Genomic DNA, 57,671 nt, shown 5'->3' on the forward strand with positions numbered 1-57,671 from the left:
TCCTTCAGATTCCACCTCACGATGGACACCCTTGTCTTCAGCTAGTGGTTGGTACTATTAACCCCCACATCAGACTTTCACTGACTAGCAAATATTCATGCCAGGCAAACATAAAAGGGCTCCACTGCTGGAAGCCCTCAAGTTATGAGTATAAAATTTATATCTAATTATTTTTTAGTCTGTCAATTTCTCTTTTCACAATTTCCAACTCACTAGTAAGAGTATTGGCCAGATTTTCTAATCTTGTTATTTCACGCTCCCTGCATTCAGAGCTGTTAAATTCTACTGCTTCATTGTTCTTAGCAGATCTATGATGAGATCTTCCACCGTGAAGTGCAGCACCTCCATAAATTTTCCCACATTTTCTGCCATGACCAGAACCAAACCCTGGATCATTTTTAAATCCTCTTCCTGCTCGATTGGATACAACATCAGCTGTATATCCCGTCTGGCCATTTCCTGTACAACAACCTAATCCTCTTCCTGGCATTGGACCACTAACTTCTGGACCTCTTCTAAATCCTACTGGCATAATCAATCACTCCTTATTTTAATAATATTGAACATATGCTCTTTATCTTGTAATTGCATTATACTCTTGTTTTGGACATATGTCAATAATCAAGAAAAAATTTTTGCTTTAGTACCGGGTACTTGTAAAAAATTGTAATTTAGAATAAAATTTATTTATCAATTTTTTACAAGTACCCGGTACTAAATGTTATTTTTCACTAATGTTCTGGATTCATATTTAATTTGAGTGGCTCAACATTTTCATCAAAACCAGTTTCTCTTTCAGCAAGACGTTTTGCAATTTTGATAAATTCTCTAGAAATTTCAGCTTCTGGTTCATCAAAAACAATTGGTTTTCCAGAATCACTGCGGCGTCGAACTTCCGAAATTAAAGGCAGCTGACCAAGCAATTCTGTTTTCATGAAGTCTGCTAAATCCTGGCCTCCATTTTCCCCAAAAATGTAGTCTTTATGTCCACATTCAGGACACTTATAATAGGCCATATTTTCTACTACTCCAATGATCTTATGCTCCATCTTATCTGCCATGGCTCCAATTCTGCCTGCTACCTTAGTTGCTGTTATCTGTGGAGTAGTGACAACTAAAGTTTCAGCATGAGGGACCTTCTGCATAATATTTAAGGGCATATCTCCTGTTCCTGGAGGTAAATCAATCAGCATGTAATCTAATTCACCCCAGCGTACATCTTTAAAAAACTGTTCTAGTGCTCCGGCAAGCAGTGGTGCACGCCAGATCACTGGTTCATTTTCTCCCACAAAAGATCCCATAGAAATTGCCTTAATTCCATTAACTTCTGGAGGAATGATTTCCTTTTCACTAACTGCTCTGGGTTTATCGGTAACTCCCAGAATGCGAGGAACACTAAAACCTCTTACATCTGCATCTATAATTCCAACTTTATATCCCAATTCTGCCAGGGCAGTTGCAAGATTGACAGTAACAGTAGATTTTCCTACTCCACCCTTGCCACTTGCTACAGCAATAATTCCCTTATTGATTGAGCCGTGTTCTAATTGTGCTTTCTTTTCTTTAACATCATACATTAAATAATCACCTCATTATATATTATGGTCATTTGTTCATTTAACTGTTTTAACTATAACACTTTTTTATTTCCAATTCAAGTAGCAAACTTACGTCTAATTTTTTTTATTATAGATTTTCATTTTACTTCATTTTAGGATAGAATAATATACAAGACAATTTATTTTGTTCAGCTAATGAACTCAATTTAAGCTAACTAATATCTAATCCATTAATAATTTTATCAAAGGGTGTAAATAAATGAGAAAAGAAAGATTAATCACTTACCAGGAAAGTCTAAAATTAAAAAATAGCATCTATATCGACGCCAGAACTAAAACTGAATATCAGGAAGCTACAATCCCGGGTGCAGTTAATATAGAATTACTTAATCACGACGAAAGAAAAATTATTGGTACTATTTATAAACATCAGAGTCCCAAAAAAGCAAAGTTAAAAGGAGTTGAATTAGTTTCTCCAAAAATTCCAGATTTAATTGCAGAAGTTAATCAGCTTGCTCAAAATTATGATAATCTAATTATATTTTGTTCCCGCGGTGGACTTCGCAGTAAAAGTCTGGCTGAGTTTTCTGATCTGGCAGGAATTGAAGTTTACAGATTAGAGGGGGGCTATAAAAATTACCGTCATTATATTATGGATCAACTTGAAAACTATAAATTCAAAGGAAAAATAGTTGTTCTCCACGGTAATACTGGTGTCGGTAAAACCTATATTTTAAAAGAATTAGAAAAACTGGGAGCAAATATTATTGACTTAGAAGGAATTGCCAACCACCGGGGATCAGCTTTCGGCAGTATTGGACTTCAGAAACCATATAATCAAAAATATTTTGAATCTCTACTCTGGAATAAATTAAAGAATAAAGATCAAAAAAATGACTTTATTTTTGTAGAAGCTGAAAGTAGAAGAGTTGGACATTCCGTAATTCCAGAGTTTTTTAACCAGAATATGAAAGCTGGTGATGATTTACTGATTACAGCTTCGATGAAAAAAAGGGTAGAAAATATTTATCTAGAATATATAAAAGACATAGAAAGTAATCAGCAGGAATTTATTGAAAGAGTTTTAGAATCTTTAACAGCAATAAAAAAATATATAATCAAAAAAGCTGGTAAAAATTCTTATTATAAGCTTTTAGAACTGGCTGAAGCAGCTAACTTTAAAGAATTAACTAAATTACTTTTAGAAGAGTATTATGATCCAATGTATGAACATTCTCAAAATAAAGTTAATAATTATAGAGCTGAAATCCAGGCTGAAGATATCAAAAGAGCAGCCCTTAAAATTAAAAATCTCTATCAAATTTAGTAGGTGTTTTATTAAAATACAGGAGCTGATTAAAATGTCTGATGAAATTAAATTCTCTTCTATGGGAGGAATTGAAATCCCTCCTCGAGAAGAATTAAATACTGATTTACAAATTGAAGAATTACCACTGCCAGAGGTTGTTTATTTACCTGTCAAACAGCATATTGGTCGACCTGGTAAAATAATTGTTAACAAAGGTGATTATGTTAAAAGGGGCCAGTGTATTGTAGAAGAACAGGAGGGAGTTTCCGCCAGACTCCACGCCAGTGTTTCAGGAGAAATTCTGGATATTAAAGAAATACCTGATGGCATGGGGGGAAAATCAGAGGCTATCATTATCAAAAGAGACCAAAATTCAGAATTTAAAAGGATAGATTTTTCATTAAAAAACAAAAAAGAAAAAAGTGCTGAAGAAATACGAGAGATTATTAAAAACTCAGGTATTATTGGAATGGGTGGGGCTGGATTTCCTACTCATATCAAATTATCACCACCTGCAGATAAGCCCATTGATACTATAATTATTAATGGTTCCGAATCTGAACCTTATATTGCTGTTGATGATCGGACAATGCAGGAAAAAACAGCTAAAATTTTTAGAGGCCTGGAACTGATTAAAAAAGCAGTTGGAGCAGAAAACGGCTTTATTGTTTGTGAGGAAAATAAAAAAAATGCAATCAAAAAATTAGCTGCTGAATCCCAAAATTGGCCTGAGTTAAATTATCAGATTGTGGATTCACTTTATCCTCATGGGGCAGAAAAAATGCTGATTGAAGCCTGTTTGAATCGAGAAATTCCAGAAGGCGAATTGCCCATGGAAGTTGGAGTCATAGTAAATAATGTTCAGACTGCAGTTGCTGTTGCAGAGGCTGTAGATGAGCAGCAGCCTGTAGTTGATAGAATAGTTTCTGTAAGTGGATATGGTATTAAAAATCCTAAAAACCTGATTGTGCCGCTGGGAACTCCAATTAAAGAATTAATTGATTACTGTGGTGGTTTAGTTTCTAAGAAAAGTATTTTAATAATTGGAGGAACAATGACCGGATTTAGAGCTGAGAGTACAAAAATTCCAGTTTCTAAAACAGGGTTTGGAATAATTGTATTATCAGAGGCTGAATATAAGGAATATGAAAGCAGGGTCTGTATTCGCTGTGCTAAATGTGTTGATGCATGTCCTGTTTATATTACTCCCAATAGAATTACTGATTTTATAAATAATGATTATTTAGAAGAAGCTGAAGCTTTAAGTCTTGCCAGCTGTATAGAATGTGGAAGCTGTGCCTATGTCTGTCCTGCCGGCAGGCCGCTGCTCAGATGGTTAAGAGAAGGTAAAGCGCGAGTAAGAAAAAGAAATAATTAATGGAGGTGGCCTAAATGAATTTAAAACTTTCTGGTCCTCATATTGGAACAGATGATACAATAGAAAAAACAATGTGGAATGTTGTGCTGGCTTTAATACCAGCAGCTGCAGCCGCAGCGGTATTTTTTGGTTATTATGCACTCTTTTTAATTTTTTCAACTGCAGTATTTTCAGCTTTATTAGAATATCCTTTTACTAAAAAATTTCCGGGTGATGGCAGTGCTTTTGTAACCGGAATGCTTTTAGGAATGAGTATTCCTGCTGACTCCCCTTTCTGGCTGCCTTTAGTTGGGGCATTTTTTTCAATAATCGTTGCTAAACAGCTTTTTGGTGGTCTGGGAAATAATATCTTTAATCCAGCTCTGGCCGGTAGAGCAGTTATCAGGATTTCTTTTGCCAGTCATTTTAGCAGCTGGCCTGCACCCTTTGATGCAGTTGCCGGAGCTACACCCCTGGCCCAGCGAGCAGCCGATTCTTCTTATACTTATCTCAGCGAAAATGGTCTCAGTGGACTCTGGAATTTATTTAGCGGAAATATACCTGGGGCTATTGGAGAAACATCTGCTCTGGCATTATTAATTGGTGCAGCCTTTTTATATTATAAAGGTTATATAGACTGGAGAATCCCCGGGGCTTTTATAACAGCAGTAATTATTACCTCAGCCTTACTGGGAGTTAACCCGGCTTTAAGTATTTTTTCTGGTGCTGTTATTTTAGGAGCGTTTTTTATGGCAACAGATATGGTCACATCCCCTGCTGCTAAAGAAGGTAGATTGTTCTTTGGAGCTGGCTGTGGAGCTTTAACTGTCCTGATTCGCTATTTTTCCAGCTACAGCGGTGGAGTTACTTTTGCAATTTTAACAATGAATAGTCTCTCCTATTTATTTGATCATTTATTTGAAGGCTTCCACTATGGTCAGTATCAAATTCGAAAAATAAACTATAAAATCATTGGAGCTGCTGTTATTGCTGCAGTAATAATAGTTTTATTTAGTTATTTTTCTCTATTAATTTCTTAAAAATAAATAAGATAATATAAAAAATAGTTAGAAAGGAGAATGATTAAATGAATAATAATTTGAGCCTGGTAAATAAAATAAGTCTTTTAGGCTTACTTGCTCTACTTACAGGGACAGGAAACGGAGTCTTTTTTGCTCTTATTTTTACTCTAACACTTAGTTTTTCAGCAGCAGTTATTAAAATTATTTATTTACAATTTGAAGATTTTTTTCAGAAAAAAACAGGCGAGATAATTCTCTGGGGTACAGGTCTTGGAATTTCTTATTTCCTTTATGCACTGCTGCCGCAAATTTTTAAAAGTCAGGTAGAATATTTTAACTATTATTTTATTTTAATTGGAGTTACACCTCTGCTTTATGCTGAACTTAAAAATAGAAGTTTAGTTAATTTTATAATTAACCATACTTTATTTTTTGATTTAATGCTTGCAGTTTCACTTTTAAGAGAGCTGCTTGGTCAAGGTAGTATTTTAAACTATCAAATATTTACAGAACCACCTCTCTCACTGGCTGCAAATCCCCCGGGAGCCTTTTTAATACTGGGTCTGGTAGCTTTTATTTATGAAATAATCATCAACAAATTCAAATTAGAAAAAAGAACTGCTAATGATGCTGAATTGGAAAGTGGGGTAAAATATGAGTAAAATAATTTTGCTTTTCTGGGATCAGCTTTTAAATAATAATACAGTTTTGATCTCTTTTACAGCAGTACTGCTGATCATCGTAGAGACACCAAAACTTAGAGCAGCTTTTAAAGATGGGTTGGTTATCACAGGTGCTATGGCCTTTAGTACAGTATCTGCCTGGATTTTTTCTTATTATCTCAGTTCAGCTGCCTTTCTACTGCCGGCTATTTATTTCTTGAACTCGCTGATTGCAGTTAAATTAATAAAAACTGGAAATCTACTGCAGGGAAATTGGATCGCGGGTATAAAAAGAGAATTTATTGCTCTCCCGGCTTTATTATCATTACAGTTTAATATTATAGAAAGAACAAATTATAATTATCAGGATTTAATTATTTTAGCAGCAGCTCTGACAACCATTTATCTTATTTTTATTGTTATTGCTGCTATAAAAGAGCAGCTGGATCTTAAAGAAAGTAAGAAAATTTTTCACAAAGAATACACCCTATTTTTAGTTCTTGCTTTTTTAAGTGCTGTAATGTCCGGTTTTGATTTTTTATAGAATATTTAAGCAGACAGATATTAAATTTTAATCTGTCTGCTTTTTAATGATTATTTAATGATTATTTTAAAATTTTATTAAAGTCGAGCCTTAAAAAACTTTAAGGTTATTTTATATTTTTATATTATCCCATCCTTTATCAGATCATACTCTCCACTTCTAAGCAGAGAACAGAGCTCCCTCATATCTGATGGCAGCCCCGCGGCAGCAATTCCTCCTCTTGCTAAATCTTCCTCCTCATGAAAATCAGATCCAGAAATCATTTTTAATTCATGTTTTTTTGCATAACACAATGCTTTATCATTTTGTGAATCATGGCGCGGATTACCATTATAGACTTCCAGACCATCCAACAGAGCATTAGATACAGGAGCCATTCCCGGTCGAAATGGATGAGCCTGAAAGACTAATACTTCGTCTTTTTGATCTACAGTTAAAGTTCTAAATTCTTCTAAAGAAAGCTGATACAAATTGGGGTGTTTAAACAAAAAATCTTTATTTAATCCATAAATCAGATATTCATTTGGATCATCACCAAATTTAATCTCAAGTCCCAGAAAAACTTTAAAATCCAAATTTTTCGCAGCCTCACAGGCAGTCTGATAACCTTTTAAATAATTTTCCAGTTGATCTTTCCAGCTTAAATAAGATATTTCCTCAAAAAAGCGAGCATAATAATGATCGGTTAAAACTAAGGCACTATAGCCAGCCTCATCATATTTTTTTACCATTTCTTCTGCTCCAATTGACCCACAGCGGCTGGTTTCAGCACTGTGGGCATGAAGTTCGATTTTATATTTTTTCATAAATTTACTCCTCTAGCTTAGCATTCTAAATTATTTACCATTTTTCCTGATGAATAATCTCATCACTTAACCTATCAACTTTTCCTTTTTCTTCAGCGGGATAACCAACTGAAATTAAAGAAAGTGTTTTTACATTCTCAGGTGCTTCTAAATACTCACTTATTGCTTTTTCCCTATCTTCAGCCGGATGACAGCCAATCCAGACTGCGCCAAGATCCAAAGAAACAGCCTCCAGTAAAATATTTTGAGTTGCTGCTGAACAGTCCTGAACCCAGAAACCATCATATTTTTGCTTATTTAGATCTGCACAGACTGCAATTGCCAGTGGTGCCTCTTTTAACATTTTGGCATAAGGATGAATTTCAGCCAGCTGATTAAGACGTTTTTTATCTTTAATCACAATAAAATGCCAGGGCTGTTCATTACCTGCTGAAGGAGCCGCTACAGCTGCTTCTAATAATTTTTTTATTTTCTCTGCTTCTACTTCTTGATTCTTATATTTTCTAATACTTCTGCGTTCAAAAATTTCTTTCATTAGTAATTCCTCCTTCTCATCTTTAAATAAAATTTTAAAAATAAACTTAAGTATACTAAAAGTAAAGATTTCCTAATATCAATTCCATAAATAATTATACAGTATAAAGAAGTAATAGTTCAAAAAAAGACCAACTCCAATATCAAAATATTAAAGTCAGCCTTCTTTTTCTCATTATTAAATTATATACTTAATTTAAGCAATTGATTTTCAAAATTAATTCAAAAGCCTAAACTACTTATACAGTTCTTTCTTTTTTGCCAAGATAAATTGCAACAAGTAGTACTAAAGCTACAGCTAACCAGCCAAATGTAATAACCTCAGCTAAAGGATAACCGCCATAGACAGTAGCAAACTCAGAAATTACATTCTGAATTAAACCAATACCAATTAAAACTGGACTAACAAACTTAACCATAGCCTTCCAGGTTGGTCCAACCTGCAGATCAGAACTTGGGTTCATATTATCTTTAATCTTATCTAAATCAAAAGCATAACTTAAAACAAGCATTTCCACAAAACCAACTGTTAAGAGACCAAAGATATTAACAAAGTGATCAAAAATATCTAAAATTGCCAGACCACCCTGAGTCACCATCGGTAATCCCATTAAAAATCCTACAATTGAAACTATTGTAACAGCCTTTTTACGGCTTAAACTAAAGTTATCAATTAAGGATGAAACCACTGATTCAATTAAAGAAACACTTGAAGAAAGACCAGCAACTGTTAAGGATAAGAAGAATATTAATCCAAATAGCTGTGGCAGAGCTGGTAATAAGTTAATTGCCTGTGGAAAAGCAATAAAAGCTAATCCAATACCAGAGGTAGCAACATCTGCAATACCTACACCCTGTTCTACAGCCATATAACCTAAAACACCAAATACACCGATACCGGTAATAATACTGAAGGCAGCATCTGCAAAAGCAGCAATGATACCATTTTTAATAACATCCGATTTTTTAGGCAGATAACTTGAATAGGCAATCATAATTCCAAAACCAAGACTTAAGGTAAAGAATATTTGACCATAAGCATCAATCCAGATACCTAAATCAAAAATTCTGCTGAAATCTGGTGTTAAAAATGCTCTAATTCCCTCCATGGAACCTGGTAAAGTTATACCTCTAAATACAATAATTAAAAGCATTCCTGCAAGTAAAGGCATAAATATTTTACTTGCTTTTTCTATACCTTTTTGTACTCCTCCAGCAATAATAGTATAATTTATTGCCCAGATTGCAATTAAGGCAAAGAAGATAGGCCATTGAACCCCACCTAAATTAAAGGCACTACCTGAAAACTGAAGAAACTCACCAAAGAAATAAGTTTCAGGATTGGTAGTCCAGCCCAGATTAAATGATTTGAAAACAAATAACAAACTCCAGGCAATAATAACAATGTAATAGACTGTAACTGTAAAGGCAACCAGTACAGACCACCAGCCTATCCATTCAAACTTTTTTCCAACTTTACGAAATGCACTTGGTGCTGAAGTTCTGGTGAAAAATCCAAAACCCATTTCCAGCAGTAACAGAGGTATACCTGCTGTCAGCAGAGCAAAAATGTAGGGAAATAAAAAGGCACCCCCACCATTTTCGTAGGCCATATAGGCAAAACGCCAGATATTACCAAGTCCCACTGCTGAACCAATTGTTGCTAAAACAAAACCAACTCTACTTCCCCATTGATCACGTTGTTCCATTTTACTTTCCTCCCTCTCTCTTCTTTACTACTCAATTTATTTTTTCCTGATATCTCTGGCTCAGCTAATCTTTTTAAAAATTACTTAAAATATCACCTAAATCTCAGCTCAATATAATCTAAATTCTCCTGCTAAACAACTTATTACTTTAATAAAGATTATATACTATTCTCAACTCATCTATTCAGGTTGAATGTATTATAACAAATATATAGAATGATTTCCAGCTTTTATGAGAAAAAACAATTAAATGTATTTAACTTTACTTAATCGTTTTCATATCTCAGAGTTAATTTTATCATTTTACAAATACTACCATTGTTGAATTGGGATGTTAGTGTAAAATAAAAGTGGGATTTAGAAATTGATGCCTGAGCTCTAATATGATAAAATAAACAGGCAAAAGTAAATATTATAAACGAAATAACAAGGGGGGATTTATTTATGGAAAGAGAAAATTGGACTTCCAGATTGGGTTTTATTCTGGCTGCCTCTGGATCTGCTATTGGTCTGGGCAATATCTGGCGTTTCCCATTTATTACTGGAACTAATGGGGGCGCAATTTTTATTTTAATCTATCTAGCTGCAATTTTATTTATTGGTTATCCAATTTTAGTTTCGGAAATGTCACTGGGAAGAATCACTTCTAAAAATCCGATTGGTGCTTTTAAAAAAATGGCACCTAATTCTGCCTGGCCACTGGTCGGAGCACTTGGTGTCTTATCAGGTTTTGTAATTTTGAGTTATTATTCTGTTGTGGCCGGGTGGGGTATGTCCTATATTTTTAAGTCTTTAAGTTTTACTGCTGAAAGTAATTTCCCAGCAATATTTTCTAGTCATATCAGCAGTTTTACTGAACCAATTCTGTGGCACGGAATTTTCATGTTTTTAACAATTGCTGTTATTGGGGCTGGAGTCGTTAATGGAATTCAGAAGCTGGTTAAAGTTTTAATGCCGATTTTATTTGGCATTATCTTTTTATTAATCATTCGTTCTGTAACTCTGGAAGGAGCTGCAGCAGGTTTAAGTTTTTATTTAAAACCTGATTTTTCAGCAATTGACTTTCAGACCTTTGCTGACGCAATCTCACAAGCGTTTTTCACCCTGAGTCTGGGCATGGGAGCTATGATAACTTATGGTAGTTATTTAAGCAAAAAAGAAAGTATTAGTGAAAGTGCAGGCTATGTTTTAATTTTTGATACAGCTGTAGCTTTACTGGCTGGTTTTGCAATTTTCCCTGCAGTTTTTGCTTTTGGTCTTGATCCGGCATCGGGACCTGGCTTAACCTTTATTACTCTGCCGGCAGTTTTTACTCAGATGCCCTTTGGAACATTTTTCTCATTAATTTTCTTTATGCTGCTGACAATTGCAGCCCTAACCTCTTCAATCTCAATGCTTGAAGTGGTAGTTGCTTTTTTAGTTGATGAGTACGAATGGAAAAGAAAAAAAGCTTCCTATTTAATGGGCTTTTTGATCTTTTTAATTGGAATTCCATCACTTTTGGGCTACAGTTCGTTTTCTAATTTCAGCTTTTTAGGAATGGATGTACTTGATACTTATGACTGGTTTTCTAACTCAATTTTTCTGCCAACAGGAGGTATTTTAACTTCTATCTTTGTTGGCCACATCTGGGGCAGCAAAAATGCAGTTAAAGAAGCAAATAAAAACAGCCGCTTTGAAATTGGAAATATCTATACTATACTGTTAAAATATATTGTACCGACAGCTGTTTTATTTATCATGCTCTTTAATATCTATCAGACAATTTAATTATTGCTTTAATAAATTTTAGGAGGTTCAAATTTGGTAAAAAACAAAGATTTATGTGTTCATTATGATCGCTGTGGAGGTTGCTCAATACAGGAAGTTCCCTATTCTGATCAGCTCGAAAATAAAAAAAATACGTTGTTAGACATTTTTAAGGAAAAAGAAATAGAAGTTGATAATTTTGAAGGAATTCTGGCAAGTCCTGAGATATATGAATACCGAAATAATATGGAATTCAGTTTTGGAGATCTAGAAAAAGGTGGTAAGCTGCAGTTGGGAATGCATCCCCGGGGCAGAATGTTTGATGTAATTACAGTTGACCAATGCTTATTAGTTGATCAGGATTTTAGAGATATTTTAAGTACTATTATCGAATACTGTCGGGTAAATGAATTTAAAAAATATCATGTCAAATTAAGAGAGGGTTTTTTGCGCAATTTAGTAATTAGAAAAGGAATTAATACTGGAGAAGTTGTAGCCAACCTGATTACTACCAGTCAGCAGGATCATGATTTTACTTCCCTGACTGAAAAGTTAAAAGCTCTTAATTTAAAAGGTAAACTTGTGGGATTTGTGCAGACTATCAATGATGATTTTTCGGACCAGGTAAGCTGTGATGAAATGAAAATCTATCACGGCCGCAATTACTTTTATGATCAGCTGCTAAATAATAAGTTTAAAATAGATTCTCTTTCTTTTTTTCAGACCAACACAAAAGGAGCTGAACTATTATATTCTGAGGCAGAAAAATACATTGGTAGTGCTAAAGACAAAATAGTATATGACCTTTATTGTGGAGCCGGAACCATTTCGCAGTCTATCGCTGCTGATGCTGAAAAAATATATGGAATAGAAATTGATCCAGATGCTGCAGAAAGAGCAGCTGAAAATGCTGAAATGAATAATGTACAAAATACAGAATATATTGCTGGAGACGTACTGGAGGAAATTAATAATATAGAGCAACAGCCCGATCTATTGATTATTGATCCACCAAGACCGGGTATCAATCCTAAAGCTCTGGCTAAAATTGCTGCAGCAGATTCAGACGAGATTTTATATATCTCCTGTAATCCTAAAAGTCTGGCCAGAGATTTAAAAGAACTGGAAATACATAACTACAAATTGGAAAAGTTCAAAGCTGTAGATATGTTTCCTCATACAAAACATCTAGAAGTAATTACTCTTTTAAAGAAGGTTTAGTTTAAAGAAAGTTTAGATTCATCTCTGAAATTAAATGAGTAAATAACCTGAAACCAAAAATATTAGCAGCAAATATCTAATAATTTAACTAAAAACCATCTACTGCAGCTTAAACTATAATTTAAAAACTGCGGCAGATGGTTTTTTTATACAAATTTATATTTACGCAAAAAAAGTGTTAATCCCAATTAACAATAAAATAAAGCCCCCAACATAGTCTGCATATTTTTCTACTAATGCTATATGTTTAATGTAGACTACTATTCTAAATGCAGCTGCGGTAATTATGGAAGCAATTAAACCAATTACCAGAGAATCCTGAAAAATCAATGCATAGTCAAAATCAAAAAGAAGCGAAAAACCTGCTCCCAGAGCATCAATACTGACACTAACTCCAAGCACAACAACTGTCCAGAAACTGAGCCGTCTGTAGATACACTCTTCTCCGTTTTTATAACCTTCCCTGATCAGAAAAATTCCTAGCAGAAAAATCACCGCACCACTAAAATAATTAGAGATGGTAAAAAAATTACGATCAATATAGTTTCCGGATAATCCTCCCATCAGAGCAAAGAAAAACTGAAAAAATCCAAAAGAAAAAACTACCTTAAGTTTTTCTGCTGCATTTGTCTTTGTTCCACAGCCAATTGCCATTGTAACTCCTGCTGCATCAAGAGCCAGTGCCAGTGCTACTAATAAAATATTAATTTGAGACCCCTCCATATTCATTAAACTTTAATTACATATTTTTAATTATATAAGTTAGTAATTAATATCAATTATATACATTATTATTTATTATAAGTTATCTAACTTAAAGATGCAATTAAGAACACAACTTTTATTATAAAAATAAAACATCAGGCTGAAAATTTGAAACTTTAGAACAAGAATAAAAAATTATTAAATACAATTTTACGTTGAAGTTTCACTTTAATTAAAATCTCTGCTATAATTAAGTTAACACTTACAGAGGAGGAAAAATTATGGAACATAATAGTTTAGAAACTGCAAAAGCAGCTATTAAAATGGCTATTTCTACTAGAAGTGAAGAAAAACAATTAAAAAAAGAGTTTGCAGCTGACGAGATAAATACTGCTGCTGTAGATTTTGGTGGTGAATTTAATAAATCTGTTCCTGAAATCATTGAAAGAGCAGTAATTGCTGCCAAACGTGAAAATATAATAGACGAATCACATGTCGCCCAGGGAGCAGTTGCTGGAGCAGCTCATGATGCAGTTACTCAGATTATGCCCAGAACAATGGGTTTAAATGTCGGAGGTAAAATTGGTGTTGCCCGCAGTGGGGAACATATAGTTGTTGCTGTCTTTTTTGGAGTTGGGATGTTCAATTTAAATGAAGTTACTGTTGGTTTAAGTCACCGTTCATTACTTGATAAAGAGGCTTAATTTGTTAATTAAATCACTGCTTTATATTAGCTCATTAAGTTGACAAAGGTACACATATAATAGTATAATAAAGAAAATCAAATAACTGGTAGCATGGTAATACGGTAGGAGAATTTGTAGGGAAGCTAAAGCTATTTGTTTAGACAAGGGGTATTTTTACCTAATTTTAAGCTAAATAGCTAAGAGCAATTTAACACTCCACCAGGAGTGTTTTTTTATTATCCCCACTACCAGTTAGAAAGGGGAATAAAAAATGAAAAAGACTTTTTCGATTTTAATTGTTTTAACAGTTTTTTTAGTCTTAATCAGCAGCTTTGCAGGTGCCCAGGAGTATAGAATAGGTATTTCGCAATTTGTGGAACATCCTGCTTTAGATGCTGCACGCGAAGGTTTTATTAAGGGACTTGCTGAAGCAGGCTTTAGTGAAGAAAACATCGAATTTATTGAACAAAATGCACAGGCTGATTTTGCCACAGCTCAATCTATTGCTCAGCAGTTTAAGGGGGATAACCTTGACTTGATACTAACAATTGCTACTCCTAATGCTCAGGCTGCAGCAAATGTAATTACAGATACACCAGTATTATTTACTGCTGTAACTGATCCTGAAGAAGCAGGTATAGTTGCAAGCATGGAGCGTCCAGGTGGAAACCTGACTGGAACTACAGATATGAATCCGGTTGCTCAACAGATTGAATTAATTAAAGAATTTATTCCCGAAATAACTGATCTGGGAGTCCTTTATAATCCAGGTGAAGTAAACTCTGTTGTCCAGGTTGATCTGGTAAAAGAAACTACAGCAGAAATGGGAATTAATTTGCATGAAGGTACAGTCAGCAACAGCAGTGAAGTTAGTCTTGCTGCCTCATCCTTAATCGGAGATGTTGATGCAATTTATGTTCCTACAGATAATATTATTGTATCTGCTTTACCTTCTGTTTTAAATATTACCAATCAAAATAATATCCCTGTATTTGCATCAGAAAATGGGCAGGTGAGACAGGGTTCAATTGCTACTTTAGGAATTGACTATAATTTATTAGGAGTTCAAACTGGTAAAATGGCAGCCCGGGTCTTAAATGGTGCTGATCCTGCAGAAATGGCAGTAGAATCTTCAGATCAATTGAAATTATATCTAAATAAAAAAGCTGCTGAAAATTTAAACCTGGAAATTCCAGCTGCTGTCTTAGATAGAGCTGATGTAATTTACGAAGAAATTACACAGGAATAAAATTTAGAATAACTTTAAATAAAATATGTAGTTTAGAAATGGTGTGAGGTGTGTTATGAATCTAAGTTTTGCAATTACGTCTTTAGAACAGGGCCTGGCCTTTGGGATCATGGCCCTGGGTGTATTTATATCTTTTAGAATTCTTGATTTTGCTGATCTTACTGTAGACGGCAGTCTCCCTTTAGGAGCTGCAGTTTCGGCAAGATTATTAACCATGGGAATGAATCCTTTTATTTCTCTGGGAGCAGCTATCATTGCCGGTGGATTTGCTGGAGCAATTACAGGGTTTTTAAATACTAAATTAAAAATTGCTCCTCTCCTATCCGGGATTTTAACTATGACTTCTTTATATTCTATTAATTTAAGGGTCATGGGCAGACCAAATATTCCACTGATAGGTAAAGATACCATCTTTTCTTTTATTAGAGATCTTGGTGTTCCTTATCCCTGGAATAATCTGCTTTTATTAATTTTAATTATTGTCGCTGTTAAATTAGTTCTGGATGCATTTTTAAATACCCAGATTGGTTTTGCTCTCAGAGCTACTGGAGATAATCCACAGATGATTAGAAGTATGGGAATCAGTACCAATTCAATGAAAATGCTGGGATTAATAATTTCCAACGCTCTAGTTGCATTATCTGGTGCACTTGTTGGTCAGTATCAGGGATTTGCAGATGTAAATATGGGAGTTGGTACAATTGTAGCCGGTCTGGCTTCCGTTATTATTGGTGAGGTTGTAATTGGAGAAAAATCAATTATGATTGCAACTATTGGAGTTATCATTGGTTCTATTCTTTATCGTTTTAGTATTTCTATTGCCCTGAATCTGGGACTTGCAGCTTCTGATTTGAAATTATTAACAGCTATACTGGTTATTATTTTTCTATCAACTCCAAGAATAAAAAAAGCATTGAGGTGATAAAAAATGCTGAAAGTCAAAAATTTAGAAAAAATATTTTATAAAGGTACTCCAAATGAGAATGTAGCAATTAATAAAATTGATTTAACTGTCAATGAAGGAGATTTTATTACAATAGTAGGTAGTAACGGAGCAGGTAAATCAACCCTTTTGAATTCTATTGCTGGAGTTTTTCCAGTTGAAAATGGTACTATAATTTTAGATAATGAAGATATCACAAAAAAATCTGAATACAAATGTGCTCAGGAAATTGGGCGAGTCTTTCAGAATCCACTTGCTGGAACTTCTCCTGAGATGACAATCGAAGAAAATCTATCACTGGCTATTTCTAAAAGCAATAATCTTTCTCTTAAATGGGGTTTGAGCAAACATAAGAGAGAAATCATGCGTAAACACCTGGAAAAAATTGATCTAGGGCTAGAAAAAAGGCTAACTACAAAAGTTAAGCTCCTATCTGGTGGACAGAGGCAGGCTTTAACTCTTTTGATGGCGACGGTAGCTAATCCCCGTCTGTTATTATTGGATGAGCATACAGCTGCTTTAGATCCTGCAACAGCAATTAAAATTAAAAATTTAACTGCAGAATTGGTCAATGAAAATAATATTACAACATTAATGATTACTCATAATATGGAAGATGCTATTAAAATGGGCAACCGTTTGATTATGATGGATGGCGGCCAGATTATTTATGATATTAAGGCTGAAGAAAAAGAAGAATTAACAATAGAAAAACTGCTCAAAATGTTTGAAATCAAGCACGGTGGTAAATTTAATAATGATCGGATGTTACTATCAGTTTAACAAAAAATTTCAATATGATTATTCAGGCTCCCTTATAACACAGGGAGCCTTTTATTTTAAAATGTCTATTTTTTGATTATTAATTTAAATTTTTATAATTCAATCTTAACTTCTTCACCAGGTTTAAGCATATATTTTTTTTCAAAAACATTAGATTCAAGTATTTCATTATTTTCAACATTCGCTTTTAATTGAAATATATTTTTATTTAAAATTACTTTAAACTTTTTATTCCTGTAATTTAGATTAAATTCTACTTCTCTCCACTCCTGACAGAGAACAGGTTTAAATGAAAGACCTTCTTTATCAATTTTTAAACCAGCGAAACCATTAACTATTAACTGCCAGATTCCTCCTGCAGCAGCAGTATGAATACCTCCAATAAAAGTACCTCCACTGACAGCTTTATTAGTACTCATTAAATCAATAAATGCTGATTTTTTAAAATAATTATATGTTTCCTCTGCTCTCCCCAGTCTAGCAGCAACAACTGCATACTGAGAAGGACTTAAGGAAGAACCATGTTGAGTTCTTGGCTCATAATAGTCATAATTGGCTGCCAGTACAGTTTCTGAGAAAATATCATGTAAAGTAAATAATTGAATTACATCTGCCTGTTTTATTACCTGAGTAAAAACAGCTACTCCATTGGGCCAGCCCCAGTATTCGTCTTGATTGATTAATCTTTCTTCTAATACTTCTGCTGTTGTATCTTCTAAATCAAAATAACCATCAAACTGTTCAATCAAGTTATCTTGATCTGGACAGGGAAGATAAATTTTTTCAGCTATCTGCTGCCAGGAAGTAATCTCAGATTCAAGTAAATTAATTTTTTCCTTTAACATTTCTAGTTTCTCAGGATATTCATTTTCCATTTTATGATAAAAATAAAGTGCTTTTTTAAGGGCAAACTGGGTCTGATAATTAGTAAAAGCATTATTGTCTACATTCTCATGATATTCATCAGGACCTAAGAGTCTAATTATCTCATAGTGGTCTTGATACTGGTTATAGTGAACTCTGGAATGTAAAAATCTTGCTACTTCAAATAAAATTTCACTTCCATAATTTATAACAAAATCAATATCTTCGGTAGCAAGATAATATTTCCAGATTGCATAACTAATATCAGGAGACACATGGATCTGCCAGTCATTAAAATGATTTCTAATCTTACGGCCGCTGATGACATCTTTAAAGAAAAAAGAAGGACATAATTCTTCCCCAGTTTTTCCCGATATCCAGGCATAAAAAGCACCCGCATAACCAAGTTCTTCTGCTTTTTTTCGAGCCCCTTTTAGTGTATGATATCGATATTTCAAAATGTTTTTTGCAGTTTCAGTTTCAGTAAACAAAAACATCGGCAGATTGAAAATTTCCTGATCCCAAAAAGCTGCTCCCTGATATGCCTGGCAGGATAAACCGCGAGCTCCAATTGGCAGACGTTCACTATGAGCAGGTGCAGCAATTATATTATGATAAAGATTAAATCTCACTGCCAGCTGATCCAGAAGATTACCCCTGACTTTAATATCCATCAGTTCCCATTTTTTATCCCAGACTGCCTGATGTTCTCTTCTCAAATTCTCAAAACTTGATTCCAGAGCAGCCGCTGCATCATTCAGGGCAGCCTGAAGTGGATTTGCCAAATCATTGCTGGAATAAACAATCATGTTTCTAGCCAACACAATTCTGTCTGATTCAGCATCAACACTAACTAAAAGATAAATAGATTTTTCTTCATTTTCTACTTTTATATTCTTAATTTTTCCTTTTTTAAATTTGAAAGATAAAGCAGTCACTAAAGTTATTTTGCTTTCTACAGTATTTGCTTTTAAATATAAAGTGTTTTTATTAGAATTATATTCTCCTGTAAAGTTTTCAAGGTGAGTACCATTTAAATCCCAGACATCACCATTAATTCCAATTTTCAATTCAATCTCGTTAGCTTCAATATTATTAATTTGAAAATTATTTGCAATCAAATGTAAATTATCAAATGAGGCAAATCGTTCTGAAACTACTTCAATATTTTTATCTGCAATTGATTTTCTCCTAAAAATACCGTATTTATAATTAAAATTTAATTTAGTAGTCATTTCATTCTGGCCTGGATAATCTCCTAATCTTTCGCCATCTATTTTCAGCTCTGTGGTTAAAGCATTGGGAGAATTAGAAAGTTCTTTCCATTTTCCATCAGCCAGATCATAGGTATCTGTTACAACACAGGCCTGATATTGCTCCTTATTCCATTCATCTAATGTTCCTCTGTAGCCTAAATAACCATTACCACATAATAAATTGCTGCCAAAATGGACAAGCTGTTCTTCTTTTATACTTTCGATCTCTAAATTCCAGCCATCTTTAACTTTAAAAAAATCTTGATGATTCAATATTACTGCCCCCTCCATAAATTAAAACTATTTTCTTCATATTAGTGATGATCTAATTAATTTTTTGGCTTAAATTTATAAAATAATCACCCTTTAAATAAACAAAGAAATTAGGCCATCAAATTATAGTACCCCCTATAATCTGATGGCCTGATTTTCTCTAATTTCTAATCAGTTTAATATAATTTTAGTTAAATAAATATATATTTATTTAACCTTATTTTAAAGCAGCTAAATTTAACCCTTTACAGCCCCAGCAGTTAATCCGGCTACAATACGTTTCTGGAAAATCAATACTAAAACAACAATTGGTACTGTAACTAAAACTGCAGCTGCCATAATTTCTCCAAAGGGTTCCTGCCTTGCAAATTCACCCGAGAAGAATTGAATAGCTACCGGTACAGTTCTTGCACTTGGATCAATTGATGTAAATGTTAAAGCAAAGAGATATTCATTCCAGGCCTGGATAAATGATAACAAACCTGTAGTAACTAAAGCAGGTGCAGTAAGCGGCAGTAAAATCATATGAAAAGTCTGAAATGGTGTTGCTCCATCCACTTGAGCTGACTGCATAATTTCAATGGGTAGATCTCTAAAGAAAGAAGTCAGAACCCAGGTTGTAAACGGTAGGGTAAATAGTAGATATGTAAAAATCATACTTACCCTGGCACTTAAATTAAGTGCATTAATAACTGCATATAAACCTGATAACACTGTAACCTGAGGAAACATTGTCATAGCCAGTATAACATACAGAGCAGGTGCTTTTCCTTTAAATCTTAATTTACCTAAAGCAAAAGCTGCAAAAGAACCTGTTAATAACGCTAAGATGGTTGTAGAAGTGGCTACAATTGTACTATTAACTAGGCCTCTAATAAAACCACCATTTGCAAAAACTGCTCTATAATTTCGGGTGAAAATCGATATTTCTCCTGTATCTGGATCTCTAGGAATCAAAGTTGCTGGTGTCATATTTAGCTGCGCTTCTGACTTTAAAGAAGAAGCTATTGCCCAGTAAAAAGGGAACAATAAATATATAACAATTAGTGCCAGCACAAAATAGAATAAGACTTTCCTAAGTTTTTCTTTCTGCTTTCTTGTCATTCTGTATCAACTCCCAGGGATTTCATATAAAGAATAGCAAAAGCAAAAATAATGATAAAGATTATAACTCCAATTGCAGAGGCCATTCCCATTTGTCTGGCTGAAATCAGTTGAAAATAATTAAAACTTGCCATTGAATATCTTTTTTGTGAAAGCATTACCTGAAAAACATCAAATACTCTTAGAGCATCTAAAGTTCTAAAAATCAAAGCAACAGCCAGTGATGGCTTTAATAATGGTAATGTTATATTAAAAAACTGTCTAATCTTACTTGCACCATCAACCCTGGCAGCTTCATAAAGTTCATTAGGTATCATCTGTAAACCAGCCAGAATCAATAAGGCCATAAACGGTGTTGTTTTCCAGACATCAACTGCTATAATTGCTGGCAGCTGAAGGCTGGCATTACTTAAGAAAGAATAACTTCCATCAATTAAACCAAATCTATCACCAAGCATATTAAATAATCCGGCTCTGGTTGGCTCGAACATCCATTCCCACATTCTTGCAGAAACAACTGTAATAACTGCCCAGGGAACTAACATTACCGCTCTCATTGCACCTCTCCCTTTAAACTCACTGTTAACTACTAAGGCGACAACTAAACCAAACAGAGTTTCAAAAAAGACTGAAAAAAATGTGAAAACTAGAGTATTCCAGACTGCTCTAATAAAATCTGGTGTACGGGCACCAACCACATACTTGTTACCAAAAAAACTAAACTCAAAAGAAGGTCGATATAAATGTGGATCTCTGGGTAAAACCCGAATTGGTCTTTCAAATACCACTTCCCCACTCTCTTCATCAACTGCCTGTTCTCCTGTTTCTTCATCAATTACAGGTGGCAATTCTCTAATAGTAATTGATAATAATGCCTGGTAATTATCTAAACCAACAAACTCTGTTTCTGTAGCTGATGCAAATTCCCGATTGGTAAAACTTGTATAAAAAACCTGACCTAAAGGATACAAAGCAATTATAACTAAAATTAAAAATGCAGGTATTAATAATTTTAATGCAAGTTTCTGTTCTTCTTTCGCTAGATTTGATGAACTACTTGTTGCCATTTAATTCCCCCCCTTTATAAAATCTGGAGAGGGATTAATCCCTCTCCAGTTAATAAACAATTCTAAAGAATTCTACTTATGGCTGTGTTGGCTCACCAGTTTCAAATCCTGTAGTATCCATCAGATCTAATTCCAGGTACTCAATAGCTGATTGAGCATCGCTTTCACCAGTCAGTACTGAATGTACAGCCTGGAAGAATAGTTCAGATACCTGGTTATACTGAGGAGCAGTTTGAGTAGAAGGACGAGCTACAGCACTTGTAAATACATCATAAAGACTGCCAAAGAATGGAACTGCTTCAAGAACATCTTCATCTTCATATAATGATCTAATTGTAGGATTAAAAGATCCTTCAACAGCGCGCATCTTCTGTACTTCTTCTCCCGCTAAGAACATAGCCAGCTTGGCTGCTGCTTCAGGATGTTCACTGTATTTACTTACACTTAAGTTCCAGCCACCTAATGTCGCAGCAGAACTACCACTATCTCCAGCAGGTAAGGGGGAAACATCAAAATTGCCAGCAGTAGGTTTATCTTCTTGAGATGCTAGAGCATAAGCATAAGGCCAGTTACGCATAAATAGAGCATTACCGGCTTCAAACATTGCCCGTGCATCTTCTTCGCCCATACCTGTTACACCTGTAGGTGAAATATCTCCTACCCAGCCGGCAGCCTGGTCAATAATTTCGATTGCTTTCTCATTATTAATTGTTATTTCCTGATCTGTGCTTACAATTTTGCCGCCACCATTAGAATAAATCCATTCTAATGCATCACAGGTTAAACCTTCATAGGCATCTCCCTGCCAGACATAACCATAAAAATCTTCGTTACCTGCAGCTCTTTCTTCTTCCATAATATAACGAGCTGTTTCTTCTAATTCATCCCAGGTTTCTGGTACTTCCCGGTCATATTTTTCTAAAAGATCTGTTCTATAATATAAAAGTCCTGCATCTGTAAACCAGGGCATAGAAACCAGACGACCATCAGTTGTAGTATTGTTTTCTACAATTGCCTGAAAATGCTTATCTACAACCTCTTCTGCACCATAATCATAAAAATCAATAAAGTGCTCACCTAAATCACCAGGCCAGATAACATCCACCTGGTATACATCTACTTCTGGGCTTTCTGCTTCTAAAAACTGTAAGTAAAGACCCAGTCTATCATTAGCAAGATCAGGAGTTTCTAAAACTTCAACTGTCACATTTGGATTATCTTCCATATACATTTCAGCTGCTTTTTCAGTTAATTCTTTCTCCTGACCAACAGCCCCCCCGGCAACTGTCAAAGAAATTTCTTCTTCCTGCGCCAAAACTATCCCACTAAAAGCAATTACAAAAACTAAAGCGATAACTAAAACTAAATTTTTTCTCATTAATAATTCTCCTCCTTAAATAAGCTTGAATAATTTAAATTAATTATGTTAAAAATATATCTTAACTACCCCCTATTATTTGATATCACCTCCTTGTTAGTAGTAAATTCATTTAATTTATTTGTGCTTTCTCTAACCACAAGTTTATGTGGAATAAAGACTTTGTTATCTTCAATTTTTTCCTGATTGATTACCCTATTTAAAATTTCAATACTTCTCAATCCCAGTTGATATCCTGACTGCTTGATAGTAGTTAAAGCAGGATCTATATATTTACCCAGTTCAATTCCATCAAATCCAACTACTGAGATATCTTCGGGTACTTTTATATTATGTTCTTTTAAATAACTTATTACCCCAACTGCCATTTCATCATTAAAGGCAAAAATTGCTGTTACATCCGGGAATTTATTAATTATTTTTTTAGCGGCAGAATAACCACTTTCAAAAGTAAAATCACCTTCAATAAACCTTTTGGGATCATATTCTATGTCACTGAGCCTCAGTGCAAGCTTAACACCTCTCAACCTCTCCTGACTGGCAAGCAGATCTAAATCAGGACCTTTAATAAATGCAATATCCTGATGACCTACCTGACAAAGATATTCTACAACATCATAGGCAGCAGCAACATTATCCACCGTTACACAGCTGATCTCCGGGTCATTAATATAACCTGAAGCAAAAACAACTGGAATTTTATAATTTTTAACAATTGAAAGCAGATCATTATAATAGTTTGTCGTAATCAAAATAATACCGTCAATCTTTTTTTGCTTCATAATATTTAGATAACTCTGTTCCTTTTCTAATTCCCCATCTGAGTCACCATAAATTAAGGCAAATCCTCTTTCTCTGGCTTCTGCTTCTATCCCTTTGAGTAAATTAGCCAGAAAAGGTCTTTCCATTCCAGCACCAATAACCCCAATTAAGTTGCTTGTATTGGTCCGGAGTATTCGCGCAGAATCATTAATTTGATAGTCCAACTTATCAACAGCCTTCTTTACTTTTCTGGCTGTTTCTTCTCGAACCAGTGAACTATCATTTAAAACACGAGAAACTGTGCTTAATGAAACACCTGCTAATTTTGCTACATCTTTCATAGTAACATCCATATTTTTTCGCTCCCAGTCAATAATGAAATCCATTTCACTATTAAATATATTCAACACTAAATTAAAAGTTCCTGCAAAAATGTCAATTTTTTTTGATTATTAAAGTTATTTTGCCTAAAAAAGAGTTTTTTTGCGATAAAATACATTATTTAACGTTAAATATCAAATTTGAGTGGATAAATAGGTAAATTAAAAATTTTTATAACTTTCAGTTAATTTAAGTCTTGAAAAAAGCTTGAAAATTAATGAAATGGTTTTCAAGCTTCTGGTTTATTTAATTTATCATTCAAAATAGAGCATTTCAAAGTTGTATTTTGAATAGATATTTTTGAAAATTTCCTGATTTTTTATTTCCTCAGAAATCAAATAACTATCTGCTCCCTGAATTAGGAATAAAAATGGACTATCATTAACCAATATTTCTGTAATAATTTCGTAAGCTCTCTCTCTGCTTTCATTATTATTTACTAATTTTAAGTAATCTATTAAGTTGTCCATTCTTTCATTTTGATAATTAAAAAAATTATTCTCTGCAGTTGAATAAAAATTATCATTGATAAATTCAAATCTATTGTTATAATTAGCTGACATAATAAATAATTGAGACTCAAATACCGGACTGTTTAATTTTTTAAAGTATTCAGCCCAGTTGTATTCTTTTATTTCTAAATCTATATTATCTTCTTTAAACTTATTTTTTATAAACTCAGCAAGCTGATTATTTATTTTTGAATTATTTGTTATTAATTGCAAATTTTTTAGCTGACTACTAATATTATCATTTACATCTTTTAATAAACCTTCGTTAATTTTATTAAATAATAGATGACTATTATTACCATCTTCAGGAAAAATAAATCTGTTAAAATTTGAACTATCAGCAAAATTACATTTATCTAAACTATATCTTAACCTCTTTTTAAGTTCGTTACTGTTAGAAGTCTGATCTAAATAACTGTTATAATTAAATGCAGCATAATAAAGATTCTTATCTGCCAATTTCTGCATCTGATAATTGCTGTATCTATTTTTTTGCTGTTGATAGCTAGCAAAATCAGCTGAATTAAGTTGAAATAAATCAAATTCCTCTAAATTATCTTCTAAATTTTTTTCTCCCTCAAAATTAACTTGGATCTGATCTAAATAAGGTAGATCTTGCTCCTGGTAGTTATTTTTCCAGTAATTATCGCTTTTAACCAGAGTAACTTGATTTTTAGAAAAACTGTCAAATCTAAAGGCCCCTGTGCCAACTGGAGTTATTGAAAAATTAAAATAATTATTCAACACTGCTTCTAGAGGCATTACCACCGCTGCTCTCTTTGCCAAATTATATATAAATGGAGCGTAAGATTCCTCCAGTTCAATTTCTAAATTATATTTATCAAGAATCTTTATACCCGATATTTCTTCACTTTCTCCCTGACGATACTCATCATAGCCTTCAACTTCAGTAAAAAGTTCAGCATATGGAGATTTATTTTCAGCAGCTGCTAAATATTCAAAGGACTTTTTCCAGTCTTCTGCCTTTACCTCTCTCTCATTTAGTGGTACTGATTTTCCATTAATTTGATATGGATGAAAATAAACATTCTGCTTTAAATTAAAAGTAAAGACTGTAGAATCCTCATTTACCTGCCATGATTCTGCTAAATTTGTAGTTAATTGACCCTGCTTATTATAATTTACTAGAGTATCAAAGATTTGTTTATTGATCATCAGGGCTGTATCATTAGCAGCATAAATAGGGTTCAAATTAAAGGGTCTAAGCTCAACTTTAATTTTTAAATCACCACCATAATTAGCCGCACTGGCAGAAAATAAATTTAAAAATAGAATAAGAATAATAATAACAAAAGTTTTAGTCTTCATAATTATAAATTCCTCCAAAATAAAAAATCCTCTTAGTTATTATAATAGTTCTCTAAAAAGAAAAAAATCCCTGTCTGGATTTTAAATATCCTAAAACAGGGATTAAAATTCATCTATTTAATTAATAATTATTGATCTAATAAATGACAGGCCGCAAAGTGTCCATCTCCATATTCTTTAAACTCTGGTTCTTTAACAGGACAGGGTTCAAACGCTTTTGGACAGCGGGGATGAAATCTACAGCCAGAAGGTGGATCTACAGGAGAAGGTACATCTCCCTCCAGAATAATTCTGTCCTTTTTTTTCTTCGGATCTGCCTCTGGTATTGCAGATAATAGTGACTGGGTATAGGGGTGCATCGGATTGCGGAATAATTCTTTTTTATCAGTTAGCTCCACTAATTTACCCAGATACATTACTGCTACTCGATCACTGATATGTTTTACAACACTCAAATCATGAGCAATAAAGAGATAGGTTAATCCATATTCCTTCTGTAAATCCTGCAGCAGGTTTACAACCTGTGCCTGAACCGAGACATCAAGAGCAGATACTGGCTCATCAGCAATAATTAACTTCGGATCTACTGCTAAAGCGCGGGCTACTCCAATACGCTGGCGCTGACCCCCACTAAACTCGTGGGGATAGCGGTTCATATATTCTGCGCCCAGGCCAACATTTTCGAGAATCTCCTTAACTTTTTCATTTCTTTCCTTCTTGTTTTTAGCAAGATTGTGGATATCAAGTGGCTCACCTACAATATCCGCCACTGTCATCCGGGGATTAAGAGAAGCATATGGATCCTGAAAAATAATCTGCATATCACGTCTGATAGCACGCATTTCTTTTTTATCAAGTTCCATAACATTTTTACCTTCAAATAGAACTTCTCCAGCTGTTGCTTCCAGCAGTCGTAAAATTGTTCTACCTGTGGTTGACTTACCACAGCCAGACTCTCCTACCAGACCGAGTGTTTCTCCCTCTTCTACAGCAAAGGAAATATCATCAACAGCTTTTACATGAGCTACTGTTCTTTTAAATATTCCAGCTTTTACCGGGAAATATTTTTTTAGATTGTTTACTTCTAATAAATTCTCAGCCATTATTTTTGAACACCTCGATCCTCATAAATTCTTTCTCCACGTTTTTTGATTTCTTCTAAATGTTCATATCTCCAGCAGCGAACCATATGGCCTCCATCTGTATCTTCTAAAGGTGGTTCTACATCATAACATTTACCTTTAGCCAGAGGACAGCGAGTATTAAACTTACATCCCTCTGGAAAATTCAGCGGAGACGGAACACTACCTGGAATTGCTTCTAAACGATCAACATCTTTATCCAATTTAGGGATAGAATTCATTAAACCCCAGGTATAAGGATGTTTAGGATCATCAAATAAAGTATCTACATCAGTATACTCTACTACTTTACCAGCATACATTACTGCAACTCTATCAGAAACCTCTGCAATTACTCCCAAATCGTGAGTAATCATCATGATTGCCATTCCATAACTTTCTTTTAAAGAGTTCATTAACTCTAAAATTTGAGCCTGGATTGTAACATCAAGTGCTGTTGTTGGCTCATCAGCAATTAAGAGCTGAGGATCACAGCTTAAAGCCATCGCAATCATAACCCGCTGACGCATACCTCCAGATAACTGGTGAGGATATTCGTCCACTCTCTGTTCTGGCAGCGGAATTCCAACTTTCTGCAGCATTTCTATAGCCTGACGTCTTGCTTCTTTTCTTTTTACACCCTTATGCAGCGTAATTGCTTCTATTATCTGATCACCAACAGTATAAACAGGATTTAAAGAAGTCATTGGTTCCTGGAAAATCATTGAGATATCATTACCTCTAATTTTTCGCATTTCCTTTTCGGATAACTTAGTTAAATCTGTTCCCTTAAAGTTAATCTCTCCTGCTTCAATTCTGCCAGGAGGAGATTCTACCAGCCGCATAATTGATAAAGAGGTAACACTTTTTCCACAACCGGACTCTCCCACAATACCTAAAGTTTCACCTGGATAAATTTCGTAATCTACTCCATCTACCGCTTTGACTACTCCTTCTTCTGTATAAAAATATGTTTTTAAGTTTTTAACTTCTACAAGTGCTTCTTTACTCAAAAAACTCACCTACCTTATTTAGCGTCAATTTAACTCATCTAATTTAATTTTGGATCTAATATATCACGGAAAGCATCACCAATTAAGTTCCAGGAAAGACTGAAAAGCATAATTGCTGTACCTGGAATTACAACTGTATACCAGTACTTAAGTGCAGATCCCTGACCACCAAGAATCCAATCACGAGCAAAGGTAATCATCTGTCCCCAGTCAGCGTAGCCTTCTGGAGCACCTACCCCAAGAAAACTCAAAGCAGAGGCTGTAATAACCATTGAACCCATTCTCATAAAAGCCTGGATTAAGACCGGAAAAATACAATTTGCAATAATATGTTTAAAAATAATTCTAGTATCACTGGCACCCAGAGCAATAGATGCCTGCACAAACTCTTCATTTTTAATTTCTAAAACCTGAGACCGCATCAAACGAGCAGTCCCCATCCAACCAAATGTAACCAGAGCAATCATAACATTGTCTAGTCCCTTACCCAAAATAGTTGTTAAAACCATTGCAGCAACTAAGAAAGGAATCGACATAAAAACATCGGTAATCCTCATAAAAAATTCATCAATTATCCCTCCATAATAAGCTGAAAGGGTACCAATTATTATACCAAACAAGGAACTTAACCCAACTACTATAACTCCAATTCTAAAAGCAGTTCTGGTTCCCCAGACCATACCATAAAATATATCATATGATCCCTGTGCTGTTCCAAAAAGATATCCTTCTCTAGGAGGTTGGGGCTCTACCTGCCAACCTGCCCTAGGTATTTCATAAGCATCTTCTGGTGAGCGCGGGGGTGCTAAATATGGTGCAAATACCGCAACCAAAACAAAGAATAATATTATTATAAGTCCAAATAAAGATAATTTATTTTTTATTAATCGAGTTAAAATTTCTTTCCACTCCACTTACCATCACTCCAATCTAATCCGTGGGTCAATTACAGCATAAGAAACATCTACTATTAAGTTAATTAAAATCAATAGAAAGCTAAAGTACATTGCAACACCTAAAATACCCGAGTAATCGAGCTGCTGAGCAGCCTGAGCTGCATACTGGCCAATACCTCTATAACCAAAAACAGACTCTACTATAACAACCCCTCCTAAGAGGCCCAGTACCATAGGTCCAGCAACTGTAACTACAGGGATCAAGGCATTTCTTCTGGCATGTTTATTAATCACAAATTTTTCTGCCACACCTTTTGCTCTTGCAGTTCTAATATAATCTTTACGTAAAGTTTCTAACATACTTGAACGAGTAATTCTTAAAATATATGACCACCAAACAATCGCTAGAGTAACAATAGGACCGATTAAATGTCTAAATGCATCAAATACTACATTAATTTCCAGATTTAAAATACCATCCAAAACATTTAAACCAGTATATCGTACAAATTCAGCAGATCTAATAATTGCTGCTGCATCAGCACTAAGTCTCCCTGGTGGAAACCAACCTAAAACTCCATAAAAAATCATCAATACTAGTAAACCAAATACAAATGTTGGAAATGACCACCCAATGGTTGAAATAATTCTGATTATATGATCAAATTTTTGATTATGATGAACGGCCGAAAGCACTCCCAGCCAGATACCTCCCATAACAACTGGAATCACTGCAAATAAAGCAAGCTCTAGAGTTGCTGGAAAACGACTAAAAATAGCTTCTGTTACCGGTTGTCCAGCTGATTCTGACCAGCCAAAATCACCATGTACAACTCCTCCAATCCAACGACTATACTGTTCATACCATGGATCATCCAATCCATATTTAGAAATTAACTTATCCATATCTTGACCTTTTAACTGTGCAGGATCATTAATATAAGTACTTAATCTTTGATAAGGACCAAGCATCATAATCATTGAAAATACCAGTATTGTAACACCAAACAGTATAAAAGGAAGTATTAAAAAACGTCTAATAATATAATTTATCAACTCATAACTCTCCTTCCTCGTGTAATAAAGTCCTCCTTAAAACCTTTCCCTAACATAATTAGCAGGGAGGTTGCCCTCCCTGAGTAATTTTTATATTAAATTTAGTAATTTATTCTTTATTCAGCAACTTTGTCCATTGAGTAGAAATCTACACCTGGACGCACAGCGTTTGGATACCACCCTTTAACCCAGGTTCTTCTCGTATTAGACTTTGTTGGTTGATCTATCCAGAGATCAATAGCATTATCAATTGACATCTTCTGTAATTTTTTGTATATTTCTTCACGTCTTGCAGAATCAGTTGTAGAAATACCTTCTGCAATCAAATCATTAATTCCAACTTCGTCTGCCCAGTTTTTATAAGTATCTCCACGTCTATTAGCATAATAACCTGAACTATCTAAAAATGGTTGCACAAAATTATGTGGATCAGGAAAATCCGCTAGCCAACCACCAAAAGAAGCAGGTAATGTACCTCTTACAGATGCATCAAGATAAGTCGACCACTGCACACCACGAACATTAATGTTAAATTTCGGATTAATTCTCTCAATATAACTTTTTAACATATCCGCAGCAGTTTTACGAGGATCATTACCACTATTGTACACTAAATCCATTGTAAATCCTGTTTCCCAAAGTTCTCCATCAAATGCTTTCTGAAAATGTTCTTCAGCTTTTTCAAGATTTAAACTATAAACTTTTGAATTTTCATCATAACCAAGTAATGGATCTACTATTGGACCTCTCAACTGTATTGCTTCACCCATTCTGACCTGCTCAATAAAAGCTTCATAATTAAATGCATAACTAAACGCTTTTCTTACATCTTCATCAGCAAAAAAATCAGATGGAATACCTTCACCGTCTAATTTTCCACTACCAATATAACTATTACCTTCAGTCGTAATATCCCAGTTTAATATCATATTCATATTTTGTAGCGCTGGAATACCTGTTGTAACGACTATACCATCTTCACCTTCAACCTGAGATCTATACTGAGTTGGAGCATAAATCATATCTGCATCTCCACGTAATAACATTAATTTACGTGTGGACCATTCATCAACATTTCTAATAATAGCTGTTTTAAAGTTAGCAGGCCCTCTCCAATAATTATTATTCCTATTAAATACAACATGATCACCGTTAACCCATTCAGTCAAAACAAATGGTCCTGTACCCATCATTTTATCAAACAATGGATCTTCTTCTTTTACCGGATCATGACTAGCAACAATATCAGCAGCTGTTCCATCCCAAGCTCCCTGCTCGATTGACCATTCTTTATCTAAAATTGATCCCCAGGAAGCACCTTGAGCTAAAATATTTAAGAAAGGCGGATATGGGGACTCCAAATGAAATGTTACTCGATTACCATCAACAGTAATTTTATCTTCTAATACAGCCAATACTTTTTCTGCCTGCTCATCAGTTAACTGTTTGGGATCTTCAACTCCAACTACGTCTGCTGTTACATCACTTAAACCAGCAAAACCAGCACCAAATAATGGTTCATATAACATCCAGATTGGGCCACCAGAGCGGTCACTAATCATCCCCCTTAAAAAACTGTATTTAACATCTTCAGCAGTTAAAGAATTCCCGTTACTAAATTCTACTCCTTCTCTAATTAGAAAAGTATAGTCTGATCCATCTTCAGAAATAAGACCATTTTCCTGGCTCGGAACTTCTGTAGATAATAAAGGTGTAAAATTCTTTACACTTTCTCCATCATAACCAATTAAAGTTTCATAAACCTGATAAATAACTTCTGAACTACCAGTATCATAAGCAAAGTGAGGATCTAAAGTGCTCTGGTCACCAATGTTTACATAAGTAAATGTATTAGGACTATTTACTTCTTCCTGAGCTCCTACTACTGAAAATACTGAAAACACTAAAACTAAAGTTAATAAAACTACTAATTTTTTTTGCATACTCGAAATTCCCTCCTAATTTTTTAATATATATATCTACTCACTAATCACTAATCTCTTCTTTTTAAATTTACACCCCCTTGTCAGATGTATTTGTTTTTAAAAAGAAAAAAAACAAAATTATTAGTTTAACACTTAAATTATTTACTAACTTAAATTATATAATTATTTACTAAAAAAATCAAGTTGTATACAACTATATTATAAATATGGTTTGATATATAAAATTAAATATTGTTTGAAGTATCTTATTCGAATGAATTAGATAACAATAATTTGAAACTTGATAGTCTGAAAATATTAAGCGTGTTTTTTTGATAATAATCTCTGGTAGAAATTACTCTTCGTACAAAATCATCAGTTTCTTCAAAAGGTAATTTTTGTTCGATTTCTCCATTCCAACCATCGTTAATCCAAATTCTAACATTATTTTCTCCTGCATTATAGGCTGCAATAGATTTTATTAAATCATTATCAAATTTGTGGTACAGATAAGAAAAATACCAACTGCCAAATTTAATATTTAATTCTGGATCATCCAGATCTTCTAAACTAAAATCTTTATGCTCCAATTTTTCTGCAATCCAGAAAGCTGTAGAAGGCATTAACTGCATTAAACCTAGAGCACCTTTCGGAGATTCAGTATGTTTATCAAAACGGCTTTCTACATATATTAAAGCAGCTAATAATTCAGCCTCCAAAGAAAACTCTTCCGCATATTTATTTATTTCCTCCTGATATTTAACAGGTTCTATATTTCTTCTGATTGTCCATAAATCAAAATCACTATTAACAGTTAATAACAATATTGATAAAAACAAAAGAATAACCCCTTTTTTAATGTATTCTTTCCACAACTGCTTTATCCTCCCTCTGGTTAAGCTCTGTTTTTTTCAGCCAGAGAATGAATAATCATTTCTGCAGTTGCCAGATTAGTTGCCAGCGGTATCTCATGTACATCACAGAGCCTTAAAAGAGCGCTTACATCTGGCTCATGAGGCTGGGCAGTTAGAGGATCCCTCAAGAAAATAACACCATCCAGGCGATCTTTTGCAATTTCTGCTCCAATCATCTGATCTCCCCCAATTGGACCAGAAGCCATTCTTTCTACATCCAATCCAGTTTCATCGATTAATCGCTGGCCGGTTGTTCCAGTTGCAATCAACCTCATTTTCACCAGAACATCTCTATGTTTTTTTGCAAATCTAATCATATCTTCTTTTTTCTCATCGTGAGCTACTAGAGCTATTCTAATCAATTTAGTATCTACTCCCTTCAATACTTTCTCCCAGTATAAATCTAATTTTGATTTCAAAGCTTCAATTGTAGAATTATTTTTGATAATTACATCGGCTTTTTCTTTTTTCTTTTCCAGAGACATTTGAGAATTTATTCTCTTTAGGGCTTCCTCTTGATTAAGATTATTTCTTTTTTCTAATCTTTTTATCTGATTTTCTTCGGAACAGGAAATTACCCAGACCTGATCACAAAATCGGGCCAATCCAGCTTCATATAATAAAGGAGCCATAAAAACAACAATCTCATCATTTTTTAGATATTGATGAGCCTGTTCCTTCATCTCATAAATAATTAAGGGATGGAGCAGTGATTCCAATCTTTTTCTCTTATCCGGATCAGAAAAAACAATTTCTCCCAGTTTTTCTCTATTAAATTCTCCATCTTTTTTTAAAATCTCTTCCCCAAATTCATCAACCACCAGCTGCCAGCCTTTTTCTCCTTTTTGACTAATCTGATGAGAAATCTGATCAGCATCAATAATCCTGGCTCCTTTTTGCGCCAAATACTCAGCAGCTGTTGATTTCCCACTAGCTATACCACCTGTTAAACCAATAATCATGGTTATCCCCTTTCTTTATTTCTATTTTTGACATTGAGGACAAAAATAAGTTGAGCGTCCACTTACTTTAATTTTTTCTATTATACTTTCACATTCCAGGCATTTTTCTCCCTCACGCTGGTGAACTCTGAGTTCTTCCTGAAATGAACCTTTTTCGCCAAAGGCATTAACATAATCACTAAAACTGGTGCCTCCATAAATTATTCCTTTTTTAAGTATCTCCCGCATATTAAGAAAGACAGCTTCTTTTTCGGACTCAGTTATAGTATCAGCAGTCCTGTCAGGTCTGATTTGAGAGCGGAAAAGAATTTCATCTGCATAAATATTACCGATCCCAGCCACAAAATGCTGATTTAAAAGTAGAGATTTCATTAAAGCTCTTCTCTTCTCAAAAAGTTTTTTGAAATCCTCTACAGTCAGATCATCACTTAAAGGCTCGGGACCTAAGTCAGCCAGTCCGCCAGCCTGCTCGGGATGATTTTTATCTATCAGATAAACACGCCCAAATTTACGAATATTATTAAAGCGAATTTCCTGCCCGTCATTGAGACTAAAAATAACATGAGTATGTTTATCCCGGAATTCTTTAACCTCTTTAACCAGCAGTTTTCCGGTCATCCGCAGGTGAATAACCATGTTTTTATCTGTATTAAGTTCAATAATTATATATTTACCACGACGGTTAATTGCCTCAATTTTTGAGCCAATTAAAGAATTTTTAAAAGCCTGAATATCATCCTCGGGATAGGCAATCATATTCTTTTCTCTAATTTCTACTGCAGTTACAATTCTATCTGTAATTAAAGGACGCAGCCCCTTAACTACAGTCTCTACTTCTGGTAGTTCAGGCATTCTTTTTCACCTCATAATCTTCTTTGTCTCTCCAGTTTTCTCCGATCTGAAGATCAACTATCAGGGGTACATCCAACTCTGCTGTATTTTCCATTTTTTCCTTGATCAATTTAGCTGCCTGGTCTAAATCTGATTTATTAACCTCAAATACCAGTTCATCATGAACCTGAAGTAAGATATTCAAATCAAGATTTGCTTCTTTTAAAGCATCATAAACATCAAGCATTGATTTTTTCATTATATCAGCAGCTGTACCCTGAACCGGGGTGTTAATCGCAGTTCTTTCTGCAAATGAACGACGGTGATAGTTACTGCTGTTAATCTCGGGAATATAGCGGCGGCGGCCAAACATGGTCTCTGCATAACCGCATTCTTTGACTTTTTCTATAGTCTGATCCATATATTTTTTAACTCCAGAAAAACGTTCAAAATATTTATCTATATATTCCTGAGCTTCTTCAACCGAAATATCAAGATCCTGACTTAAACCATAAGAACTCATTCCATAGGCAATACCAAAATTTATTACTTTAGCATGCCGGCGTAAATTAGGAGATACTTCTTCTGGAGCAACTTCAAATACCTCAGCTGCTGTTTCAGTGTGAATATCTGCACCGGTATTAAATGCTTCTTTCAGTTTTTCATCTCCACTCAAATGAGCAAAAACCCGCAGTTCAATCTGAGAATAATCTACTGCCAGCAATACCATATCCTCAGCAGATGGAATAAAGGCTTTGCGGATCTCACGCCCTTCCTCAGTTCGAATCGGTATATTCTGCAGGTTTGGATCGGTACTGCTCAACCTTCCGGTAGCTGTTACCATCTGATTAAAAGATGTATGGATTTTCCCCGTTTCTTCGTTGATCAAGGGAGGTAGTGAGTCGATATAGGTTGATTTTAATTTTGCCAGTTCTCTATATTCTGAGATTAAAGGAATAATCTCATGTTTACCTTCCAGTTTTTCTAAAACACTGGCATTTGTAGAATAACCAGTTTTAGTTCTTTTAATCACCGGCAGCCCTAATTTTTCAAATAAAATTTCTCCCAGCTGTTTAGGGGAATTTAGATTGAATTCTTCTCCTGCCAGTTGATGAGCCTTTTCAGTAATTATATCAAGCCGTTTACCAAGCCTTTCTGATAAAGAAGCAAGCCAGTCTTTATCAACCTTAACTCCATTATACTCCATCCGGGCTAAAACCTTAATTAAAGGTAATTCAATTTCCTGATATAATTTAAGCAGATTATCCTTTTCTAATTTAGCCATCAGTTTCTCTTTTAATTCAAATAACTTAGAAATTTTAACTGCCAGTTTATTTTCATTTTCTAGCTCCTCAAAAGATAAAGTTAATTCCCGGCTGAAAATTTCTTCTACCTCTGGTAGTGAAGATGAGGGCTGCAGTAAATAAAAAGCAAGTAGTGGCTCAAAATTAATATTTAAAACTTCTATTTGCTGATTTAATAAAGCAAGAGAGGCCTCTTTAGCACCAGTCATTAATTTTGCAATCTTTTTCGACTCCATAATTTCTTTAATAGTGGCATTTATTTTATCTTCAGGCCGGTATGAAAATATATTCTCTTCAGCTTCTAAAGCAAATAGGAATTCTTCTATCTTCCCTTCAATTGCCTTACTATCTTTTTTTAATCTTAAAGCCACAGCAATTTCGCCAGCTTTTAAAGATTTTTCTTTAAAACCATCCAGATCTTCGTCTTTTAAACTTTTAATTTCAAGCTCCTCAAAATTGGCTTCTTCTTTAAAATCAAAACGGTCAAGTAAAGAAGTGAAACCAAGTTTTTCAAATTGCTCTGCTGCTTCCTGATCATCATAAAGATCCAGTCGGCACTGATCAAAATCAATATCAACTGGGACATCTCTTTTAATTTTCCCCAGTCTGTAGCTCATTCGAGCCTGTTCAGTATATTTACGCAGATTTTCTTTTCTCTTTTTACCTGAAACTTTGTCTATGTTGGCTAAAATTTCTTCCATCGATCCAAATTCTTTTAGCAATTTTAAAGCTGTTTTTTTACCAATACCAGGAACTCCCGGAATATTATCAGAACTATCCCCCATTAACCCCTTGCGGTCTATTAACTTTTCAGGTGGCAGCTCATATTTCTCCATTACCTTATCCAGGTCAAATTTAACTAAATCAGAAATTCCTTTTCTGGTATACAAAATATTCACATTTTCTGAAACCAGCTGCAGGGCATCTCTATCTCCGGTAACAATATAAACTTTATAACCTGCTTCTGCTGCTTCTTTAGAAAGAGTACCCAGTAAATCATCAGCTTCATAACCCTCTTTCGCCATCATTGGAATCTTTAACTTTTCTATCGTCTGCTGCAGAAGTGGAATTTGAGGAACAAGTTCCTCAGGCATTTTTTTTCTACCTGCTTTATAATCTTCATATTCTTCATGTCTAAAAGTAGGTGCTTTTTTATCAAAAGTAATAATCATTCGATCAGGATTCCACTCTTCTGTTAGACTAAAGAGCATCCGTACAAAACCAAAAACAGCATTTGTATATTCTCCGTCATCATTTGTCAGCAGAGGTAAGGCATAAAATGCACGGTGTGTGAGGCTGTGACCATCTAATAAAAAAAGTGTTTTTTTCTCCTCATTTTCTTTGTTTGACAAAAAAATCATCTCCCATTTAAAACTTCTATTTAAAGTAATTTATATAGTAGTTTTTATTAATCATAACTATTATTATCTTCATCTACATTTAAAGGTAAAATAATGATGAATTTTGTTCCTGTTCCAGCTTCACTTTCCACATCAATATCTCCCTGATAACTATCAACAATCTGTTTAGCTATAGCTAATCCCAGGCCAGACCCCTTATTATCTTTTCTTGTCCGAGATTTATCAGCCTGATAAAAACGATCAAAAACAAATGGTAGATCGTCACTGGAAATTCCAGGGCCATTATCTGTTATAGAAAAATAAAATTTATCTGTTTCAATCTTATCAATTTTAATCTCTATCTTACCTCTATGTGAGGTAAACTTAATCGCATTGTCCAGAAAAATTCGCAGCAGCTGTTTAAATAAATTCGGATCACCATAAAAATCAATTTTAGCTTCTTCTGCAAATTCTAAGTCTATTTCTTTTTCCATTAATTCAAATTCTTTAATGATTTCTTTGATTAAATTATTAAAATTAAAAAGTTCTTCTTCCTTTTTAAACTCACTGTCATCACCACGAGCCAGAAGCAGTAAATTCTCCATCAGCTGTTTCATACTAACTGTTTCTTTCTTAATCGCTTCTATCGCTTCGTCTCTAACATCCTTTTTTTCTTTACCCCAGCGGTCAAGTAAATCAACATAACCTTTAATTACAGAAATTGGTGTCCTTAATTCGTGAGAAGCATCAGATACAAACTGTTTCTGCCTTTTAAATGACTTTTCCAGTCGATCAAGCATTGAATTAAATGTCAAAGCCAGTTTTTTTAGTTCATCATCAGGTCCACTAACTTCAAGTCTGCGCCCTAAATCGCTGGAACTAATTTCTCTAGCTGTTTCGGTAACCTTATTGATTGGGGAAAGCATTCTTTTGGTGGTAAAATAACCTAAAAAAACCGAAATCAAAGCTCCGATTCCAGCAGCTATAGTTAAGACTATAATTAAAAAATCGAGGAAGTTTTTCTCAAAAGTAATATCTCTAACTACCTGCAGATAGCCGCGGGAAAAAACAAAATTATTCATTGGAATAGTTTTAACAGCCAGCACCTTTGTCCCAGAACGGAATTCTTCTATTTCTGCACTAATAGGAATATCCATCTCTTCTAAATATTTTGATTGGGCCTGAACTTTTCCGTCTTTATTCAGCACCCTGAAAAATATATTTTCTTCACTTCTACTAATCTGCTGTAAAAGATCGGTATCAAAAAAATTAACCGGATCTCCAATCCCCGAAAATTGTGATAACACAAGCTCAGTTGTATTATTGATACTCTTTTTAATATTATCATCAATAAAACTGGAAAGAAAAAAATAAATTGATAAATTAATTAAAAAAATGAGCATCATAAACATAAAAGCATAAAGAATTGTGATTTTCCAGGAAATCTTACTTTTCTTATTTACAAAATCAAACATTCTTATCTGTCCTCAATACATAACCAACACCACGGACTGTATGTATTAATTTTTGATCATAGGGGTCATCAATTTTACTGCGTAAATAACGGATATAAACATCTACAATATTGGTTTCTCCAGTGTAATCATAACCCCAGACATTGTTTAATAATTTATCTCTACTGACAACAATACCTTCATTCTTAATTAAGTAAACTAAAAGATCATACTCTTTTTTAGTTAATTCTATTTCTTCTCCCGCTCTTTTGACAATATGAGCATCTAAATTAACCTCTACATCAGCAGTTTTTAATACATTATCTGCTTCAACATTCCCCTCATCTCTTCTTAAATGGGCTCTTATTCTGGCCAACAATTCTTCTATTTCAAAAGGTTTGGTTAAATAGTCATCTGCCCCAGTATCCAGTCCCATTATCTTATCTTCAAGGTCAGATTTTGCAGTCAGCATAATTATTGGAATATCCGAAAATTCTCTTATTCGACTGCAGACTTCAATCCCATTCAGCCCCGGCAGCATTATATCTAATAATAATAGATCAAAATCATTAGCTTTTAAAGTATTAATTCCATCATATCCATTATCAAATTTTTCAACCTGATAACCTTCATGTTCAAGTTCTAATTCCACAAATCTTGCAATTTGAGCATCATCTTCGATCAGAAGTATTTTTTTGTCCACTTTACTCACCCCTCTTATTATATCAATTATCAAGCTAAAATTAAAGACATACTAATTTATAATTTCTAATAACTAAAGTCTCTACCCGATAACTCAAAAAGAAAAACCGGGCCAGTAAAGCCCGGATTCTTAATATTATCCTTATTATTTAAAGATCATTTGGCTTATCACCGATTCTACCAAAGAGTACTTCTGTATTTCCATTTCTAATAACCTTAAACATTATTTTATCTCCGACCTCTTTTTCTGAGATGATTTCAGTTAAATCTGAAGTGCTCTCGATTTTCTGCTGGTCTACTTCCTTAATTATATCATAGTTTTCAAGGCCTGCCTCTTCTGCTGGACTATTCTCATAAACTTCAATAACTACTACACCTTCTCGATTATCCAGGTTAAAATATTCCTGAACATCTCTTGTTATTTCGCTGAATGCTATTCCAATCCAGGGTCGTGTTACCTCACCTGTATTTTCCAATTCGTTGACTATATCTTTAATTTCATTAACAGGAATTGCAAACCCAATACCCTGTCCTGCTCTTGAGACGGCCGTATTTATACCGATTACCTGACCATCATTATTGAGCAGAGGACCTCCACTATTACCAGGATTAATTGCTGCATCAAGCTGAATTAAATTTTGATAAGTCCTTACCTGTCGCTCTGCAGTAGGAATCTGAATTGGTCGCCCTGTAGCACTTATTACACCTACTGTTACAGTGTGCTCAAATCCCAGCGGATTACCAATAGCGATTGCCCACTGTCCAGGTCTGATTGCTTCAGAATCTCCCATTTCTAAAGGTGTTAATTCCTCTTCTAAATCAGAAGTATCAATTTTCAAAACTGCAAGATCCAGACTGAAATCAGACCAGGCTACTTCTGCCTGAACAGGTTCTTCAATACCATTAATTTCTACTTCTATCTTATCTGCATCATTAATCACATGCTGATTTGTTACAATATAACCATCTTCAGAAACTATAAAACCTGAACCAAAACCCTGTCTTTCCCGGGGCTGTTGTTCCGGAGTCTGAAAACGGTCTCCAAAAAAGAATCTAAAGTAAGGGTCATTAAACATCTCTGGCAGCTGCTGATTACCTGAGGTTTCAACAGTTGTGGTAACTTTAACAACACCATCATTTACTTCTTCTGCAATATCTGCAAAATGATCTGTTTGATAAATGTTTTGGTTCTGCTGATCCTGAGCTAATACAGCTGGAGCTGAACCTGCTATTAATGAAATAATAATTAAAGCTAATAATGTTTTCTGAAGTAAAGACTTGTTTTTTCTCATTACTAACACCATCCTTAATGAATTTTAAAATAAAACAGCAAAGACAGATCTTATCTCCAAACTCTGTCATCCAGAGCAGGGAAGAATATTAAAAAAGGAATTTCAATCTGTTTTCAGTTTTGACTTTACTGTTTTAGCTTCCAATTATAATATAGCAGAGATAAATTAAAGAATAATTAAGCAAAAATTAGATTTAGATTAAATTATTTTTTTGCCTGATTTTTTACTTTTTTCATTTCTTTTTCTATTTCTTCCTGATCACCGAGATAATATTTATCTTTCACATTCATCTCCAGATCAAATTCATAAACTAAAGGCCTTCCGGTTGGGATATTTAAAGAAGAAATATCTTCATCTGAAATACCATCAAGGTGTTTAACCAGGGCTCTCAAACTATTGCCGTGGGCTGAAATAATTATTTTTTTACCTTTTTTCATCTCTGGTACAATTTCATTTTCCCAGTAGGGCATAACTCTATCAATTGTCATTTTCAGACTTTCTGCAGTTGGCAGCTCTGATTCGCTTAACTCTGCATACTTGTCTTCGTGTCCGGGATAACGATCATCATCTTTATCTAACTCAGGTGGTGGCGTAGCAAAACTTCGGCGCCAGATATGCACCTGTTCTGCTCCTTCTTTCTCAGCAGTTTCAGCTTTATTTAATCCCTGAAGCGCTCCATAATGTCTTTCATTCAATTTCCAGGATTTAATTACTGGAATCCAGTGTAAATCCATAATATCTAATATTATATTTAAGGTTTTAGTTGCTCTTTTTAAATATGAAGTATAGGCAAGATCAAATTTAAATCCTTCTTCATTTAATAATCTACCAGCTTCTTCTGCTTCTTTAACTCCCTGTTCACTTAAATCAACATCTGTCCAACCTGTAAACCTGTTGGCTAAATTCCATTCACTCTCTCCGTGTCTGACCAGTACAATTTTCATCAAATCACCCTTTCAATCTTTAGTTTGTTATCAAAGCTTTTCTATACTTATATAATTATAGGCAAAACTGTTCAAAAAATATATTAATTAATTTACAAATTTAAATGTCCATAAATTGAGACTCTATCTCCCAGCCAGCTTCAAGTTTTTTCTCTAATAGTTCCTGGTATTTTTTAAGCTGAGCAGGATCTCGATAACTACCACTTTTATAATCTATAATCTTAACTTTTCTATTTTGCTGATCCACCAGCAGCCTATCAATTCGATACTGCTTTTCCCCTGATTCAGTATTTTCTTTTAATAAATATTCATTAAAAACCTGATATTCTTCAGCAAATATTTCTGAATGAGAACTTATAAATTGATCTGCTTCTTTAATTACTGCCTCGATTTTTTCTATTCCCAGCAAATTTCCATACTTGCTTTTAAGCAGCTTACGAGCAGACTCCTTTTCGGAGTCCTGATTGTATTTAATATTTTCCAGATAGTAATGAAGTGCCAGTCCTTTGACCTTAGTTTCAGAAATCTTTAAACCACTAGCCTGTTTTTGAAAAAATTTGTATTTTTTATCTTCAGCTTCCGGACCAGCAAATGAATCTGCTTTCTGCTTTAAATATTTATTTAATTCTGCTAATTTATAATCACTAGCTTGTACTTGAGCTTTTACTTTTCTTGACTGTCCTCTAATTTCAGACTGCAGCAGTCCCAGCAGATTATCAGCTTCGACTGCATTTAAAAGCATCTTTTCGTAATAGTCATAACTGCTGCCTGACCACATTAGATCACTGTCTGGTTTGATTTTTCTGGGAGCTTCGACATAAAGATGAAGATCATTTTCTGCCCTGCTTAAAGCTACATAAAGATTATTAATCTCTTCCATCTCTTCTTTTTTCTCATTTTTTTCTTTAAAATCATAGTCTAACCAGTCTAAAATTGATAAATATTCATTCTTGATGAAAAGATACTCATTTAGATTATCATAATTATCATCAAAATCCAGATAAAAATTGATTCCTTCACCTTCATTCCCTCCCCTGCGGCCGGGATTCCAGTAAAAATATTCTACCGGCAGAGAAAGACCCTTAGATTGATGGATAGTCATTAGGGTTACAGCTTCTTTATTTTCCACTTTATTCTGTTTTAATTCTTCACTATCTCTATATTCAGTTAAATAGTTAATCAGTCTTTTAAGCGAAGAAAACGAATTTAAGATTTCAAAAAAACTGTAGATGTTTTTTAAAGTTAAACTATTTTCTGCTGCTAAATTAATAACTTCAGTTTTTTGGTATAAATAATTAAGCAATTCTTGATACTCTAAGTTAACTGTTTTTTTAATTTCAGTCAAAAGCCTATTTAAATCTTCTTCCTTTTTGAAAACGCTAAGAGTTTCAGCTTCAGAAGAATTAAAATATTTTTTTATTTCGCTCTTATTTTTGAGTATCAATTTTAATTTTTGCTGACTCAATCTAATCAGATCACTGCGCAGAAATTTGAGCAGTGAATAAAAATCTCTATAAGCTGCAAAATAAAGAAAATTAAACAACGCAGCTGGCAGAGGAGCATCTAAAAGTGAATTTCTGTTTTCTAAAATATAGGGAACCCCTTCCGCTTCCAGACTTTCTGCAATTAGATTCAGTTCTTTTGCCGTTCGGGCCAGCACACTCACCTGACCATAATCTGCTGCATATCTTTTTTTAATATCTGCTGCTATTTCAGCAGGCAGATCCCCTTTGATTTGACTATTTAATTTTTCAATTTCTTTCTGCTTTTCTGCTGCCAGTCCGGCAAATTTTTTGGTCTTAGTATTATAATGAGCAGAACTACCTCCATAAACTATACTGCTTAAACCCTCAGCCTTAGAATCAGCTTCCACAGGATGATATTCCCAGTCAACTTCTGCCCCAGAAAAGAAATCATTGAGCAAATTTATTATATTCTGATCACTGCGATAGCAGCGCTCCAGACGCTCACTTTCGGCATCAATAATTTCTGCCAGAGATGCAAAAAGATTTTTTTCTCCTCCACGCCAGCCGTAAATTGACTGTTTTTCATCACCAACAGCAATAAAATCCTCTGCTCCTTTAATTAAAGGCTGCAAAATTTTCCACTGCAGAACACTGGTGTCCTGAAATTCGTCAATATATAGAGCTTTATATTCTCCTCCTAATAGATCAAGCAAATAATCAGTTGCTTTTCCGTCTTCAATTAGCCCAATTTCTTTATTTTTTAAATATTTAAATGTATAGTTGCTGAGATCAGCATGAGTAAACTTGCCACTTTTAAATTTAAGCTTTTCGTAAATTGACAAAACAAGTTCAGCAAAATCAATGATTTCTTTTTCAGCTGGAATAACTTCCTGATTAAAAACTTCTACAGCCAGTTTTTTTCTAAATAAATCATACTCAAACTCTAATTTTGTTTTTAGTTCTTTTGTTTTTTTAGCACGCAGTTTATTCCCGCTCCAGTAACTATCATTCAATAAATAATTTCTCCTTCGATAAAGAAATTCCTTTTTTTTAGCTTCTGTTTTAAGCTCCGGGTACTGTTCAAAAAAAGGCCGCCCATCCTTGACAAAATATGAAGCTGAAAAATTTTCTCCTCTCAGTTCAGCAACTTCCTTCAATGTCTGATAACTGTCTTCAAATAATTTTACGATATCAGCCTGGGGTAGTTTTTCTTTGTCTGTAGACTCTAAAAGTATAAATTTCCAGGCATTATTTACTATTTCTTTGATAAAATTTAAATAGGGTTCTAAATCCCGGGCAGTATTCCCTTCTAAAAAGCCCTGCAGTTGTTTATAATATTTTTCATTATTTAAAATTATTTTTAAAAGTTCTTCTATAATCTCTTCATTCTGGCTTTCATCTATAATCTGATAATTGTATAATTCTAAAAAAGGAGCAATTCCCCGACTAAAAATTTGATTTGTAAAGGCATCAATTGTGTAAATTTTTATATCCTCATCATTTAAAATCATTTTTTGATAGATTTTTGCTAATTTTTCTTTTTCAATTTTCAGCCCTGGATAAATCTTTTTTAAAGAATTAATAATATTTTCTTTCTCAGAACTATCAGTGATAATCGCTCTTAAATGTTGAAGTATTCTGTTTTTAATCTCAGCTGTTGCCTTTTTAGTAAAGGTCATAACAATAATTTCTGAAAAATCTATATCTTTTAAAAGTGCAGCCAGGTATTCTAAAGATAATCTATAGGTCTTTCCTGTACCTGCACTGGCTTTAATAACTTTTTTCATTGTCTTTAACCTCCACTCTACAAATTTCTCTGTAAGGACAGCGCTGACAGCGACTTTTATAAATCCGTTCATATTCTCCGGCCGCAAACAGCTGCAGACTAAGTTCTTTTAGCTCTGCACCCAGCTGGTCCTCTTTTCCGATTTTATGATAAGAGTGTTCAAAGTCTTCACCAAAAACATTATAAATTGCCTTCCGGCTTTCGGCAGGCAGCTGCTCCTCATAATTTTGGCGCAGCATTAGCGAATAAAAATCTAGCTGTTTAAAATCCCCACTCCCGGTTTTGAAATCAATAATAAAATATTGATTTTCACTTAATAACAGCAGATCAATCCTACCGGAGAGATAAAAGTCTATCCTGCCAGCTTTAAAATACTTCTGCAGCTCTTTGTTCCACTGCGGCCATTCTACTAAAATATTACTGTAATCCTGCGGCAGATATTTTTGCAGCAGCCCGGCAAAGCGCATAAAAGAACAATCCAGACTTTTATATATTATTTGATAATAATAGTTTAAATAGTCCTGATCAATTTTAAGCTCATTTGCTTTAATTGCCCTTGTAATAATCTTCTCTCGCACCGCTGCAGGAACTTGAGATGGCAATATTTTTTCTTTTCTGGCATAAACAATTAACTCTCCAAATATCTGATGAGTTAAAATTCCCAGGCTCAACAAAGAAAGATAGGGAGTTATTTTTAATTCAGTATTCAGCCGGATAAGATCTTCCAGATAAAAACGATGATAACAGTCTTTTAAGTTTTTATACTTGTAATAACTGAAATTAAAGGAACTGCCAAAATCATCATTTGCAAGCTGCATTTCTTTATTAAAAGCAGCTGAGTTATTAACTTTAAGTTCTGGTTTTTTATTGAAATCAAATAAATTATTTAAAATTTCTTTTTCACTCAGATCTTTTAATCTAGATTCTTTAAACTTTAAACCGTATTTTAGAATAAGTTCTTCTAAGATAACTGCTGGTGAAATATTATGTTCTTCATTTTCGACAGTGAAGATCACTGCTTTATCTGCACTAAAAAGGTGTCGCAAAAAATTATATTTTTTTAAAAGAAGTTTTTTATGCTTAAGCTGCAGGCCATTAACCTGAAGCTGTTTTTCACTTAAAAATAAGAGCCCATCTTTTTTAAGAGCAAATTCTTTTTGAATACAGTTGTTAAAAAGTAATTTTTGGTGCTGCTTCTGAGCTGTATTATCTAAACTTAGAAACTGAACTGCATCTTCATCTGCAGCAAGAGCCAGACTTTTAAATTTAAGGTGATTTAAAAACAATGCAAATAATCCGCCCCCCCTGTCAGAATAATAATCCTGCCAGCTGGTTACAATTCCCATTTCTTCAACACTCTGAAGTTCCAGTAAACTATCATTAAATCTTTCTACTATTTTCTGAGGCTGATCTTTTAGCAAAAAATCAAACAAATTGCTTAATAATTCAATTAATCCAGCAGTATCTTTGATTTTTCTAATTTGCTGTAGAAAAAGTAATAATTGGCTTAAGGACGGAAGCTGCTGCTCAATTAAATCCTGATCAAGATAATAATAATCATCTTCAATTAAATCCTTAATCTGAAGTAGGGAATTAGCATCCAGTTCAAGCCAGTTTCTAAATAATTTCTGCCCTGTTAAAGAATACAATTCTTTAAGATCGATTAAAATATTTGAAGCTTTTTTTCCCTGCTGATAAAGCTGATACAGACTTTCTAAAAAAATATAAGCTTCAGTTTCCTGCAAACTTTTATATCTGCCCAGATTAAGTTTCTGGCTCAAAATATGAGCTGTCTCAATTTCATCAGCAGGATCAATTATTTCAGTTTCTGCCTCATTTACACTTAACTCATTTAATATTGCAGCCAGACTCTTTAAAATAGAATTATTTTTTCGAATTTCAAATTTATTTTTATCAATTTCGGGCAGAGTTATTTTTTTGAGTTCTAAGCTATCTTCGTCAAAGTCTCCCCTTTTTAACTGTAAATGCAGTTTGACTTTAAAATTCTGACTCAATTCCTGCAGTAAATCTTTAAAATAAGGTGTGAAATCCAGGATATTAAAAAAATTAATGTTTTGGTAATCAGTTAAAAATTCCGTATTTAAATTCTTCTCTTCTTTCAGCAGTAGCTGATCTAGATATCCGAGTTCAGCTAATTTGTTTTGATATCTGGCTTTGATTTTGTTTAATCTCTGCACTCGTTCCTGCTGCCAATCTGCAAGTTCATTAAAACTTGACAGCCTGTAATTCTGCTTTAATTTAAAATAGTCAAAAAAGCGCTGAGAAAATTGATAGATATCCTGATAACTGTCCAGCCTGAGTTCTGACTTCTCTTTAGCAGTCAGGACTGAAAACAAAATTAAGGGTAACTTTTCTTCTTTAATTACAATCTGATCACTGCTAAAAAGCCGGTCTTTAAATTCCTTGACAGTTAAAAATAAACTCTGTTTCTGCAGCAGCTCCGGTTGATATACCCTGACTGCCTCTTTTAAGTCCTGATAATTTTTAAAAAGATAGATCTCAGCTTCCTGACCGATAATTTCTTTAAATAGATCCTGATCATACTCATAATATTTAAAGTCCACAATGATTCATCCTTATTTAAGTATTTTTACCGATAATCTCTAAAATTATTATCAAAATTGATCCTGCAGCAAAAGCTAGTAAACCTGTGATTTCAAGCTGAGCCGGGAAAACTGCTGCCGCTGAACCAAGAATTAGGCCTGTAAGAATTACCATAATCTTTGCCTGATGTTTTTTTAAGAGATAGGAAAAAAGCCAGGCAAATACCAAAAGGCCGGCTCCCATACCGAGGGCAAAAACAATTAAAGTTAAGATCTCTAAATTATTAACCGCTGCTAATATGGGATGATAAACTCCCATTAAAATTAACAGGGTTCCTCCACTGATTCCCGGTAAGATCATGGCAATGCTGCCAAAGAAACCTGCTATAAAAAAGAGCATTAATCCCTGAGCATTAACAAAACCCAGCTGTATTTCACGGGAGAAAAACAGGGCCAGGGCGAAAGCTAAAACCATAAAAAGTAATTTGACAAAACTAATACTTCCTATTTTTTTATAAGTAGAATGAGCTGAAGTCACAACCAGACCAAACAAAAAATAATTGACCAGTAAAGGACTTCCGGCATAAAGATCTGTGATTACAGCTGAGCCAATAAAAACTCCCAGCACAGCTCCCAGTCCAATAAATGCAAGTTTCTTAATTTTAATATCTTTAATCGCATTTATTAAAGTCTCATAAATATTTAAAACTAAGGCAATTGTTCCACCACTTACTCCCGGTAGAGTATTGGCCAGCCCAATTGGAATCGATTTTAAAAATAAAGCTAAATATATATTTTTTCGTCGCAAATAAATCTTCCTTTCTCTCTCTAATTTCTCTATATTATATATTCAAGATTAGCTCTTTTTTACCTTCTTTTTATTGCTGGCGAATATCCGAGAATTGATATCTTAGAACTTAGAGATGAGTTAAAAAAAGAAAAATCAAAAACTAATCGCAGCCGCAATCAGGATAAGCAGTTTTTAGTTTTCCAGTTATGTTATCCAGAGAAGGAATTAGGGTTTAAAAGGGAGGGCAAATACTGGATCTATGATCAGCTTGATTTTGCTCTGGAAATTCCAGGCTCAGATCTTGCAGGCAATTATGGTAAAGTGAATGAAATCGAAATTGATGGTTTAAAAGCTTATATTATTGGAATTGAAGATATTATTATTGATAGACTAAATTGATACAAGTTCTGGAAAGAGTATGCTGATCAGGAATGGATTGTTGGTATGATTTATTTAAATTATGAAGATATCGACTGGAATTATCTATATCAAAAAGCTGAGTCTGAAAAAACTTTAAACGAATTAGAAGAATTTAAAGAAATTGTAGATAAAAAAATAAAAAACTAGGCTCAACAACTGGATTTGCTGCCAGCAGTTGAGCTTTTTTGATAATCCATCTGTAAATTTAATTCAGGTTCCCGACCTGATATTATCTCGCAATAACCTCTGTTCTATAGCCATCCGGATCTGTTATGAAATAATAGCCAGAAGAACCTTCGCTCAGACTTTTTAGATCTCCGACTTTATAACCGGCTTCTTTATGGCGCTGATATGATTTTTGCAGATCGTCTACTTTAACTGCAATATGACTGTAGCCATTACCAATTGTGTATGGTTCTTCTCGATCATAGTTATAAGTTAACTCCAGCTCAAAATTCTCATTCTGATCTGTCAAATAAACTAAAGTAAACTCAGCTTCTGGAAAATCCTTGCGATTACTTTCTTTTAAATTTAAAGCATCTTCGTAAAATTCGACTGACTTTTCTAGATCCATTACCCGAATACAGGAATGAACAAAATCATAGTTTTGCATTTATTATCACCGCTCCTTTAATTTTAATAATATTTATTCTGATATTAATTATAAAGATTTGTCAGTTGAATTGCAAATAAAAAACTCCCCGGCTTATGAAAAGGAGGAGTCTCTTAACTTAAACAATATTTAATTAATCTTCTTCTAAAACATCTCCATGTTTTTTCTTTAAATATTTAGGAATTAAAGAAATTGCAAATAAAGATACACCGGCAACTGCTAGATAAGCAATAATCTTAGTTGGACTACCACCCGCTGATACTGCGCCACCTGCAAAGGAAAATGCAAAACATCCGGGCAGCATAAAAATAAAAGTAGTTAATGCATAAACAGGTAATTTAATAGCGGTCATAGCGTAAACATAGTTCTGGGCATTATATGGAAAAACTGGAACAAGTCTGGTTAACATTACAAAACGCCAGCCTTCCTTTTTTACCCCCTCATCAATCTTTTTTAATTTAGGATTTTTTTCGACCAATCCTTTAACCAAATCTCTTGCCACATACTTACCAGCTAAAAATGCAGCTACTGCACCAATTGTAGACCCCAGAGCAGTATAAAAAGTACCAAGCAGAGGTCCAAATAAAATACCCCCAACGATACCTAAAGCTGCTCCAGGTAAGAAAAACACCGCAGATGCTATCCATAAAAAAATAAATACTACAGGTCCCCAAAAACCTAAATCATCAATTGCTTCTTTTAAGAGCTGTGGGCTCTGTAAATATTTCATATATCCCAATTGTCTTACTGCAATTACTACAGCCACAATTACTGCAACAAAAATAATAATCTTCAGCCAGTTACTTTTTTTAGCGGCTGCTGCTTCACTTGCCATAAATAATTCCTCCTTAAATTTTTATAATTCCACAATATAATAATATTTTCACAAACTGATTACAGTTACAATTATATACTGCTTTCAGGATTTTGTCTTTATATACATAAGCTAAGTTTTATAATTATTTTTGTTGACAGCATACAATCCTTATCAAATCACTTTAATATAAAAATTTCTGTCTAAAAAGGCGAGATTTAAATTATTGTTTTTCACTTAAACAAATTTACTAATCCATTTAATTTAAATAAAATTATAATAAATTAGTTGCGAGCTTTCAACTTGACAAAAATACTAGACTATGTTATATTATATTGTATCAAATTAAATTGTGCAAAATACAAGGAGGAATATTAATGAGTATTTATGATTTTAAGGCAAAATTAAATAATAATGAAGAAAAATCTCTATCTGATTTTAAAAACAAGGTTCTGCTGATTGTCAACACAGCCAGTAAATGTGGTTTTACTCCTCAATATGAAGGTTTAGAAAAACTGTATCAAAAATATAAAGATGATGGATTAGTTATCCTGGGATTTCCCTGCAATCAATTTTTAGAACAGGATCCGGGTAGTAATGATGAAATAAGAGAATTCTGTAAGATTAATTATGGAGTAAGTTTCCCTCTTTTTGCAAAAATAGATGTTAATGGCGAAAACTCGCATCCTTTATTTACATATTTAAAAGAAAATGGTCCTGATCATGGTTTTGAAGATAATAAAAAAATGTCATCTAAGTTGAAAGAAATTTTAGTTGAACATTATCCTTCTTATTTAGAAAATAGTGAAATACGATGGAATTTCACTAAATTCTTAGTTGATAGAGATGGCAAAATTGTAGAAAGATTTGAGCCTACAGTTGAACCAGAAGAAATGGAATCAGAAATCAAGTCTTTATTATAAATTAAATCCAGTTATTAAAAAATAACTCAATAAGATATAAATTGGCTCCTTTTTAAGTGCAAACAACTTAAAAAGGAGCCATATAAATTTAAAATTATTTTTCTTTACTTCCTGGACGGGTAATTGGCATACCTTGCTGACATAATTCACATTGACCTGCTTTATAGGATTTAATATCGACCGGCAGCAGTGGTTTAAAATCATAATTGAACCCAACTTCTCCATTACTGCGATCAACTATTGAGCTTAATCCAACTATTTCTACATCCAGCTCTTCTAGAACTGCCAGTACTTCTTTAACTGAGCCACCTGTTGTCACAACATCTTCTACAACCAGCACTTTTTCGCCAACTTCCAATTCAAAACCACGTCTGATCTTCATTTCACCACTTTTGCGTTCACTGAAGATTGAACGGACTCCAAGTTCTTCGGCCACCGCATAGGATAAGACAACTCCTCCCAGAGCCGGACCAATAACTACATCTATTTCTTCATCGGTCCATTTTTTTGCAATCTCAGCCGCCAGAGTTGAAGCATGTTCTGGATACTGCAAAACTTTTGCACACTGCATATAAATATCCGCATGTCGACCTGAGCTTAAAACAAAATGTCCTTCCTGAATTACATTCGTCTCTACTAATAATTCTCTAATTTTCTCTTTTGTCATCTCATCCACTCCTGTTTAATAAATTTAATGAGCTGCTCCAATAATTGAACTCAAATTCGTAATTTGATGTTTAAGCATGTATTCTTTAATTTCACCGATAATTCTTGGCCCGGCTGTAGGATCAATCATATTGACTGTTCCAATTCCAACTGTTGTTGCTCCAGCCAGCATAAATTCAATCACATCACTGCCGCTGCGAACTCCTCCCAACCCTAAAATTGGGATATTAAGTTTTTTATAACTCTGATAGACCATCCTTACTGCTACCGGTCGGACTGCTGGCCCGGAAAGACCACCAAAAGTATTAGCAAGCAGAGGCTTTTGCTGGTCAATGTCAATTTTCATTGCCGAAAGAGTATTAATCATGGCCACTGCATCTGCTCCTGCATTTTCTGCAGCCAGAGCAGTTTCAGTAATATCAGTAATATTCGGAGTCAGTTTAACTATAATGTAACCAGAATAAATTTCTCTAACTTTTTTTGTGATCTGATAAACCTTTTCTGGAGCGGTACCAAAAATCATGCCACCACCTTTAATATTGGGACAGGATAAATTAATTTCAATCCCGGCAAGTTCTTTTCTTCCTTCTAATTTTTCTGCCAGAGTTATAAAATCCTTCTGACTGTAGCCAGAAATATTAGCTAAAATTGGCAGACTATAATTTTTAGTTTCCGGCAAAATATCTTTAATAAAGCTATCTACACCTGGATTTTCTAAACCAATAGAATTAATAATTCCAGCTGCAGTCTCTGCTATTCGCGGTGTTTTGTTCCCAGTCTGGGGCTTAACTGTAATCCCTTTAGTTGTAAATGCTCCCAGCTGATTTATATCAAAAAAATCAGCCAGTTCTTTCCCATTTCCACAGGTTCCTGAAGCAGTAATCAGAGGATTTTTCAATTTCAAATTATTCTGCTGCTGATGCTGTTGTGAGTTCATTACTACTGATAAATTCAAGTTAGATTCAGTTAATTCATCGTTTATACTATCTACCTCTTCTTTAAGCACCAAGAATTACCTCCCCCAATCCAAAGACTGGACCTTCCACACAGGCTCTTTTATTTTTCTGATCCTGAGCACGAGATTCACAGCTGCAGGATAAACAGACTCCAATTCCACAGCCCATCCTCTTTTCAACCGAAAGTTCCCCACCAATATTATTTTTCAGGGCTTCCTTTTCAACTGCTGCCAGCATTTTTTCTGGGCCACAGGTATAAATATAATCTGGAGTATTTTTTTCAAGATAATTTAGCCATAATACAAGAGCTGAGCCCTTGATCTCCAGTTTTTCTTCCATTGCTGCCAGATGACATTCTACACCGAGTCCTTTAAACTTTTCTTCAAAAAATTCCAATTCTGCTTTATTTGCAGCTCCCAGGTATAGTGTCTGCCTGCTGCTTTTTAACTTCTTGGCAAGGTAATATAAAGGAGCAATTCCCATTCCTCCACCGATCAAATGAATATTTCCACCTGACTTATTTAAAGAAAAAGGAGTTCCCAGAGGGCCTAATACATCAAGCTCAGTACCATTATCTAAATTTGAAAGGATTTTTGTTCCTTTCCCAATTACTCTGTAAATAAATTCTATCTTTTTTTCTGCTGCATCAAAATCAAAAATACTAAATGGTCTTCTCAAAAGCGGATCCTCACTACCATCCTGGCTGACTTTGATATTAAAAAAATGTCCTGGCTCTGGATTTTGAGGCAGCTGATCATAATTTAAAACAAGCTGAAAAATTCCAGGTCCAACCTCTCTATTAGCAATTATTTTAAACATAAAAATCCTCCTTTAGTGGTACCGGGTACCTGGGAATTATTCCCAGGTACCCGGTACCAGAACACCACTATTTTAAAACATCATTAATTTCCTTCTTCATCTTTGCGGCTGCAGCTCTTGCTGCTTTGGCATAGTTTTTTGACCCAAAATGAGAATATTCTTCTTTTCTGTAGGCAAAATTAATACCCCGCGATGAATTAACAACTGCTCCTCTGCCATCATTATCAAAACCTGCTTTTATATCTGCTGCTCCTCCACCCTGAGCGCCAAAACCAGGAATTAAGAAAAATACTAAATCAAGCTGAGCTCTTATTTCTTTTAATTCCTCTGGATAGGTTGCTCCAACCACTGCTGCCAGATTAGAATATCCAGATTCACCAATATAATCTCTTCCTATTTCCTGTAGAAAATCTCCAACTGCCTGATAAACTGTTCTGCCATCATTCAGTTTAAGATCCTGCAGGTCTCCTGCAGAGGGATTTGAAGTTCTTAACAGTGCAAATGCTCCTCTTTCTCTATTTCTCAAAAACGGAAGTACTCCATCTCTACCTAAATATGGATTGATTGTTATCGAATCTATTCCGATTTTTTTGTTTTCAAGATAAGCTTCCGCATATGCCCCTGCTGTGGAACTGATATCATTCCTCTTCCCATCCAGTAGTACAATTAAGTCTTTAGTTTTAGCATAGGCTATTGTTTGCCAGAGACATTTCATACCAGGTACTCCAAGTTTTTCGTAAAATGCCATTTGTGGCTTTACAACTGCTGTCATATCAGCAACTGCATCAATTAAATCTTGATTAAATTTTAAGACTGATGCTGTGATTTCTTTCTGATTTGATTCCAGATCTTCTAGCAATTCAGGTGCCATAATGTTTTCCGGCATCAGTTCCAGGTGCGGATCCAGTCCTACACAAATTCTTGAATCTTTAGCTTCAATTTTCTGCTGCAGCTGATCAATAAAGTATTTCATTTTTTCCTCCTCGGTCATCATAGACTAGCTTACCACCGACAAAAGTCAGCTCATTTTTGCCACTTAACTTCTGACCGGCAAAGGGAGTATTTTTACCCTTAGATTTAAATTTGTTTTTATCAACAGTCCATTCTCGCTCCGGATCAAAAATCAGAAGATCTGCTCTTGCTCCCTGCTTTAAACCTTCAGACTCAATATTTAATATTTTACCAGGGTTGTAATAATACATTCTGAGTAAATCATCCCAGTCAATAATTTTTGTTTTAATAAAATTATGATATAAAAGTGAGAGTACTGTTTCTAAACCGGAAATTCCAAAAGCTGCATAATCAAATTCTCCCAGCTTATCCTCAAAGGTGTGAGGGGCATGGTCAGTTGTCAGCACATCTATTTCGCCAGCTTTTAGAGCTTCTACTAAAATATTTTTATCTCTTTCTGACCGGAGAGGAGGATGAACCTTGGTATCAGGATTATAATCTCCCACTTCCTTATCAGTTAACAATAAGTGATGAGGTGTGACTTCGAAAGTTACATTTACTCCCCGTGATTTTGCCTCTTTGACCAGGTTTAGACTTCCTTCTGTGCTGAGGTGGGCTATATGGAGATGGATTCCAGTCATTTCTGCCAGCACTATATCTCGAGCCACCATAATTTCTTCAGCCGCCGCCGGAATACCTTTCAGTCCGAAAATTGTTGAATAATACCCTTCGTGCATTACCCCATCCTGAGAAAGATTTTTATCTTCACAGTGATCAATTATTGGCAGATCAAAAGCAGATGCATATTCCATTGCTCGCCGCATAATTTCAGAATTCATAACCGGATTCCCATCATCAGAAAGTGCTTTAACCCCAGTTTTCGCCAGAGTTCCAATTTCCGAAAGAACCTCTCCTTTGCTGTCCTGAGTAATACTTCCGATCGGATATACTCTAACAGCTGCTTTTTCTGATTTCAATTTAAGATGCTCGACCACAGCTGGATTATCAGCAATCGGTTTTGTATTTGGCATGGCTGCAACTGCAGAAAATCCTCCTGCAGCCGCTGCTTCACAGCCAGTTTTAACTGTTTCTTTTTCTTCAAAACCGGGCTCTCTAAGGTGAGTATGGATGTCAATTAAAGCAGGAATAATAATTTTACCTTCCGCATCTATCACTTCATAGTCCTGATTTTTTATCTCTTTATTTATTTCGAAAATTTTATTACCTTCAATTAAAATATCATTTTTTCCTGCAAGTCCATTTTTAGAATCAAAAACTCTTCCATTTTTAATTAAGGTTTTCATTATCTATCTCCCTCCCGGCCAGTAAATAAAGGAGTGCCATTCTAATTGCCACACCGTTTTTGACCTGTTCGGTAATTACTGACTGTGAGCTATCTGCAACTGAACTTTCAATTTCAATTCCCCGATTCATTGGTCCCGGATGCATAATCATCGCTTTTTTGCCGATCCGCTCTAAGCGTTCTGCATTCATTCCGTAAATTTCTCTATATTCTCTAATCGAAGGAAAGAGTCCGCTTTCCTGTCTTTCCATCTGGATTCTTAAAATATTGACTACATCTACATTTTCCAGGGCACGATCCAGATCAGAATATACTTTAACTCCCATTTTTTCTATTTCCCGTGGAATTAAAGTCTGTGGTCCGGCAACTGCAACTTCAGCTCCCAGTTTATTTAAACCCCAGATATTTGATCTAGCCACCCGACTGTGAGCAATATCACCCACAATTAATACTTTAAGACCTGCAATCTGGCCAAGTTTTTCTTTGATACTGTAGATATCAAGAAGTGCCTGAGTTGGATGAGCATGAGCACCATCTCCTGCATTAAGTACACTTGCTGAAATATTCTCGGCCAGAAATTTAGCTGCTCCAGGAGCGCTGTGTCTGATAACTACCACATCAGCTCCCATAACTTCCATAGTTTTTGCTGTATCCAGCAGACTTTCTCCTTTTGCTATACTGCTGGAAGATTTGGAAATACTCATCACATCTGCACTTAATCTTTTTGCAGCAAGATTAAAGGAAAACTTAGTTCTGGTTGAAGGTTCATAAAATAAATTGATAACTGTCTTTCCACGCAGAGTTGGAACCTTTTTTACGGTTCTCGTCAAAATATCTTTCATAGCTACTGCAGTATCCAGAATTTCATTGATTTCTTCTTTAGATACATCATAAAGTCCCAAAAAGTCTTTTCTTTTTAAACTCATCTACTTACCTCCTGCCCGGATTTAGTTAGCTTCATATCTCAATTCTGGCTCCAGATTTAGATCTTCATCAAGTTCTTCTACCTCATCATCTTTGTCCATTGCTGGTAAGATTAAGTTCATTACTATTCCGACTATCGCTGCCAGTCCCATTCCACCAAATTCCAATCCAGCAAAGCTTAGAGTCAGATTCGAAATTCCAACTACCAGAGTTACTGAAACAATAACCAGATTTCTATTTTTAGAAAGATCTACTTCATTTTCAACTAAGGTTCTGAGTCCAATTGAAGCTATCATGCCGAAGAGTAGGAAAACAATTCCTCCCATTACTGCTGTGGGGATAGTTTGAATTAAAACTCCAACTTTCTGGACAAAAGAACTTAAGATTACTATAACTGCTGTCAGCTGAATAATCATAGGGTTGTAAACTTTTGTCAGGGCTAAAACTCCTACATTTTCACCATAGGTTGTGTTAGGGGGTCCACCAAAAAGTCCGGCAACTAAAGTTGCAATTCCGTCACCTAGAAGGGTTCTGTGCAAACCGGGCTCTTCTATAAAGTCTTTTTTAACAGTAGAACTGATTGCTACAACATCACCTAAATGCTCAACCATGGTTACTAAAGCAATCGGTGCTACCAGTGAGATTGCTCTTAAATTAACGCTGACTGCTGGCAAGGCAAACTTAGGCAGAGACAACCAGGAAGCTTCCATTACCGGAGCAAAGTTTACAAGTCCCAGGAAGGCAGCAAAGGTATATCCACCGATGATTCCGAGTAAGATTGGAATAACTTTAATAATTCCCTTTGCAAATACACTGACTCCAACAGCGATTGCCAGAGTAACAAAGGCTACTAATAAATGTTCTGAAGCCATATCTTTAGCAGTTGGAGCAAGACCAAGACCAATTGTAATGATTACCGGGCCAATTACTACCGGTGGCAGCAGCTTACGGAAAAATTCTGTGCCCAGAAGTCTAATTACTACTGACATCAGAGCATAAACAAGACCAACTGTGATAATTCCGAGCATAGCTCCATCTCGACCAAACTGATTTTGAGCTGCTATGATAGGAGCGATAAAGGCAAAAGAAGAACCGAGATAAGCTGGTACTTTTCCACCAGTTATTAAGTGAAAAATCAGTGTTCCGAGACCGGAAGTG

Annotated in this window: 50 protein-coding genes (1 of these 50 running past the window's edge); 13 read left to right on the forward strand and 37 right to left on the reverse strand. The window is 34.5% G+C overall.

Annotation, left to right across the window (positions count from 1 at the left end; all coding sequences use genetic code 11):
• Positions 1-163: 163 nt before the first annotated feature.
• Positions 164-532, reverse strand: coding sequence for a DUF5320 domain-containing protein (locus tag C7958_RS04065; RefSeq protein ID WP_111571397.1), 369 nt, complete (start codon positions 530-532; stop codon positions 164-166).
• Between the two features lie 199 nt (positions 533-731).
• On the reverse strand, positions 732-1,577 hold the full coding sequence (locus C7958_RS04070; RefSeq protein ID WP_111571398.1) for an Mrp/NBP35 family ATP-binding protein: 846 nt from the start codon (positions 1,575-1,577) through the stop codon (positions 732-734).
• A gap of 241 nt (positions 1,578-1,818) precedes the next feature.
• Here C7958_RS04070 and mnmH point away from each other — a divergent pair, with 241 nt between their 5' ends.
• Genes mnmH through C7958_RS04095 form a run of 5 tightly spaced genes read left to right on the forward strand, consistent with a single transcriptional unit; the run spans position 1,819 to position 6,453 of the window.
• On the forward strand, positions 1,819-2,886 hold the full coding sequence (mnmH, locus tag C7958_RS04075) for a tRNA 2-selenouridine(34) synthase MnmH (protein WP_111571399.1): 1,068 nt from the start codon (positions 1,819-1,821) through the stop codon (positions 2,884-2,886).
• Between the two features lie 34 nt (positions 2,887-2,920).
• Positions 2,921-4,246, forward strand: coding sequence for an electron transport complex subunit RsxC (gene rsxC / locus C7958_RS04080; RefSeq protein WP_166668458.1), 1,326 nt, complete (start codon positions 2,921-2,923; stop codon positions 4,244-4,246).
• A gap of 14 nt (positions 4,247-4,260) precedes the next feature.
• Positions 4,261-5,265, forward strand: a complete 1,005-nt coding sequence (locus C7958_RS04085) for an RnfABCDGE type electron transport complex subunit D (protein ID WP_111571401.1) — start codon at positions 4,261-4,263, stop codon at positions 5,263-5,265.
• A gap of 47 nt (positions 5,266-5,312) precedes the next feature.
• A complete protein-coding gene (locus C7958_RS04090; protein ID WP_111571402.1) occupies positions 5,313-5,909 on the forward strand; it encodes a hypothetical protein in 597 nt (198 codons plus the stop codon).
• Positions 5,902-6,453, forward strand: a complete 552-nt coding sequence (locus tag C7958_RS04095; protein WP_111571403.1) for a hypothetical protein — start codon at positions 5,902-5,904, stop codon at positions 6,451-6,453. Before C7958_RS04090 ends, C7958_RS04095 begins: the two co-directional genes overlap by 8 nt.
• 119 nt (positions 6,454-6,572) lie before the next feature.
• Here C7958_RS04095 and C7958_RS04100 read toward each other — a convergent pair whose 3' ends face one another.
• The 3 genes from C7958_RS04100 to C7958_RS04110 form a co-directional block, all read right to left on the reverse strand.
• Positions 6,573-7,259, reverse strand: coding sequence for a PHP domain-containing protein (locus tag C7958_RS04100; protein WP_111571404.1), 687 nt, complete (start codon positions 7,257-7,259; stop codon positions 6,573-6,575).
• Positions 7,260-7,293: 34 nt separating this feature from the next.
• A complete protein-coding gene (locus C7958_RS04105; RefSeq protein WP_111571405.1) occupies positions 7,294-7,794 on the reverse strand; it encodes a nitroreductase family protein in 501 nt (166 codons plus the stop codon).
• A gap of 238 nt (positions 7,795-8,032) precedes the next feature.
• Positions 8,033-9,502 (reverse strand): sodium-dependent transporter, encoded by a 1,470-nt coding sequence (locus tag C7958_RS04110; RefSeq protein ID WP_111571406.1) that lies wholly within the window; start codon positions 9,500-9,502, stop codon positions 8,033-8,035.
• Positions 9,503-9,946: 444 nt separating this feature from the next.
• On the opposite strand from C7958_RS04110, the gene C7958_RS04115 reads away from it, so the two are divergent.
• Positions 9,947-11,272, forward strand: coding sequence for a sodium-dependent transporter (locus C7958_RS04115; protein ID WP_111571407.1), 1,326 nt, complete (start codon positions 9,947-9,949; stop codon positions 11,270-11,272).
• A 33-nt stretch (positions 11,273-11,305) separates the two neighbouring features.
• The gene (gene rlmD, locus C7958_RS04120; RefSeq protein WP_111571408.1) at positions 11,306-12,472 is read left to right on the forward strand and encodes a 23S rRNA (uracil(1939)-C(5))-methyltransferase RlmD; all 1,167 of its coding nucleotides are present in this window, start codon (positions 11,306-11,308) and stop codon (positions 12,470-12,472) included.
• A gap of 162 nt (positions 12,473-12,634) precedes the next feature.
• Here the strand turns inward: rlmD and C7958_RS04125 are convergent, their stop codons facing one another.
• Positions 12,635-13,195, reverse strand: a complete 561-nt coding sequence (locus C7958_RS04125) for a manganese efflux pump MntP (RefSeq protein ID WP_111571409.1) — start codon at positions 13,193-13,195, stop codon at positions 12,635-12,637.
• A gap of 263 nt (positions 13,196-13,458) precedes the next feature.
• Here C7958_RS04125 and C7958_RS04130 point away from each other — a divergent pair, with 263 nt between their 5' ends.
• The 4 genes from C7958_RS04130 (at position 13,459) to C7958_RS04145 (ending at position 16,838) form a co-directional block, all read left to right on the forward strand.
• On the forward strand, positions 13,459-13,881 hold the full coding sequence (locus C7958_RS04130) for a HutP family protein (protein ID WP_111571410.1): 423 nt from the start codon (positions 13,459-13,461) through the stop codon (positions 13,879-13,881).
• 253 nt (positions 13,882-14,134) lie between these two features.
• Positions 14,135-15,112, forward strand: a complete 978-nt coding sequence (locus C7958_RS04135; protein ID WP_111571411.1) for an ABC transporter substrate-binding protein — start codon at positions 14,135-14,137, stop codon at positions 15,110-15,112.
• Positions 15,113-15,167: 55 nt separating this feature from the next.
• Entirely contained in the window at positions 15,168-16,034 is an 867-nt protein-coding gene (locus C7958_RS04140) for an ABC transporter permease (protein WP_111571412.1), read from the forward strand.
• Positions 16,035-16,040: 6 nt separating this feature from the next.
• Positions 16,041-16,838, forward strand: coding sequence for an ABC transporter ATP-binding protein (locus C7958_RS04145; protein WP_111571413.1), 798 nt, complete (start codon positions 16,041-16,043; stop codon positions 16,836-16,838).
• A gap of 92 nt (positions 16,839-16,930) precedes the next feature.
• Here C7958_RS04145 and C7958_RS04150 read toward each other — a convergent pair whose 3' ends face one another.
• The 22 genes from C7958_RS04150 to C7958_RS04255 form a co-directional block, all read right to left on the reverse strand.
• Positions 16,931-19,231 (reverse strand): glycosyl hydrolase family 65 protein, encoded by a 2,301-nt coding sequence (locus C7958_RS04150; RefSeq protein WP_111571414.1) that lies wholly within the window; start codon positions 19,229-19,231, stop codon positions 16,931-16,933.
• Positions 19,232-19,468: 237 nt separating this feature from the next.
• Complete coding sequence (locus C7958_RS04155) at positions 19,469-20,335, reverse strand: carbohydrate ABC transporter permease (RefSeq protein WP_111571415.1); 867 nt, start codon at positions 20,333-20,335, stop codon at positions 19,469-19,471.
• Positions 20,332-21,402, reverse strand: a complete 1,071-nt coding sequence (locus C7958_RS04160) for a carbohydrate ABC transporter permease (protein WP_111571416.1) — start codon at positions 21,400-21,402, stop codon at positions 20,332-20,334. The genes C7958_RS04155 and C7958_RS04160 overlap by 4 nt, the downstream gene beginning before the upstream one ends.
• A 76-nt stretch (positions 21,403-21,478) precedes the next feature.
• Entirely contained in the window at positions 21,479-22,780 is a 1,302-nt protein-coding gene (locus tag C7958_RS04165; protein WP_111571417.1) for an ABC transporter substrate-binding protein, read from the reverse strand.
• 65 nt (positions 22,781-22,845) lie between these two features.
• On the reverse strand, positions 22,846-23,895 hold the full coding sequence (locus tag C7958_RS04170) for a LacI family DNA-binding transcriptional regulator (protein WP_111571418.1): 1,050 nt from the start codon (positions 23,893-23,895) through the stop codon (positions 22,846-22,848).
• Between the two features lie 282 nt (positions 23,896-24,177).
• On the reverse strand, positions 24,178-25,764 hold the full coding sequence (locus C7958_RS04175) for an ABC transporter substrate-binding protein (protein WP_111571419.1): 1,587 nt from the start codon (positions 25,762-25,764) through the stop codon (positions 24,178-24,180).
• Between the two features lie 128 nt (positions 25,765-25,892).
• Positions 25,893-26,867 (reverse strand): ABC transporter ATP-binding protein, encoded by a 975-nt coding sequence (locus C7958_RS04180; RefSeq protein WP_111571420.1) that lies wholly within the window; start codon positions 26,865-26,867, stop codon positions 25,893-25,895.
• Positions 26,867-27,898, reverse strand: a complete 1,032-nt coding sequence (locus tag C7958_RS04185; protein ID WP_111571421.1) for an ABC transporter ATP-binding protein — start codon at positions 27,896-27,898, stop codon at positions 26,867-26,869. The genes C7958_RS04180 and C7958_RS04185 overlap by 1 nt, the downstream gene beginning before the upstream one ends.
• A 38-nt stretch (positions 27,899-27,936) precedes the next feature.
• The gene (locus tag C7958_RS04190) at positions 27,937-28,812 is read right to left on the reverse strand and encodes an ABC transporter permease (protein WP_111571422.1); all 876 of its coding nucleotides are present in this window, start codon (positions 28,810-28,812) and stop codon (positions 27,937-27,939) included.
• A 6-nt stretch (positions 28,813-28,818) separates the two neighbouring features.
• The gene (locus tag C7958_RS04195) at positions 28,819-29,850 is read right to left on the reverse strand and encodes an ABC transporter permease (protein WP_111571423.1); all 1,032 of its coding nucleotides are present in this window, start codon (positions 29,848-29,850) and stop codon (positions 28,819-28,821) included.
• A 116-nt stretch (positions 29,851-29,966) separates the two neighbouring features.
• Entirely contained in the window at positions 29,967-31,793 is a 1,827-nt protein-coding gene (locus tag C7958_RS04200; protein WP_111571424.1) for an ABC transporter substrate-binding protein, read from the reverse strand.
• A gap of 248 nt (positions 31,794-32,041) precedes the next feature.
• Complete coding sequence (locus C7958_RS04205; RefSeq protein ID WP_111571425.1) at positions 32,042-32,650, reverse strand: lytic transglycosylase domain-containing protein; 609 nt, start codon at positions 32,648-32,650, stop codon at positions 32,042-32,044.
• 20 nt (positions 32,651-32,670) lie between these two features.
• Positions 32,671-33,651, reverse strand: a complete 981-nt coding sequence (coaE, locus tag C7958_RS04210) for a dephospho-CoA kinase (RefSeq protein WP_111571426.1) — start codon at positions 33,649-33,651, stop codon at positions 32,671-32,673.
• Positions 33,652-33,672: 21 nt separating this feature from the next.
• Positions 33,673-34,503, reverse strand: a complete 831-nt coding sequence (mutM, locus tag C7958_RS04215) for a bifunctional DNA-formamidopyrimidine glycosylase/DNA-(apurinic or apyrimidinic site) lyase (RefSeq protein ID WP_111571427.1) — start codon at positions 34,501-34,503, stop codon at positions 33,673-33,675.
• Positions 34,496-37,138, reverse strand: a complete 2,643-nt coding sequence (gene polA, locus C7958_RS04220; protein WP_111571428.1) for a DNA polymerase I — start codon at positions 37,136-37,138, stop codon at positions 34,496-34,498. Before polA ends, mutM begins: the two co-directional genes overlap by 8 nt.
• A gap of 56 nt (positions 37,139-37,194) precedes the next feature.
• Entirely contained in the window at positions 37,195-38,601 is a 1,407-nt protein-coding gene (locus C7958_RS04225; RefSeq protein WP_111571429.1) for a sensor histidine kinase, read from the reverse strand.
• Complete coding sequence (locus tag C7958_RS04230; protein WP_111571430.1) at positions 38,594-39,283, reverse strand: response regulator transcription factor; 690 nt, start codon at positions 39,281-39,283, stop codon at positions 38,594-38,596. Before C7958_RS04230 ends, C7958_RS04225 begins: the two co-directional genes overlap by 8 nt.
• Before the next feature lie 148 nt (positions 39,284-39,431).
• On the reverse strand, positions 39,432-40,574 hold the full coding sequence (locus C7958_RS04235) for a S1C family serine protease (RefSeq protein WP_111571431.1): 1,143 nt from the start codon (positions 40,572-40,574) through the stop codon (positions 39,432-39,434).
• A 203-nt stretch (positions 40,575-40,777) separates the two neighbouring features.
• Positions 40,778-41,518 (reverse strand): 2,3-diphosphoglycerate-dependent phosphoglycerate mutase, encoded by a 741-nt coding sequence (gpmA, locus tag C7958_RS04240; RefSeq protein ID WP_111571432.1) that lies wholly within the window; start codon positions 41,516-41,518, stop codon positions 40,778-40,780.
• A gap of 100 nt (positions 41,519-41,618) precedes the next feature.
• A complete protein-coding gene (locus C7958_RS04245; RefSeq protein ID WP_111571433.1) occupies positions 41,619-44,771 on the reverse strand; it encodes a UvrD-helicase domain-containing protein in 3,153 nt (1,050 codons plus the stop codon).
• The gene (locus C7958_RS04250; protein WP_111571434.1) at positions 44,755-47,355 is read right to left on the reverse strand and encodes a PD-(D/E)XK nuclease family protein; all 2,601 of its coding nucleotides are present in this window, start codon (positions 47,353-47,355) and stop codon (positions 44,755-44,757) included. Before C7958_RS04250 ends, C7958_RS04245 begins: the two co-directional genes overlap by 17 nt.
• Before the next feature lie 16 nt (positions 47,356-47,371).
• Positions 47,372-48,142, reverse strand: a complete 771-nt coding sequence (locus C7958_RS04255) for a DUF368 domain-containing protein (RefSeq protein WP_111571435.1) — start codon at positions 48,140-48,142, stop codon at positions 47,372-47,374.
• 426 nt (positions 48,143-48,568) lie between these two features.
• On the opposite strand from C7958_RS04255, the gene C7958_RS15880 reads away from it, so the two are divergent.
• Positions 48,569-48,691, forward strand: a complete 123-nt coding sequence (locus tag C7958_RS15880; RefSeq protein ID WP_258394129.1) for a hypothetical protein — start codon at positions 48,569-48,571, stop codon at positions 48,689-48,691.
• An 82-nt stretch (positions 48,692-48,773) separates the two neighbouring features.
• Here C7958_RS15880 and gloA read toward each other — a convergent pair whose 3' ends face one another.
• Positions 48,774-49,157 (reverse strand): lactoylglutathione lyase, encoded by a 384-nt coding sequence (gene gloA / locus C7958_RS04260; protein ID WP_111571436.1) that lies wholly within the window; start codon positions 49,155-49,157, stop codon positions 48,774-48,776.
• Positions 49,158-49,290: 133 nt separating this feature from the next.
• Positions 49,291-49,992 (reverse strand): TVP38/TMEM64 family protein, encoded by a 702-nt coding sequence (locus C7958_RS04265; protein ID WP_111571437.1) that lies wholly within the window; start codon positions 49,990-49,992, stop codon positions 49,291-49,293.
• Positions 49,993-50,348: 356 nt separating this feature from the next.
• Here C7958_RS04265 and C7958_RS04270 point away from each other — a divergent pair, with 356 nt between their 5' ends.
• On the forward strand, positions 50,349-50,894 hold the full coding sequence (locus C7958_RS04270; protein ID WP_111571438.1) for a glutathione peroxidase: 546 nt from the start codon (positions 50,349-50,351) through the stop codon (positions 50,892-50,894).
• 94 nt (positions 50,895-50,988) lie between these two features.
• On the opposite strand, the gene pyrE is transcribed toward C7958_RS04270, so the two are convergent.
• The 7 genes from pyrE to C7958_RS04305 form a co-directional block, all read right to left on the reverse strand.
• Positions 50,989-51,561: an orotate phosphoribosyltransferase gene (pyrE, locus tag C7958_RS04275; RefSeq protein WP_111571439.1), complete on the reverse strand. Its 573-nt coding sequence runs from the start codon at positions 51,559-51,561 to the stop codon at positions 50,989-50,991.
• 24 nt (positions 51,562-51,585) lie between these two features.
• On the reverse strand, positions 51,586-52,497 hold the full coding sequence (locus C7958_RS04280) for a dihydroorotate dehydrogenase (protein ID WP_111571537.1): 912 nt from the start codon (positions 52,495-52,497) through the stop codon (positions 51,586-51,588).
• Positions 52,498-52,558: 61 nt separating this feature from the next.
• Positions 52,559-53,335 (reverse strand): dihydroorotate dehydrogenase electron transfer subunit, encoded by a 777-nt coding sequence (locus tag C7958_RS04285; RefSeq protein WP_111571440.1) that lies wholly within the window; start codon positions 53,333-53,335, stop codon positions 52,559-52,561.
• Between the two features lie 67 nt (positions 53,336-53,402).
• Positions 53,403-54,308, reverse strand: a complete 906-nt coding sequence (gene pyrF / locus C7958_RS04290) for an orotidine-5'-phosphate decarboxylase (RefSeq protein ID WP_111571441.1) — start codon at positions 54,306-54,308, stop codon at positions 53,403-53,405.
• Positions 54,292-55,590: a dihydroorotase gene (locus C7958_RS04295; RefSeq protein WP_111571442.1), complete on the reverse strand. Its 1,299-nt coding sequence runs from the start codon at positions 55,588-55,590 to the stop codon at positions 54,292-54,294. The genes pyrF and C7958_RS04295 overlap by 17 nt, the downstream gene beginning before the upstream one ends.
• Entirely contained in the window at positions 55,574-56,515 is a 942-nt protein-coding gene (locus C7958_RS04300; protein WP_111571443.1) for an aspartate carbamoyltransferase catalytic subunit, read from the reverse strand. Before C7958_RS04300 ends, C7958_RS04295 begins: the two co-directional genes overlap by 17 nt.
• 21 nt (positions 56,516-56,536) lie before the next feature.
• On the reverse strand, positions 56,537-57,671 hold the 3' portion of the coding sequence (locus C7958_RS04305; RefSeq protein ID WP_111571444.1) for a uracil-xanthine permease family protein. Its footprint extends 164 nt past the window's final position; 1,135 of the gene's 1,299 nt are visible here — the last part of the coding sequence; the start codon falls outside the window, past its right edge; the stop codon is at positions 56,537-56,539.

This window comes from Halanaerobium saccharolyticum, from assembly GCF_003259895.1.
GTDB lineage: Bacteria > Bacillota > Halanaerobiia > Halanaerobiales > Halanaerobiaceae > Halanaerobium > Halanaerobium saccharolyticum_A.

What these genes read in the sequence shown, in the direction of transcription:
- C7958_RS04065 (WP_111571397.1), bottom strand. Translation starts at nt 532, where the DNA reads ATGCCAGTAGGATTTAGAAGAGGTCCAGAAGTTAGTGGTCCAATGCCA.
- C7958_RS04070 (WP_111571398.1), bottom strand. Translation starts at nt 1,577, where the DNA reads ATGTATGATGTTAAAGAAAAGAAAGCACAATTAGAACACGGCTCAATC.
- mnmH (WP_111571399.1), top strand. Translation starts at nt 1,819, where the DNA reads ATGAGAAAAGAAAGATTAATCACTTACCAGGAAAGTCTAAAATTAAAA.
- rsxC (WP_166668458.1), top strand. Translation starts at nt 2,921, where the DNA reads ATGTCTGATGAAATTAAATTCTCTTCTATGGGAGGAATTGAAATCCCT.
- C7958_RS04085 (WP_111571401.1), top strand. Translation starts at nt 4,261, where the DNA reads ATGAATTTAAAACTTTCTGGTCCTCATATTGGAACAGATGATACAATA.
- C7958_RS04090 (WP_111571402.1), top strand. Translation starts at nt 5,313, where the DNA reads ATGAATAATAATTTGAGCCTGGTAAATAAAATAAGTCTTTTAGGCTTA.
- C7958_RS04095 (WP_111571403.1), top strand. Translation starts at nt 5,902, where the DNA reads ATGAGTAAAATAATTTTGCTTTTCTGGGATCAGCTTTTAAATAATAAT.
- C7958_RS04100 (WP_111571404.1), bottom strand. Translation starts at nt 7,259, where the DNA reads ATGAAAAAATATAAAATCGAACTTCATGCCCACAGTGCTGAAACCAGC.
- C7958_RS04105 (WP_111571405.1), bottom strand. Translation starts at nt 7,794, where the DNA reads ATGAAAGAAATTTTTGAACGCAGAAGTATTAGAAAATATAAGAATCAA.
- C7958_RS04110 (WP_111571406.1), bottom strand. Translation starts at nt 9,502, where the DNA reads ATGGAACAACGTGATCAATGGGGAAGTAGAGTTGGTTTTGTTTTAGCA.
- C7958_RS04115 (WP_111571407.1), top strand. Translation starts at nt 9,947, where the DNA reads ATGGAAAGAGAAAATTGGACTTCCAGATTGGGTTTTATTCTGGCTGCC.
- C7958_RS04125 (WP_111571409.1), bottom strand. Translation starts at nt 13,195, where the DNA reads ATGGAGGGGTCTCAAATTAATATTTTATTAGTAGCACTGGCACTGGCT.
- C7958_RS04130 (WP_111571410.1), top strand. Translation starts at nt 13,459, where the DNA reads ATGGAACATAATAGTTTAGAAACTGCAAAAGCAGCTATTAAAATGGCT.
- C7958_RS04135 (WP_111571411.1), top strand. Translation starts at nt 14,135, where the DNA reads ATGAAAAAGACTTTTTCGATTTTAATTGTTTTAACAGTTTTTTTAGTC.
- C7958_RS04140 (WP_111571412.1), top strand. Translation starts at nt 15,168, where the DNA reads ATGAATCTAAGTTTTGCAATTACGTCTTTAGAACAGGGCCTGGCCTTT.
- C7958_RS04145 (WP_111571413.1), top strand. Translation starts at nt 16,041, where the DNA reads ATGCTGAAAGTCAAAAATTTAGAAAAAATATTTTATAAAGGTACTCCA.
- C7958_RS04155 (WP_111571415.1), bottom strand. Translation starts at nt 20,335, where the DNA reads ATGACAAGAAAGCAGAAAGAAAAACTTAGGAAAGTCTTATTCTATTTT.
- C7958_RS04160 (WP_111571416.1), bottom strand. Translation starts at nt 21,402, where the DNA reads ATGGCAACAAGTAGTTCATCAAATCTAGCGAAAGAAGAACAGAAACTT.
- C7958_RS04165 (WP_111571417.1), bottom strand. Translation starts at nt 22,780, where the DNA reads ATGAGAAAAAATTTAGTTTTAGTTATCGCTTTAGTTTTTGTAATTGCT.
- C7958_RS04170 (WP_111571418.1), bottom strand. Translation starts at nt 23,895, where the DNA reads ATGGATGTTACTATGAAAGATGTAGCAAAATTAGCAGGTGTTTCATTA.
- C7958_RS04175 (WP_111571419.1), bottom strand. Translation starts at nt 25,764, where the DNA reads ATGAAGACTAAAACTTTTGTTATTATTATTCTTATTCTATTTTTAAAT.
- C7958_RS04180 (WP_111571420.1), bottom strand. Translation starts at nt 26,867, where the DNA reads ATGGCTGAGAATTTATTAGAAGTAAACAATCTAAAAAAATATTTCCCG.
- C7958_RS04200 (WP_111571424.1), bottom strand. Translation starts at nt 31,793, where the DNA reads ATGCAAAAAAAATTAGTAGTTTTATTAACTTTAGTTTTAGTGTTTTCA.
- coaE (WP_111571426.1), bottom strand. Translation starts at nt 33,651, where the DNA reads ATGATTATTGGTTTAACAGGTGGTATAGCTAGTGGGAAATCAACAGCT.
- mutM (WP_111571427.1), bottom strand. Translation starts at nt 34,503, where the DNA reads ATGCCTGAACTACCAGAAGTAGAGACTGTAGTTAAGGGGCTGCGTCCT.
- C7958_RS04225 (WP_111571429.1), bottom strand. Translation starts at nt 38,601, where the DNA reads ATGTTTGATTTTGTAAATAAGAAAAGTAAGATTTCCTGGAAAATCACA.
- C7958_RS04235 (WP_111571431.1), bottom strand. Translation starts at nt 40,574, where the DNA reads ATGAGAAAAAACAAGTCTTTACTTCAGAAAACATTATTAGCTTTAATT.
- gpmA (WP_111571432.1), bottom strand. Translation starts at nt 41,518, where the DNA reads ATGAAAATTGTACTGGTCAGACACGGAGAGAGTGAATGGAATTTAGCC.
- C7958_RS04245 (WP_111571433.1), bottom strand. Translation starts at nt 44,771, where the DNA reads ATGAAAAAAGTTATTAAAGCCAGTGCAGGTACAGGAAAGACCTATAGA.
- C7958_RS15880 (WP_258394129.1), top strand. Translation starts at nt 48,569, where the DNA reads ATGATTTATTTAAATTATGAAGATATCGACTGGAATTATCTATATCAA.
- gloA (WP_111571436.1), bottom strand. Translation starts at nt 49,157, where the DNA reads ATGCAAAACTATGATTTTGTTCATTCCTGTATTCGGGTAATGGATCTA.
- C7958_RS04265 (WP_111571437.1), bottom strand. Translation starts at nt 49,992, where the DNA reads ATGGCAAGTGAAGCAGCAGCCGCTAAAAAAAGTAACTGGCTGAAGATT.
- C7958_RS04270 (WP_111571438.1), top strand. Translation starts at nt 50,349, where the DNA reads ATGAGTATTTATGATTTTAAGGCAAAATTAAATAATAATGAAGAAAAA.
- pyrE (WP_111571439.1), bottom strand. Translation starts at nt 51,561, where the DNA reads ATGACAAAAGAGAAAATTAGAGAATTATTAGTAGAGACGAATGTAATT.
- C7958_RS04280 (WP_111571537.1), bottom strand. Translation starts at nt 52,497, where the DNA reads ATGAACTCACAACAGCATCAGCAGCAGAATAATTTGAAATTGAAAAAT.
- C7958_RS04285 (WP_111571440.1), bottom strand. Translation starts at nt 53,335, where the DNA reads ATGTTTAAAATAATTGCTAATAGAGAGGTTGGACCTGGAATTTTTCAG.
- pyrF (WP_111571441.1), bottom strand. Translation starts at nt 54,308, where the DNA reads ATGAAATACTTTATTGATCAGCTGCAGCAGAAAATTGAAGCTAAAGAT.
- C7958_RS04295 (WP_111571442.1), bottom strand. Translation starts at nt 55,590, where the DNA reads ATGAAAACCTTAATTAAAAATGGAAGAGTTTTTGATTCTAAAAATGGA.
- C7958_RS04300 (WP_111571443.1), bottom strand. Translation starts at nt 56,515, where the DNA reads ATGAGTTTAAAAAGAAAAGACTTTTTGGGACTTTATGATGTATCTAAA.